Source organism: Cytobacillus firmus DS1, assembly GCF_000565285.1.
Lineage (GTDB): Bacteria > Bacillota > Bacilli > Bacillales > Cytobacillaceae > Cytobacillus > Cytobacillus firmus_A.
The window spans coordinates 230,686-288,128 of record NZ_APVL01000003.1 but is presented as its reverse complement, the minus strand read 5'-3'; the positions used below and the strand labels follow the sequence as shown (position 1 = coordinate 288,128).

General features: G+C 44.5%; 61 protein-coding genes (2 of these 61 only partly in view). 35 read left to right on the top strand and 26 right to left on the bottom strand.

What is annotated here, in order from left to right:
- Both PBF_RS05855 and PBF_RS05850 read right to left on the bottom strand, forming a co-directional pair.
- Positions 1-136: the beginning of a DUF1048 domain-containing protein gene (locus tag PBF_RS05855; RefSeq protein WP_343299398.1), read on the bottom strand. The gene continues 200 nt to the left of window position 1, outside the view; 136 of the gene's 336 nt are visible here — the first part of the coding sequence; its start codon is at positions 134-136; its stop codon lies beyond the left edge, outside the window.
- Positions 133-477 (bottom strand): PadR family transcriptional regulator, encoded by a 345-nt coding sequence (locus PBF_RS05850; RefSeq protein WP_035328241.1) that lies wholly within the window; start codon positions 475-477, stop codon positions 133-135. Before PBF_RS05850 ends, PBF_RS05855 begins: the two co-directional genes overlap by 4 nt.
- 233 nt (positions 478-710) lie before the next feature.
- On the opposite strand from PBF_RS05850, the gene PBF_RS05845 reads away from it, so the two are divergent.
- Positions 711-1,157, top strand: a complete 447-nt coding sequence (locus tag PBF_RS05845; RefSeq protein WP_035328239.1) for a DUF4385 domain-containing protein — start codon at positions 711-713, stop codon at positions 1,155-1,157.
- A 120-nt stretch (positions 1,158-1,277) separates the two neighbouring features.
- On the opposite strand, the gene PBF_RS05840 is transcribed toward PBF_RS05845, so the two are convergent.
- From PBF_RS05840 to PBF_RS05825, 4 genes are all read right to left on the bottom strand, one after another.
- Entirely contained in the window at positions 1,278-1,580 is a 303-nt protein-coding gene (locus tag PBF_RS05840; protein WP_035328237.1) for a hypothetical protein, read from the bottom strand.
- A gap of 200 nt (positions 1,581-1,780) precedes the next feature.
- Positions 1,781-2,251 (bottom strand): DinB family protein, encoded by a 471-nt coding sequence (locus PBF_RS05835; RefSeq protein ID WP_051488818.1) that lies wholly within the window; start codon positions 2,249-2,251, stop codon positions 1,781-1,783.
- Positions 2,252-2,371: 120 nt separating this feature from the next.
- Positions 2,372-2,923 carry a GNAT family N-acetyltransferase gene (locus tag PBF_RS05830; protein ID WP_235192203.1) on the bottom strand — a complete coding sequence of 184 codons (552 nt, stop codon included), beginning with the start codon at positions 2,921-2,923 and terminating at the stop codon, positions 2,372-2,374.
- 92 nt (positions 2,924-3,015) lie between these two features.
- Entirely contained in the window at positions 3,016-4,419 is a 1,404-nt protein-coding gene (locus tag PBF_RS05825; protein ID WP_035328233.1) for a PLP-dependent aminotransferase family protein, read from the bottom strand.
- A 222-nt stretch (positions 4,420-4,641) separates the two neighbouring features.
- Between PBF_RS05825 and PBF_RS05820 the strand changes: the two genes are divergently transcribed.
- The 4 genes from PBF_RS05820 (at position 4,642) to PBF_RS05805 (ending at position 7,837) form a co-directional block, all read left to right on the top strand.
- On the top strand, positions 4,642-5,358 hold the full coding sequence (locus PBF_RS05820) for a DUF2306 domain-containing protein (RefSeq protein WP_035328231.1): 717 nt from the start codon (positions 4,642-4,644) through the stop codon (positions 5,356-5,358).
- 15 nt (positions 5,359-5,373) lie between these two features.
- Positions 5,374-5,949 carry a DUF7010 family protein gene (locus tag PBF_RS05815; protein ID WP_051488817.1) on the top strand — a complete coding sequence of 192 codons (576 nt, stop codon included), beginning with the start codon at positions 5,374-5,376 and terminating at the stop codon, positions 5,947-5,949.
- 16 nt (positions 5,950-5,965) lie between these two features.
- A complete protein-coding gene (locus PBF_RS05810) occupies positions 5,966-6,457 on the top strand; it encodes a hypothetical protein (RefSeq protein ID WP_035328228.1) in 492 nt (163 codons plus the stop codon).
- Between the two features lie 171 nt (positions 6,458-6,628).
- Complete coding sequence (locus PBF_RS05805; RefSeq protein ID WP_035328226.1) at positions 6,629-7,837, top strand: sensor histidine kinase; 1,209 nt, start codon at positions 6,629-6,631, stop codon at positions 7,835-7,837.
- 67 nt (positions 7,838-7,904) lie between these two features.
- Here PBF_RS05805 and PBF_RS05800 read toward each other — a convergent pair whose 3' ends face one another.
- A complete protein-coding gene (locus PBF_RS05800) occupies positions 7,905-8,384 on the bottom strand; it encodes a GyrI-like domain-containing protein (RefSeq protein WP_035328224.1) in 480 nt (159 codons plus the stop codon).
- A 105-nt stretch (positions 8,385-8,489) separates the two neighbouring features.
- Here PBF_RS05800 and PBF_RS05795 point away from each other — a divergent pair, with 105 nt between their 5' ends.
- From PBF_RS05795 to PBF_RS26990, 3 genes are all read left to right on the top strand, one after another.
- Positions 8,490-9,452: a helix-turn-helix transcriptional regulator gene (locus tag PBF_RS05795; RefSeq protein WP_035328221.1), complete on the top strand. Its 963-nt coding sequence runs from the start codon at positions 8,490-8,492 to the stop codon at positions 9,450-9,452.
- Between the two features lie 114 nt (positions 9,453-9,566).
- Entirely contained in the window at positions 9,567-10,001 is a 435-nt protein-coding gene (locus PBF_RS05790) for a GNAT family N-acetyltransferase (protein WP_035328218.1), read from the top strand.
- Between the two features lie 47 nt (positions 10,002-10,048).
- Positions 10,049-10,183, top strand: coding sequence for a hypothetical protein (locus PBF_RS26990; protein WP_268745098.1), 135 nt, complete (start codon positions 10,049-10,051; stop codon positions 10,181-10,183).
- Between the two features lie 50 nt (positions 10,184-10,233).
- Here PBF_RS26990 and PBF_RS05785 read toward each other — a convergent pair whose 3' ends face one another.
- Positions 10,234-11,412 (bottom strand): MFS transporter, encoded by a 1,179-nt coding sequence (locus PBF_RS05785; RefSeq protein WP_035328216.1) that lies wholly within the window; start codon positions 11,410-11,412, stop codon positions 10,234-10,236.
- A 78-nt stretch (positions 11,413-11,490) separates the two neighbouring features.
- On the opposite strand from PBF_RS05785, the gene yeiL reads away from it, so the two are divergent.
- A complete protein-coding gene (gene yeiL, locus PBF_RS05780; protein WP_035328214.1) occupies positions 11,491-12,177 on the top strand; it encodes a transcriptional regulator YeiL in 687 nt (228 codons plus the stop codon).
- A gap of 449 nt (positions 12,178-12,626) precedes the next feature.
- The gene (gene aspA, locus PBF_RS05775) at positions 12,627-14,057 is read left to right on the top strand and encodes an aspartate ammonia-lyase (protein WP_035328212.1); all 1,431 of its coding nucleotides are present in this window, start codon (positions 12,627-12,629) and stop codon (positions 14,055-14,057) included.
- A gap of 51 nt (positions 14,058-14,108) precedes the next feature.
- Here the strand turns inward: aspA and gnd are convergent, their stop codons facing one another.
- The 4 genes from gnd to PBF_RS05755 all read right to left on the bottom strand — a co-directional run bounded on the left by gnd (position 14,109) and on the right by PBF_RS05755 (position 19,214).
- Positions 14,109-15,515, bottom strand: a complete 1,407-nt coding sequence (gene gnd / locus PBF_RS05770) for a decarboxylating NADP(+)-dependent phosphogluconate dehydrogenase (protein WP_035328402.1) — start codon at positions 15,513-15,515, stop codon at positions 14,109-14,111.
- A 75-nt stretch (positions 15,516-15,590) separates the two neighbouring features.
- Complete coding sequence (locus tag PBF_RS05765; RefSeq protein WP_035328210.1) at positions 15,591-16,937, bottom strand: GntP family permease; 1,347 nt, start codon at positions 16,935-16,937, stop codon at positions 15,591-15,593.
- Positions 16,938-16,948: 11 nt separating this feature from the next.
- Positions 16,949-18,490 (bottom strand): gluconokinase, encoded by a 1,542-nt coding sequence (gene gntK, locus PBF_RS05760; protein WP_035328208.1) that lies wholly within the window; start codon positions 18,488-18,490, stop codon positions 16,949-16,951.
- Positions 18,483-19,214, bottom strand: a complete 732-nt coding sequence (locus PBF_RS05755) for a GntR family transcriptional regulator (protein WP_035328400.1) — start codon at positions 19,212-19,214, stop codon at positions 18,483-18,485. Before PBF_RS05755 ends, gntK begins: the two co-directional genes overlap by 8 nt.
- Positions 19,215-20,432: 1,218 nt before the next feature.
- Here PBF_RS05755 and PBF_RS05745 point away from each other — a divergent pair.
- The 6 genes from PBF_RS05745 to PBF_RS05720 all read left to right on the top strand — a co-directional run bounded on the left by PBF_RS05745 (position 20,433) and on the right by PBF_RS05720 (position 27,601).
- Positions 20,433-21,944: a malate:quinone oxidoreductase gene (locus PBF_RS05745; protein WP_035328200.1), complete on the top strand. Its 1,512-nt coding sequence runs from the start codon at positions 20,433-20,435 to the stop codon at positions 21,942-21,944.
- Between the two features lie 186 nt (positions 21,945-22,130).
- A complete protein-coding gene (efeO, locus tag PBF_RS05740; protein WP_051488816.1) occupies positions 22,131-22,991 on the top strand; it encodes an iron uptake system protein EfeO in 861 nt (286 codons plus the stop codon).
- A gap of 5 nt (positions 22,992-22,996) precedes the next feature.
- Positions 22,997-24,268: an iron uptake transporter deferrochelatase/peroxidase subunit gene (gene efeB / locus PBF_RS05735; protein ID WP_035328199.1), complete on the top strand. Its 1,272-nt coding sequence runs from the start codon at positions 22,997-22,999 to the stop codon at positions 24,266-24,268.
- 12 nt (positions 24,269-24,280) lie between these two features.
- Positions 24,281-26,029: an FTR1 family iron permease gene (locus PBF_RS05730; RefSeq protein ID WP_035328198.1), complete on the top strand. Its 1,749-nt coding sequence runs from the start codon at positions 24,281-24,283 to the stop codon at positions 26,027-26,029.
- 166 nt (positions 26,030-26,195) lie between these two features.
- On the top strand, positions 26,196-26,645 hold the full coding sequence (locus PBF_RS05725; RefSeq protein ID WP_035328196.1) for a helix-turn-helix domain-containing protein: 450 nt from the start codon (positions 26,196-26,198) through the stop codon (positions 26,643-26,645).
- Positions 26,646-26,728: 83 nt separating this feature from the next.
- Positions 26,729-27,601: an AraC family transcriptional regulator gene (locus PBF_RS05720; RefSeq protein WP_035328194.1), complete on the top strand. Its 873-nt coding sequence runs from the start codon at positions 26,729-26,731 to the stop codon at positions 27,599-27,601.
- 34 nt (positions 27,602-27,635) lie between these two features.
- Here the strand turns inward: PBF_RS05720 and PBF_RS05715 are convergent, their stop codons facing one another.
- The 5 genes from PBF_RS05715 to PBF_RS05695 form a co-directional block, all read right to left on the bottom strand.
- Positions 27,636-27,773 (bottom strand): YvrJ family protein, encoded by a 138-nt coding sequence (locus tag PBF_RS05715; RefSeq protein WP_035328192.1) that lies wholly within the window; start codon positions 27,771-27,773, stop codon positions 27,636-27,638.
- 63 nt (positions 27,774-27,836) lie between these two features.
- The gene (locus tag PBF_RS05710; protein ID WP_035328190.1) at positions 27,837-28,055 is read right to left on the bottom strand and encodes a DUF2922 domain-containing protein; all 219 of its coding nucleotides are present in this window, start codon (positions 28,053-28,055) and stop codon (positions 27,837-27,839) included.
- A 36-nt stretch (positions 28,056-28,091) separates the two neighbouring features.
- Positions 28,092-28,310, bottom strand: a complete 219-nt coding sequence (locus tag PBF_RS05705) for a DUF1659 domain-containing protein (protein ID WP_035328187.1) — start codon at positions 28,308-28,310, stop codon at positions 28,092-28,094.
- Between the two features lie 75 nt (positions 28,311-28,385).
- Complete coding sequence (locus PBF_RS05700) at positions 28,386-29,192, bottom strand: hypothetical protein (protein ID WP_035328185.1); 807 nt, start codon at positions 29,190-29,192, stop codon at positions 28,386-28,388.
- Between the two features lie 100 nt (positions 29,193-29,292).
- Positions 29,293-29,481: a hypothetical protein gene (locus PBF_RS05695; protein ID WP_035328183.1), complete on the bottom strand. Its 189-nt coding sequence runs from the start codon at positions 29,479-29,481 to the stop codon at positions 29,293-29,295.
- A gap of 113 nt (positions 29,482-29,594) precedes the next feature.
- On the opposite strand from PBF_RS05695, the gene PBF_RS26405 reads away from it, so the two are divergent.
- The gene (locus PBF_RS26405) at positions 29,595-29,744 is read left to right on the top strand and encodes a hypothetical protein (protein WP_200870018.1); all 150 of its coding nucleotides are present in this window, start codon (positions 29,595-29,597) and stop codon (positions 29,742-29,744) included.
- 300 nt (positions 29,745-30,044) lie between these two features.
- Here PBF_RS26405 and PBF_RS05685 read toward each other — a convergent pair whose 3' ends face one another.
- Positions 30,045-30,530 carry a hypothetical protein gene (locus tag PBF_RS05685; RefSeq protein WP_035328179.1) on the bottom strand — a complete coding sequence of 162 codons (486 nt, stop codon included), beginning with the start codon at positions 30,528-30,530 and terminating at the stop codon, positions 30,045-30,047.
- Positions 30,531-30,715: 185 nt separating this feature from the next.
- Between PBF_RS05685 and PBF_RS05680 the strand changes: the two genes are divergently transcribed.
- Positions 30,716-32,410: a methyl-accepting chemotaxis protein gene (locus tag PBF_RS05680; protein ID WP_035328177.1), complete on the top strand. Its 1,695-nt coding sequence runs from the start codon at positions 30,716-30,718 to the stop codon at positions 32,408-32,410.
- 164 nt (positions 32,411-32,574) lie between these two features.
- Here the strand turns inward: PBF_RS05680 and PBF_RS05675 are convergent, their stop codons facing one another.
- Both PBF_RS05675 and PBF_RS26085 read right to left on the bottom strand, forming a co-directional pair.
- Complete coding sequence (locus tag PBF_RS05675) at positions 32,575-32,781, bottom strand: hypothetical protein (protein WP_035328175.1); 207 nt, start codon at positions 32,779-32,781, stop codon at positions 32,575-32,577.
- 36 nt (positions 32,782-32,817) lie between these two features.
- Entirely contained in the window at positions 32,818-32,955 is a 138-nt protein-coding gene (locus PBF_RS26085) for a hypothetical protein (protein WP_160169245.1), read from the bottom strand.
- Positions 32,956-32,995: 40 nt separating this feature from the next.
- Between PBF_RS26085 and PBF_RS05670 the strand changes: the two genes are divergently transcribed.
- Positions 32,996-33,592 (top strand): class I SAM-dependent methyltransferase, encoded by a 597-nt coding sequence (locus PBF_RS05670; RefSeq protein WP_035328173.1) that lies wholly within the window; start codon positions 32,996-32,998, stop codon positions 33,590-33,592.
- 27 nt (positions 33,593-33,619) lie between these two features.
- Here the strand turns inward: PBF_RS05670 and PBF_RS05665 are convergent, their stop codons facing one another.
- On the bottom strand, positions 33,620-34,792 hold the full coding sequence (locus tag PBF_RS05665) for a tetracycline resistance MFS efflux pump (RefSeq protein ID WP_035328171.1): 1,173 nt from the start codon (positions 34,790-34,792) through the stop codon (positions 33,620-33,622).
- A 203-nt stretch (positions 34,793-34,995) separates the two neighbouring features.
- Here PBF_RS05665 and PBF_RS05660 point away from each other — a divergent pair, with 203 nt between their 5' ends.
- The 4 genes from PBF_RS05660 (at position 34,996) to PBF_RS05645 (ending at position 37,941) form a co-directional block, all read left to right on the top strand.
- Positions 34,996-35,187, top strand: coding sequence for a hypothetical protein (locus tag PBF_RS05660; protein WP_035328169.1), 192 nt, complete (start codon positions 34,996-34,998; stop codon positions 35,185-35,187).
- A 147-nt stretch (positions 35,188-35,334) separates the two neighbouring features.
- The gene (locus tag PBF_RS05655) at positions 35,335-36,453 is read left to right on the top strand and encodes an NAD(P)/FAD-dependent oxidoreductase (protein ID WP_035328167.1); all 1,119 of its coding nucleotides are present in this window, start codon (positions 35,335-35,337) and stop codon (positions 36,451-36,453) included.
- A 117-nt stretch (positions 36,454-36,570) separates the two neighbouring features.
- On the top strand, positions 36,571-37,419 hold the full coding sequence (gene ypfJ, locus PBF_RS05650) for a KPN_02809 family neutral zinc metallopeptidase (RefSeq protein WP_035328166.1): 849 nt from the start codon (positions 36,571-36,573) through the stop codon (positions 37,417-37,419).
- A gap of 21 nt (positions 37,420-37,440) precedes the next feature.
- The gene (locus PBF_RS05645; RefSeq protein ID WP_035328164.1) at positions 37,441-37,941 is read left to right on the top strand and encodes a cupin domain-containing protein; all 501 of its coding nucleotides are present in this window, start codon (positions 37,441-37,443) and stop codon (positions 37,939-37,941) included.
- A gap of 81 nt (positions 37,942-38,022) precedes the next feature.
- On the opposite strand, the gene PBF_RS05640 is transcribed toward PBF_RS05645, so the two are convergent.
- Both PBF_RS05640 and PBF_RS05635 read right to left on the bottom strand, forming a co-directional pair.
- Positions 38,023-39,516 (bottom strand): peptide MFS transporter, encoded by a 1,494-nt coding sequence (locus PBF_RS05640; RefSeq protein ID WP_035328162.1) that lies wholly within the window; start codon positions 39,514-39,516, stop codon positions 38,023-38,025.
- 231 nt (positions 39,517-39,747) lie between these two features.
- The gene (locus PBF_RS05635) at positions 39,748-41,016 is read right to left on the bottom strand and encodes a GGDEF domain-containing protein (RefSeq protein WP_035328160.1); all 1,269 of its coding nucleotides are present in this window, start codon (positions 41,014-41,016) and stop codon (positions 39,748-39,750) included.
- Positions 41,017-41,487: 471 nt separating this feature from the next.
- Here PBF_RS05635 and PBF_RS05630 point away from each other — a divergent pair, with 471 nt between their 5' ends.
- The 8 genes from PBF_RS05630 (at position 41,488) to PBF_RS05595 (ending at position 49,738) form a co-directional block, all read left to right on the top strand.
- The gene (locus tag PBF_RS05630) at positions 41,488-42,669 is read left to right on the top strand and encodes a ParM/StbA family protein (protein WP_152539667.1); all 1,182 of its coding nucleotides are present in this window, start codon (positions 41,488-41,490) and stop codon (positions 42,667-42,669) included.
- 11 nt (positions 42,670-42,680) lie between these two features.
- Complete coding sequence (locus PBF_RS05625; protein ID WP_035328156.1) at positions 42,681-43,271, top strand: hypothetical protein; 591 nt, start codon at positions 42,681-42,683, stop codon at positions 43,269-43,271.
- Positions 43,272-43,379: 108 nt separating this feature from the next.
- Complete coding sequence (locus PBF_RS05620) at positions 43,380-44,282, top strand: NAD(P)/FAD-dependent oxidoreductase (protein ID WP_035328155.1); 903 nt, start codon at positions 43,380-43,382, stop codon at positions 44,280-44,282.
- A 97-nt stretch (positions 44,283-44,379) separates the two neighbouring features.
- Positions 44,380-44,841 carry a hypothetical protein gene (locus tag PBF_RS05615; protein WP_235192202.1) on the top strand — a complete coding sequence of 154 codons (462 nt, stop codon included), beginning with the start codon at positions 44,380-44,382 and terminating at the stop codon, positions 44,839-44,841.
- A gap of 646 nt (positions 44,842-45,487) precedes the next feature.
- Positions 45,488-47,149 carry a glycoside hydrolase family 13 protein gene (locus PBF_RS05610; protein WP_035328149.1) on the top strand — a complete coding sequence of 554 codons (1,662 nt, stop codon included), beginning with the start codon at positions 45,488-45,490 and terminating at the stop codon, positions 47,147-47,149.
- Between the two features lie 112 nt (positions 47,150-47,261).
- Entirely contained in the window at positions 47,262-47,738 is a 477-nt protein-coding gene (gene ybaK, locus PBF_RS05605) for a Cys-tRNA(Pro) deacylase (protein ID WP_035328147.1), read from the top strand.
- A gap of 403 nt (positions 47,739-48,141) precedes the next feature.
- Positions 48,142-49,239, top strand: a complete 1,098-nt coding sequence (locus tag PBF_RS05600) for a PRK06851 family protein (protein WP_035328144.1) — start codon at positions 48,142-48,144, stop codon at positions 49,237-49,239.
- Between the two features lie 19 nt (positions 49,240-49,258).
- Positions 49,259-49,738 (top strand): hypothetical protein, encoded by a 480-nt coding sequence (locus tag PBF_RS05595; protein WP_035328141.1) that lies wholly within the window; start codon positions 49,259-49,261, stop codon positions 49,736-49,738.
- A 44-nt stretch (positions 49,739-49,782) separates the two neighbouring features.
- Here the strand turns inward: PBF_RS05595 and PBF_RS05590 are convergent, their stop codons facing one another.
- Complete coding sequence (locus tag PBF_RS05590; protein WP_035328138.1) at positions 49,783-51,147, bottom strand: YjiH family protein; 1,365 nt, start codon at positions 51,145-51,147, stop codon at positions 49,783-49,785.
- A gap of 173 nt (positions 51,148-51,320) precedes the next feature.
- Between PBF_RS05590 and PBF_RS05585 the strand changes: the two genes are divergently transcribed.
- The 4 genes from PBF_RS05585 (at position 51,321) to PBF_RS05570 (ending at position 54,219) form a co-directional block, all read left to right on the top strand.
- Complete coding sequence (locus PBF_RS05585; protein WP_200870017.1) at positions 51,321-52,124, top strand: ABC transporter permease; 804 nt, start codon at positions 51,321-51,323, stop codon at positions 52,122-52,124.
- 2 nt (positions 52,125-52,126) lie between these two features.
- Complete coding sequence (locus PBF_RS05580) at positions 52,127-52,933, top strand: ABC transporter permease (protein WP_035328135.1); 807 nt, start codon at positions 52,127-52,129, stop codon at positions 52,931-52,933.
- An 11-nt stretch (positions 52,934-52,944) separates the two neighbouring features.
- On the top strand, positions 52,945-53,952 hold the full coding sequence (locus tag PBF_RS05575; protein WP_035328133.1) for an ABC transporter ATP-binding protein: 1,008 nt from the start codon (positions 52,945-52,947) through the stop codon (positions 53,950-53,952).
- A gap of 66 nt (positions 53,953-54,018) precedes the next feature.
- On the top strand, positions 54,019-54,219 hold the full coding sequence (locus PBF_RS05570) for a hypothetical protein (RefSeq protein ID WP_235192209.1): 201 nt from the start codon (positions 54,019-54,021) through the stop codon (positions 54,217-54,219).
- 62 nt (positions 54,220-54,281) lie between these two features.
- On the opposite strand, the gene PBF_RS05565 is transcribed toward PBF_RS05570, so the two are convergent.
- Positions 54,282-55,601, bottom strand: coding sequence for a short-chain fatty acid transporter (locus PBF_RS05565; protein WP_035328128.1), 1,320 nt, complete (start codon positions 55,599-55,601; stop codon positions 54,282-54,284).
- Positions 55,602-55,963: 362 nt separating this feature from the next.
- A protein-coding gene (locus PBF_RS05560) for a BCCT family transporter (protein ID WP_035328125.1) crosses the window boundary here: on the bottom strand, positions 55,964-57,443 show its 3' portion. 35 nt of this gene lie beyond the right edge of the window; 1,480 of the gene's 1,515 nt are visible here — the last part of the coding sequence; the start codon falls outside the window, past its right edge — the gene reads right to left on this strand; it ends in the stop codon at positions 55,964-55,966.

Below are 57,443 nucleotides of genomic sequence, written 5' to 3'. Positions count from 1 at the left end.
TATTCCAGAGATATTTTTGCATCGCTTTGTAGGCTTTCCAGTAGTCTTCAGGTAAGGATTTTGCACGGTTTTCCATTTCACGCCATGCTTTCTTTTCGCTAAAATCGCCAAAGATTTTTTCAAAAATACTCATCATATTACTTCTCCTTTTGATTTTATTTTCGTTTTGAGTTCGTCAATTTTGCTCGAAACGAAATCCCATTTTTTCCAAAAGATTTCAAGATGCTCTTGACCTGCTGCGTTAAGTGTGTAAAATTTTCTCGGCGGTCCCATAGTGGATGGTTTTTTCTCGATGTTCACCAGATTGTTTTTCTCAAGTCGCATGGTAATTGTATAAACTGTTCCTTCAACCACATCAGTGAAGCCAAGTTCTCGCAGCTGTTGGGTGATTTCATAGCCATAAGTTTCTCCGCGGCTGATGATCTCAAGCACACAACCCTCAAGCACCCCTTTCAGCATTTCTGTGATGTTTTCCAAATTTTTCATCTCCATTTATTTTTAGTGTTACAGGTATTCTGTGTTACTTATTACTAGTATATAGTATGACTAAATAGCTTACATGTCAATAGAACTTTTCGCCAATGAAGCCCATTTTTATGTGTACAATGAACACGAGCACCACCCCTTAGCTTCCCGAAAGCACTAAATAACTTTACTTTGCATACAAAAAGACTGTCATGGGTAAACCCAAAATAAAAAGGATGACAGATATGGCCTTCGATTACGATTTGGATTTTGACACAATAGATTTTCGCAAGAATCCTGAGCTGTATAGGGTTGGCAGGGGAGAACAGGGTGTGCTGCTGGTAGAGCCTTATAAGAGCGAGATTCTAAAGCATTGGCGATTTAAGACTCCGGAAATTGCTGAGGAGTCATCGGATAAGATCTATCAAATGTTTCTCGATTATAAGGAGAAAGAAGATTTTGTCGGGATGGACATGGCAAGGAAATTTCTGCAGATGGGATATACAAGAGCCCGCCGCTATACGAATTACAAAGGCGGGAAAAAATATGATGAGAATGGCAAGATCAACGAAAGGCAGAATGATCCGGAGAAGGCAGAATCAGCGTCCATCTTTATGGGAAAATGGAAGCTCGCGCGGGAGGATAAGGATTATCTTAAGCGGAAAAAAGAGCATCAGAAGAAATATGGCTGAAGCAGCATGCACTTTGCATGCTGCGTAAAGGATACATGAATCTGCACAACATAATATAGGTGCCTGACCCTAACGATACTACCGCTTTAAAGGGCAGACGGTCAGGCCCTTTTTTGGATATTAATTGATACTTAAAAATTGAATAATTATAATGGCCGAAAAAAATATGAATTGAGGTATTGTGGCTTTAATTAGTTCGGGATGTTTAAGAAAAGCAACAATAAAAACCGATATTACATTTATACACAATATGCCCATTGGGATGTATGCCGCAAATCCGGTTAATTCAATTAATCCGGCATAAACCAGAATCTCTGCTGCACCAACTATAAAAACAAGAAGACCTCCCTGCAAAGACATTGCTCTGAAAGATCCTATTAGAATATTACTTGCTCCCAGATTCTTTAATAGATTTACCTGCATTTTTCCCCATAAATGACATGAACGATACTCATAATAATAAGCATAACGCCAGCAGCTAATTTCAAGTAATCCTCCTCCTAAAGTTTAATTACATATTACTGTGGTAAAATTGTCCAATAAATAATATTTTTTGTAAATACCTATAATGCAGAGTCATCGTCATTAAAACAAAATAAAAAGTCATTGAAAAAACAATGACATTAATTTAAGTGCTTATTAATTTGATCGACATGTTTTATATCATGTTCTGCCATACCGGTAAAATATTCACCCAACGTAATATGCTCCTTTCCTGGACAAGGTTTACTAAATTGATCATCTGGGATTTTATCAATTAATGATAGTAATTCAGTTCTTATATTAATAAATTCGCTAATAAGGTCCTCTTTGGATATACCTGATCTTGCATAAATAGAGGCTTCTTTATTAATAGCTTCGGCATCAACAGTTATTTGTGGGAAATCCTCTTTTCTCAGAAGGCAGTTAATTCTATTTTCTATCATAAATTTGTCCCATGAAATAAAATGCGAAATCACATCTGCTGTTCCCCATGATCCTTTTTTGAAAGGTTCAAACCATAATTCAGTTGAGATGTTCTTCAAGGAAGCTGACCAATCAATTAAACTCTTTTTCACTTTTATAATATTTTCTTTATTCATCATAACCCCCATCAGTAATTGCTCCTTTTTATAGGTATTCTAGATTAGATAAAAAATACCTCTTAAAAAGGTGCCTGTCCCCAACTTCACTACTGCTTTAAAGTGCAGTGGGCAGGCCCCTTTATTTAGTTTTCAGTGCATTAAAGGCTGGAATTCTTCTTTCAGCAGCCCCATCATGATGGTGTCATGAAATTCATGGTGATAATAGTGGCTTTTCCGCTTTATTCCTTCCTGCTTAAAGCCCAGCTTTTCGTATGCCTTAATGGCGCGCAGATTATATGAATACACTTCAAGATCGAAGCGGTGAAGATTGTAGACACCGAAACCATAATCCAGCAGCAGCTTCATAGCCTCTGTTCCAAAGCCTTTTGAAAGGTAATTCCCATTTGAAATCTGGATGCGGATATTGGCTGAACGGTTCATCCAGTCGATATCGTTTATCTCCACATCCCCTATCAGCTCATCATTTTCTTTGTCAGCTATAACAAGGAAAATTCTGCTGTCATCACTGCTGATTTTGGCAAAATACTCCCCCATGAACTCTTTCGTATAAACCTTCTTCAGCCCGGTGAGCGTCCTCGTATCAAAAATGTACAGCCCATTATAGAAGAAGTCCAAATCTTCAGGGTGGTAAGGTCTAAGGTACACCTTGTCGCCTTCCAAGAATCGTTCGTACTTTTTCATGTTCATGCCCCTTATGTTTTTTCTTCCATCATACCTGCGGACTTCCGTCGATAAAATAGACAGTTTACTCTTTTTTTATAGGACAGAATGCATCAGGACCAAGCTTCCGCCAGCTTTTTGATGCCTGGTTCGATCTGATCAAGAAGGATGCCGGCAAAACCGATCATGATGGAAGGGGGAAGCGGTTCGGAAGCTTTGACATAAAAAGCATTGGCATCGATGATACGGACGCCCTTATTTTTTGCCAATAGACACAGTTCGCCTGATGTGCGTGTATCATTCACAGAAATGGTGATATGGAAACCAGCGCCTCTGCCGGTAATGGACATTTTTCCGCCTAGATGCGTTTCCAGCGCGGCAACAAGTCTTTCGTGCTTTTCTTTATAAAGCTTCCTCGCCCTCCGGATATGTTTTGCCAAATATCCCTGCTCCATGAATGACTGAAGGGTGAACTGGCTCAGCCTCGAGGCAGGATGCTCGAGCATGAGCTCTATTCTTATGCGGTGATAGTCCTCCAGCAAATCGTATGGCAGCACCATATAGTGGATGCCTATAGCCGGAGCAAGTATCTGTGAAAAACCCCCAAGGTAGATGACATTCGTATTCTCTGAAAGGCCCTGAAGCGAAGGAAGCGGTTTGTTATCATATTGGAATTCACCGTCATAGTCGTCCTCGATAATATAGCCGTTTCGATTCCGTGCCCAATTGAGCAGGGATTGCCGTTTTTCGAGTGACATCAATTTTCCAGTCGGGAATTGATGGGAGGGGGTGACAGCAGCAAGCTTGCATTCGCACTTCAGAAGCGAATGAATGTTGATGCCATCCTCATCAAGCGGCATAGGTAAAATAGAAAAGCCGCTTTTTCTGAATACAGCCGGTATAAGCTGATAGCCCGGGTTTTCTATTGCTAAATCACTGTATTTTTCTTTAAGAAGCATGGAAAGGAGGAACATGAGATAGGCCTGATCGCCGGCTATGATAATTTGTTCAGGGCGGCAGTGAACACCTCTGAAATTACGCAAATAATGCACAAGCTGTATTCTAAGCCCCAATTCTCCCTGTGGCTCTCCGTAATTAAGGTTCAGGCGGTCATCTGACACGACTTCAGCCGTAACCTTTTTCCAGCTGCTGAGAGGAAAAGCTTCTTTCTCTATTGCGGAGATGTGGAAATCATATAGATAACCACCGGGTGTATCTCTGGCTGGAAACAGAGAGTTCGATTCATGCTCATTGCTGCTCCTTATTCCAAGGCGGAGGTAATCAGGCGGCAGTCCATTGACAAAGAAGCCTTTACGCGCTCTGCTTTCGATCAGCCCCTCCGCCGCCAATTGCTGATAAGCTGCCTCCACTGGGGTGGTGCTGATATTCAAATGATCGGCCAGCGAACGGATTGAAGGAAGCTTAACATTTGCATGTAAATTTCCATTTATAATATCATTTTTAATATTTTCATAGATTTGGCGGTAATGCGGAACATTCGGATGCAAAGTAAGCATTTGAAAATCGCCTCACAAATTCTAATATAAGGTAATTGTACAGAATATTAGCATATTTGTATTTGTAAAATCGGGTCTGTCCTCCAAATTTTTTTCAATCTGTCTATTTTCAACACAAAAAAATTTAATATAGTATAAATTATGGATATTTTAACCAAATAAGTTTAATAAAATGAAGACATATATAAGATAAGGTTGAAATTTTACAAACAGGAGGAAGACATGGAAGAACTGTTTTCGGTTTTTAGAGTGGCACATATAGCGGCTGGCTTCTTGGCACTGATTTTATTTTGGCTGCCGCTATTAACGAAAAAAGGAGGGAAGATTCATAATAGAACCGGCTGGATTTATGTCTGGTCGATGGCTGTTGTCGCCATCTCCGCCTTCTATATGGGCGTATACCGGGTAGCTTTTGACGATGCTGCGGACAGCGGGAGGATTTCTTTCTCCTGGTTCCTGATTTTCATCTCTATTTTAAGCGCGGTATCGGCATTGTATGGCATGCGCGTAATAAATTATAAAAAGAGGAAGGTAGCACACCGGAATCCATTGGACATAACGGCTGCTGTCATTCTTGGGCTGGCAGGCGGCGGGATCAGCATCTACGGTATTCTATTGACATCACCGCTTCTGATCTATTTTCCGCTGATCGGGCCGCTGCTGGCTGGAATCCAGCTAAAGTACTGGCTCAAGGCACCGGCAAAGAAAATGCACTGGGTGTATGAACACTTTGGCGGAATGATTGCCTGTGGAATTTCAACTGTCACGGCATTTACCGTGTTCGGAGCGCCAAGGGTGCTGAATATACAGTCAACCAGCCTGGTCCTTTGGCTGCTGCCGACCCTTGTACTGGTACCTGTTATGATTGGCTTCATCGTCCAGTACGATCGAAAATACAACAGAAAACCAAAGCCGTCTGCTCAAGAAATAAGTAAATGATGAGGAGGGAAATAAATGAATCATACTGTTGACCAAGCAAGAGACAATCTGATTGCTACAGCGAAAAAGGGTTATCCTATACTGCTGGGTGGGGCTATTGTCTGGCTTTTGATGGCCTTGATTCCGTTTGTATTTGCAAAAGAAATTGTCCATCTTATTTGGATTTGGGGATTAATGGCGATCTTCCCGCTCGGGCTGGTGCTCGGACATGTCCTGAAAATCGATTTATTTGTAAAGAACAATCCGCTAAGTGAACTTGGCGCTTTTACAGCAGCTCCACAGGCTTTCTTTATCCCGGTCTTTATTGTTGTTTATATGAAAATACCGGAGTATCTGCCGTTTACAATCGGGTTGCTTGGCGCCTCGCATTTCCTTCCGTACGCGTGGATTTATAAAAGCAAAGCTTATCTTATCATGGCCATTGGGATGGGACTATCCTCCTTTATCATTGGCGGCTATTTCATTGAATATGCTTTTACATTTGTTCCGCTCGCCATCTCACTGTTTTTTATGGCGGCAATCGTGAAAGTAATTCAGGAATTAAAAAAGGGCATTTCACAAGGGGTTAGTGCTAATGAAAAATCTGGATGAATAGGAACAGGAAACTATGAAAATTACAGGAGGAGTCTTAATCGGCTTTATTTTTGGTTTTGTTTTATCACTTTGCCTTTCCTTTCTGTTTATGGTGGCAGCACAGGGGCTTGCGGGCGGCTTTACCTCTTTAGCTGGCGAGCGATGGATATATTACGCGACGTTTCCTCCTGTTACCATCACCTTTTCCATATTAGGGTTTTATTTTGCCAGACAAGAAAATGTTTCAAATAAAAAGCTTTGGTTCCTGAGCTTAATCTCTGCCCTGTTTAATAGCCTGTACAGCGGGACGATTGGTGCCTTATTTGGAGAGTATGCAGTAAGGGGGGGCAGCCTCAGAACTTACACAGCAAGTGGAGCTGCAGGTGTTAATGTCGAGGGCGTTTTAATTTGGGGAACATTTTATGCATTTATCCTGCTGCCGCTGACTGTGCCACTGGCACGTTTGCTCATCGGAGCATTCTTTGAACTGCTTAAAAAATTTAAAATCGCTAAATGCACTCCCTGACCGGGGCGAGAGCGATAAAGTGCCTGGGATGCTCATAAACAAAATGATCCTCTTTTCGCTGCGGTTTCACTCTTCAGTTTAATTTGAATACAAAATAATCCTATTTTACCATCACCCGCCAATCGTGATATATTTTAATTAGGTGCGATATAGATAACCAAAGGGGTATGTATGAAGGAGTTTAATAATAAATTTAATAAAAAAATCTATCATATTGTGGCGTTTATTGTGATCGCCATTATGATCCTGGGGCTGGTGGCGGATAATCCGCGGATGGGTGACTTTGGGGCTGGCTATATTTTTAATCTGGTGCTGGTCCTCATTCTGTCGGTCTGTCTGCTGCTGTATCCCAGGGTCGATACGTATGTACATAGAGTGATCATCACGGTTATATCGTCTGTTTACTTTTATACGCTGTTCTTTTTATATCCCGAGACCTGGTCGAACTTTATTTTCCTTTGTTTGATTCCCGCCCTTTCGATCCTGTTTTTTGATTCCAGGATTTTTTATTTTTCGCTGATTCTCAATTGTGTTGGATCGGTGCTTTTGTTCGGCTATATTGCGGCTGTGGATCACGGACTTCAATACGCCTATATACAGCAGGATTTAATAGGGAATGTGATTAACTTTTTTGCGAGCCAGGTGGTTGTTTTTTTTATTTTTTTCTTAACGAATGGGCGGATAAAAAAACAGCAGCTCTATTATGAACAAATTCAGCAGTCTGGGCGCTTGAAGATAACAGGCCAGCTCGCAGCAGCGGTTGCACATGAGATCAGGAATCCTCTGACCGTGGTGAAGGGTTTTCTGCAGTTATTTGAACAGGATACTTCCTTTTCTTCCAGTCGAAAAGGACAGATTTCGCTGATGATTGATGAATTAAATACAGCTGAGCAGGTGATTTCTCAATTTCTGTCTGTTGCGAAACCGGAAAAAGAAAATGCATCTGAAACAGTGGAGGTCAGGACTGTTCTGCAGAGTGTGGCGGATCTACTGTATTCATATGGGCTGCTGCATGATAACCGGATTGAAGTAAATGTGGCCGATAACTGTCATATCGCTGTGAACCGCCTGGAGTTTAAGCAATTGCTGATCAATATTATTAAAAATGCGATTGAGGCATCGAAGCTTGGGGATATCGTTCAGGTCGCGGCTGCAAGGGAAAAAGAATTTGTTTCCATAAAGGTTACCGATCAAGGGAGAGGGATGACCGAATCAGAAGTTGCCTCACTCGGAACGCCCTTTTATTCGCTGAAAAGCAAAGGCACCGGACTGGGTATGATGATTTGCTTTGAGATAGTGGAAAAATATAAAGGGACCATTCATTTCGAGACTGCTATAGGGCATGGAACAACCGTTGTGATACGTTTTCCAGCCATGTAGATACAGGTGTCTGACCCCAGGCATACTGCGAATGCCGGGGGTCAGGCACACCTTTTGTTACTATCTCCTATTTCCTCACAACAGGAATCCACATCTCACCGAATACCATTCCGTTTCGCTGCCCCATTTCAACCGAGGCATTTGGCCCGCCGACATAGGCGTAATCCGTTGCTTCCGGGAGTGCTTGACCAAAGGCAATCCCCGTAAGCATATTGCTCAATTCCTCAGATGTTCCGGCTTCTCCTTTCACAATGAGGTATTCTCCTTCAGGAAACTGGATCAATCTGGTTGCTTCCGGCAGAGATGCCTCTGTCATGACCCCGGCATAATGCATCATTTTGTTATTTACGGCTTCGTTTACGACAAAAATGTAATCATTTGTGGCTAGGGCCATCAATTTGTCCAGTCTTCCATCCTGTTTGACTGCCTGCCAGAAGTCTGCTTTTTCCTGATTAATGCCTGCATAGTCTGTGTAATCGCTCTTCAATTCAGTTCCAATGCCTAAAACGGTAAAGCCTTCTTTTTCTTCCAGAGTATAATTCGCCATTTTCAAAACCGTCCTTTTTTAATCATTTCAAATGATTTGCCCATTTGATAAGTTTATAATAACGTTAAATCATGTCAAAAAATGATACTGTTTAGGGAGGCCGCAATGAAAAAAGTGGAACGGATAAATGTGATGATGCGGTATATCAACAACCGCGCCCACTTTACTATTTCTGAAATCATGCGGGAATTTAACATTTCCCGTTCAACAGCGATTCGGGATATTCGGGAAATAGAAGCCATGGGGATGCCGCTTGTCGCTGAGGTCGGAAGGGATGGGGGTTATTTTGTCATGAACAACTCCGTCCTGCCCACTGTCCGCTTTACCGATAATGAGATCAAAGCTCTGTTTATCGCCTTTATGGCTACACGAAATCTGCAGCTCCCCTACCTAAAGAGCCGTCAGTCTTTAGCTGAAAAACTGCTCGGCCTGATCTCTGAAGCCCAGCAGGAAGACCTGGTCCTTTTAAATCAAATCCTTCTGTTTGAAGGGACCAACCCTAATAATCCCGATCTTCTTGATCTGTCAGACCTCCCCCATCCGATGCTGGAAAAACTCATTGAATCTCTTATTGTTGACCGCTATTTATGGATTACCGTAAATGAAGAGAAGGAAATCAGGTCTTATCCCATTTATCTTATGCACCTTTATCGTGAAAAAAGCATTTGGAAGGTGGAAGCCTTTGACTTACAGGAAGAAAGGAGACACATTTTCCCCGTGGATAATCTCATCGGTGTCGAATCGTATCCTGTGAAAAAAAGAATAAGCAGGAAAAATATTTTAGAAAAACTAAGCATGAAGGACGAGGCTATCAATTTTGTAGTAGAACTCGGACCGCAGGCGATTGCCCAGTTCAAAAAATACCATCCTATTAAGGCTTCCATTGCGTATACAAATCCTTATCAGACCACAGCCATTCTAAAGACTTTTATCAATGTAAATAATTCAGAAGAGCTGACTGAAATAATCAATTGGCTGCTTTTCCTGGGTGAGGATATCAATGTCAGGGAAATGCCTGAAGTAATCTTGGAATGCATACAAGAGCGCTTAGCCTTATTTTGCCCATGAGGAAAGAGAGTTAAAAGTGTTCAGAAGAATACTCCAGAAGGGTTTTCCCGCAGCTTTAGCGAACCTGAATAGGGATGAACCTAATAAAGAAAATAGGGATTCCAGGAGGATCATATGATTGAATTCAAAGAAATAGATCGCAATAATTTCTTCGATGTCATTGATTTGCGTGTAGCGGAAGAGCAGAAGGCGTTTGTGGCGCCAAATGTGTTTTCGCTTGCGCAGGCTAAGGCGTTTCCGGAGTGTGAATGCTTAGCAATTTATCATGATGAGGTGTTAGTGGGCTTTACAATGTACTGCATGGATGATGACGATAAGGAATACTGGATTTACCGCCTGATGGTTGATGAGAAGCATCAGTCAAAAGGGTATGGGAAAGCAGCCATGGAAAAGCTGATTGAGCGGATTAAGCAGGACCAGGAGCATAAAGTGATATATTTAAGCTTTGAGCCTGAGAATAGCATGGCGAAAAGGCTGTATGAAAAGTTGGGCTTTGAAGCGGACGGCCGGGTTATTGATGGGGAAATTGTTTATAAATTGGCGTATTAATTAAAAGAGCTCCTGCTGAGGGAGCTCTTTAGAAAGGAGGCGGACAGATGTTTAAGAAAAAAATCGTGCTTATTCTGATGATTATTTTGCTGATTGCAGGCCTGCTTGACCTTAAGTATGAAGGACTGTTCTTTAAGCTGCTGCCGGAGTCCATTCAATCAAAGCTGGTTCAAATTTTTTAAGCGGCTGCTTTTCATCAGGATAATACTGAAAAAAGCATCTTCCTCGACCGTTAACCTGCCAATTTGCCTGCAGCGGTTTCCTTCCCTTTTGCAAGTTTCCTGTAAATAAGAGCCAGGACCAAGGCTGGTACAGTACAAACCACCATTCCGATAAACGCGTATCGTGGTTCCATTTCATAAAGATACCCGCCGAATATGGTGAAAAGGGCCGTGCTCCAACTGAGGGCGAGTGCTGAGTAGACTCCTTGAGTAATGGGCACCTGTTCGTGAGGAACATATTTAATTAAATATTTCATGAAGGCGTAATGGGCCATGGCAAATGAGAAGGCATGCAATGTCTGGCTAATGCTGAACACAATGACATGCGGGAAAGCAAATACGAGTACCCAGCGTGCAGTGGAGCCCAATGCTGCCAATGCCAGTAATGAACCGATTGAAAACTTCCGGAAAGTCCGGTCCGCGATGAAAAAGAAAAGAATTTCTGCAATCACGCCTATATTAATAATGGCGCCGATTAAAAATTTTGGTGCCTGAATTTCCTGTAAGTAAATATAACCATAATTGTAATAGGAAGCATGCGCTGCCTGCAGCAGAATCACAATGATAAGCACAAGACCGAAGTGTCTGATGCTGAATAATTTCCTTATGGCTCCTTTGGTCTGGCCGGGTTTCGGCTTTTCAGATAGTACTGCAGGTGTATTCATGAAACCGAGACAAAGAACTACAAGCATGCCGAGTAATAACGCCCAGAAAATGGCCTCATCTCCGAACCCTCCTGTAAAGAAGGTCAGAATCATACCGGACACAACGAATCCGATTGATCCCCAGGAGCGGCTTTTTCCATAATCCTTTAATTGTTTGTTCTGGACAAGAATGCCCGCAGCACTATCCAGTGCAGGCATCAGTGCCGGATAAAAGAAATGCAATAGCAGCGTTACCAGCAGCAGGCTGGCAAAAGAGTCGGCCGGAATATAGCAGAGAATGGCGATCAGGGTACCGGCTGACATCCCGTTCAGCAGGGTTCTGCTGCTGAATTTTCCCGATAAATAGGGAAAAGCAAAAAGTGTGGCAAGCCCCCGTATCGCCAGGCCCAAGCTCATGATCAAACTTGCCTGTGAAACCGTCATTCCTTTTATATGGATCATCCACCCTGTCCAATAAGGCAGGAAAATGCCCCAGGTCATAAAAAAACTGAAAAACTGCCTGCTCATCCAGCTTTGTGTCTTCATTAAAATCCCTCCGATATTTGCATGATATCAGGAAGCTTCATACAATAATATGAGATATCTCATATTTTGGGGTGGATGATGGAAACTTACAAAGGGAAAAAAAGACAGCATTACCTGGAGAAGCACTCTATATCCCATTTATTTTCTTTTCCGATTGAGGAGTTTGTGGAAGTACGCGAATATAAGCGGGATGAATGGATTATACGCGAGGGCATGAGGCCGGATTATTTATATTATGTCATCGAGGGAAAAGCCAAGATTTACGTGACATATCAAAATGGGAAGGTATCTTTGATTAATTTTATCAATGCCCATGATTATATCGGGGAAATGGAGCTTTTGCATGAAGTGTACTATACAAAGGGGATTCAGGCCTCAGCGAAGACAGTCTGTTTTGCGGTTCCCTTGCACCATTATCGCAAAAAGCTGCTTGAAGACACCACCTTCCTCCGCGAGCTCACCAAGTTTCTAAGCGTGAAAGCAACCAAGATGGCTGAAAAGTACTCACAGGGCCTATCCTTTCCGCTTGAAAACCGGCTGGCCGATTTCATCCTGCAAACCGCTGATGGGGATATGTATAAAGAGAAACATGTAACTGTCTGTGACTTTTTAGGAGTGTCCTACCGTCATCTCCTGCATGTTCTTGTGCAATTTTGCGAAAAAGGCTATTTGCATAAGGAAGGACGCCATTACCATATTCGGCAGACAGACGAACTGCACAGGCTTGCAGATGTGCTGAAAAATGGGCTGGAGCCGGGCAGCTGAAATCGAATAGGAAACCATTCTGGTTTTGTGGCTTCCAACTTTTCGCGAGGTTTGTTGCACTTTGTGTATTATTACTGAGTTGATTGTAGCGGAAGGTGCGAGACTCCTGCGGGAGTAGCGGGACAGGTGAGACCCCGCAGACGCGAAGCGTTGAGGAGGCTCACCGCCTGCCCCGCGGAAAGTGAGCATCCTGGAGCGGAAATCAACGGACTACATTGAGAGGCGGAAAATGACAATATATACAAAGGGATTTTTGAGAAAAAAGGTAAGCGGTTCCATTCACTGAAATTACCAGCTTCTCAAGCATTCAGGCATACCGGGAAAAAGGTTTTTTTTATTGTGCCATATCCATTGCCAATTCATCCTTTCGGGCTTATAGTGAATACGAAGGATAAGCCATTACAAAACCTATATATATCTGAAAGGTTTATATAAAGGAGAAGAAGTCAATGTTAGCAGCAAAGAACAGCTACAGAATCGAAAAAGATTTTTTAGGCTCTAAGGAAGTTCCGGCAGATGCTTATTATGGCGTTCAGACGCTTCGTGCGGTTGAGAACTTTCCGATTACAGGCTACCGGATCCATCCGGAGTTAATCAAGGCAATGGCCATCGTGAAAAAGGCAGCGGCCATGGCGAATATGGAAGTTAAGCGTCTGTACTCAGGCATTGGAGACCCGATCATACAGGCTGCCGATGAAATGATTGAAGGACTTTGGCATGATCAGGTGATTGTGGATCCAATCCAGGGCGGTGCCGGAACGTCCATTAATATGAATATTAATGAAATCCTTGCGAACCGTGCGATTGAAATCATGGGCCATGAAAAGGGCGATTATTCTCATTGCAGCCCTAATACCCATGTGAATATGTCGCAGTCGACGAATGATGCTTTCCCGACAGCTATGCACATCTCAGTGTTAAATCTGCTGGATCAATTAATCCTGACAATGGAAAATATGCACTCTGTTTTCCTTGAAAAATCAAAGGAATTCAGCCATGTGATTAAAATGGGACGGACTCATCTGCAGGATGCTGTTCCAATCAGGCTTGGCCAGGAATTTGAAGCCTACAGCCGCGTTATTGCACGCGACATCAAGCGCATTCAGCAATCCAAACAGCACTTATATGAATTGAACATGGGGGCAACCGCAGTCGGTACAGGGCTGAATGCCATCCCGAAATACATTGACTTAGTTGTGAAGCATATTGCCGACATCAGCGGCCTGCCATTTAAAGGGGCAGAACATCTTGTAGATGCAACACAAAATACGGATTCTTACACCGAGGTTTCCGGAGCACTGAAAATCTGCATGATCAATATGTCCAAAATCGCAAATGACCTTCGTTTAATGGCGTCTGGTCCAAGAGCGGGTCTTGGCGAAATCTCACTGCCGGCAAGACAGCCGGGCTCATCCATTATGCCTGGTAAAGTAAACCCTGTTCTTCCGGAGCTGATCAATCAGGTCGCCTTCCAGGTTATCGGGAACGATAACACGATCTCCCTTGCTTCAGAAGCCGGACAGCTGGAACTGAACGTCATGGAGCCAGTCCTGATCTTTAACCTTCTGCAGTCGATCAGCATTATGAACAATGCGTTCAATACGTTTACAGAGCATTGTGTAAAAGGAATCGAAGCCAATGAAGAAAGAATGAAGGACTATGTTGAAAAGAGTGTCGGCATCATTACGGCCGTCAACCCTCACCTCGGCTATGAAGTCGTATCCAGAATCGCCAGAGAAGCGATTTTAACAGGCCGTTCCATCAGGGAACTGTGCCTGAAATATGATGTTCTGACAGAAGAAGAACTCGATTTAATCCTCGATCCATATGAAATGACGGATCCTGGCATTGCAGGCGCTGCACTGCTTGAAAGAGATTAAGGTAAACAAAAAACGCTTGTCCCCGCAATAGGGGGCAAGCGTTTTTGCTATCTATTCATTCCAATTAGTGTGGAAAGTCCCTTCCATATCTGTCCGCTCATACGTATGGGCACCGAAGTAATCACGCTGGGCCTGCAGCAGGCTGGCATTTGATCTTCCATTCCGGTAGCTGTCGTAATAGGAAAGAGAAGAGCTTAGGCATGGCAATGCGATGCCGGATTGAATGCCTTCGCAGACAATTTTGCGCAAGCCTGTCTGGTAGTCCCTGATTCTTTCCGCAAAGTAAGGGGAGACAAGGAGGTTAGCCAGGTTTGGCTGCTCCTGATAGGCTTCACTGATGACATTCAAGAATTCCGCGCGAATGATGCAGCCGTCGCGGAAAATCAGCGCAATATCTTTTAAAGGCAGATTCCAGTCATTTTGCTCGGATGACATTTTGTATTGTGTAAATCCTTGTGCATAGGCACACACTTTTCCCATATATAAAGCCTGTCTGATATATTCAATCCAGACGTCTTTTTCAAGGGTTATCTCTTCCTTCTCAGGACCTGTTAAAAGTGTTTCTGCCGCCACACGCTCATCCTTCAAAGCAGAAATATAGCGTGCGAATAAAGATTCTGTAATGATTGAGGTTGGGATTCCGTTATCGATCGCTTGCAGGCTGGTCCATTTTCCGGTTCCTTTTTGCCCGGCTTTATCAAGGATGACATCGATTTGCGGCAGCCCTGTGCGCTCGTCTTTTTTCCTTAAAATAGCTGCTGTGATCTCGATTAAATAGCTCTTCAGCTCGCCTTTATTCCATGTTTCAAAGATATCTGCAATTTCCTCAACAGATAATCCCAGCTTTTCTCTTAAGAATATATAAGCCTCAGCAATCAGCTGCATATCTGCATACTCGATTCCGTTATGTACCATTTTGACAAAGTGGCCTGCTCCTTTAGGTCCGATGTAGACACAGCAAGGCATACCGTCAACCTTTGCAGCGATCTTCGTAAGAATCGGAGCCGCTTTTTCATAGACATCCTGATCACCGCCAGGCATGATGGAAGGTCCTGTTAAAGCACCCACTTCACCGCCTGAAATACCGATACCCAAGTAGCCAATTCCTTTTGCTTTCAAATCATCATATCTTTTTTCCGTATCTTTGTAATGGGAGTTGCCGCCGTCCATGATAACGTCGCCTTCTTCAAGGAAGGGGATTAAGCTTGCGATAACAGAATCAATGGCTTTCCCGGCTGTCACCATTAAAAAGATTTTTCTCGGTGTTTCCAAAGACTGGACAAAATCCTCTACTTCGTAATAAGGGCTTATCGTTTGACCTTCCACCTTTTGTACAAGCTGATCGGTCAAATCCCTTGTGTAATTATATACAGCTACCTTCTCGCCGTTATTGGCCATATTTAAAGCGATATTGCTCCCCATTACTCCGAGACCAATAACACCAATTGTATTTAACATAGTTCCTGCTCCTTCATTCAGATTAATAGGCAATGAACCCCTCTTATAAAGTAGGGTTTCATTGCCTTAAAGTGTTTATACAAATAAGCTTAACAATAAAATAAATCCTAATCCAGCAACAGATATTATTGTTTCAAGCAAAGTCCATGTTGCAAACGTTTCCTTCATGCTCAAACCGAAGTATTCTTTGAACATCCAGAAGCCGGCATCATTGACGTGAGAAGCGATTAAGCTTCCCGCACCTGTTGCAAGCACCACTAAGGCAAGATTTGCATCCGTTTGGCCCAGCAGCGGAATGACTAATCCAGCAGTCGTTAATGCGGCCACTGTGGCAGATCCTAATGAAATCCTCAGGATTGCCGCGATAATCCATGCCAGTAAAATTGGAGACAGGCTTGTTCCTTTGAAAAGCTCGGCCACATAGTCACCAACACCGCCATCAATTAATACCTGTTTGAAGGCGCCGCCTCCGCCGATAATCAAGAGCATCATCCCGATATGGCTGATGGCAGTTGTGCAGGAATCCATTACATTTTTGATTGGAATTTTCCTTGCCAGTCCCATGGTATAGATGGCAACCAATAAGGAGATCAGCATCGAAGTGCCGGCATCGCCAATAAAACGGATAGCAGCCAGAAGGCTATTATCTTCAAATCCCATTGTTTTTTGAAGCAATGTAATAATCGTTGCGATTGACATTAAAATAACAGGTAGCAAAGCCGTAAATACACTGATTCCAAAGCCTGGTGTGTCTTCAAGCTTAAAGGTTTTCTGCTCGCCCAGAGAAGCGATGTTTCCGCTTTTTGTGAATGAATCCGGAACGAGCTTTTTAGCTATTTTTGTAAATACCGGTCCAGCTAAAATAACGGTTGGAATCGCAATGATAAAACCATAAAGCAATACTTCACCAATATTTGCACCGTATTCGCCGGCAATAACCGTTGGACCCGGGTGAGGCGGAAGGAATCCGTGTGTGACAGATAAAGCGGCTGTCATCGGAATACCAAGATACAAAATAGAAATCTTTAATTCTCTTGAAATAGCAAATACGATCGGAATTAATAAAACAAGTCCCACTTCAAAGAATAAGGCAACACCGATAATGAATGATGCAGCCACTACTGCCCACTGAATATTCTTTTCCCCGAATTTATTGACAAGAGTCATGGCAATTCGCTGGGCTCCGCCAGAGTCGGCGATCAGCTTGCCCAGCATGGCACCAAGTCCGAAGATGAGCGCCAGGTGGCCAAGTGTTCCGCCTAATCCGGCTTCAATGGTTTTGACAATCTGGTCGAGCGGCATTCCGAGTGCCAGCGCAACACCAAAAGAAACGATAATTAATGAAATGAAGGTATTTAATTTTAAGCCCATTATCAGAATTAATAAGGCAACGATTCCAATTGCTACTATTATGAGCGGCATTGTCTTTCCTCCTAGTTATGTTGGATTAATTTTCTTTGATAGTTTGCGATCGAAGAATATTCATCTTCCAGAGCTCTTGATAATTGGATGAAGATCGGCAGCAGCTGTCTGTATTCTCTTGCAGCTTCTTCCTTCGGTGTATGCTTGTAGGTATCGCCCACCATTTCCGAAACGGCTTCAAAGGAATCGATTTTCCCCGTGGCGTATAATCCTAAAATACAGGCACCGAGACATGAACTTTCATAGCTTTCAGGTATGACTACTTCCGATTCAAAAATATCGGACATCATTTGCCGCCAAACTTCAGATCTGGCAAAGCCTCCTGTTGCCTGAATCCGGGTTACCGGGCCGTCCATGCATTCCACTAATGCCAGATACACGGTGTACAGATTATAAATGACGCCTTCAAGCGCTGCCCGGATCATATGCTCCTTCTTATGGGACATCGTTAAGCCGAAGAAAGATCCGCGCACGTCCGGGTTCCATAAAGGAGCGCGTTCACCTGCGAGATATGGATGGAACAGAAGGCCATCAGCACCTGGCCTTACACGTTCGGCGATTTTGGTTAAAACTTCGTACGGATCAATGCCTAGTCTCTTGGCCGTTTCGATTTCGGATGAGGCGAATTCATCCCGGATCCAGCGGAGGACCATTCCTCCATTGTTAACCGGTCCGCCAATCACCCAATGATTTTCTGTTAAGGTGTAACAGAAAATTCTCCCTTTTTCATCGGTCTGGGGCTTATCAATAATGGTCCGTATCGCACCGCTTGTCCCGATGGTGATGGCAATTTCTCCTTTTCTGATTGCATTCACACCAAGGTTCGAAAGCACTCCATCACTTGCACCGATCACAAAAGGTGTCTTAGGATCGATCCCCATTTGTTTGGCTAAAATAGGATGGCAGTTTTGGAACATTTTTGTCGTAGGAACGAGATTGGATAGCTGTGAGCGGGTGATGCCCGCAATCGCCAATGCTTCTTCATCCCAGTCCAATGTCTTGAGATTCATCATGCCCATGCAGGAGGCAAGTGAATAATCGACAGCATATTCATCAAAAAGCTTTTTGAAAATATATTCTTTAATGCCAATATATTTTTTGGTCCTGCTGGCGATCTCCGGACGCTCCTTCACAAGCCAGGTGATTTTGCTTAATGGGGACATCGGATGAATCGGTGTTCCAGTCCGTTTATAGACCTCATGTCCATTCCATTCTTTCTTAATTTTGCGTGCCCATGCTTCGCTTCGGTTATCGGCCCACGTAATAACGGGCGTAAGCGGCAGGTCATTCTCGTCCATCGCGATCACACTGTGCATCGCACTGCTGAAGGACACGAAGGACAGCTTTTTATCATGATGGTTTTTCATAATATTCGCTATTGTCTGGACTACAGCAGAAAAAATCTCCTCCGGATCCTGTTCTGCTGTGGAGATATCAGGAGTGTACAGCGGGTAACCAATGTTCTCCTGCTGAATCACATCCCCTTTTTCACTGAATAACACGGCTTTTGTACTGGTGGTTCCAATATCAATCCCTAACATATAGCTAGTCATCTTGTTGTTTAACCCCTTTTGACAGCATTTGCTGTGACCTCCATAAATCGTCCACTTTCCCTTGAACATCATCAAAATTTTCGTGTAGCGACTGAATCATAAGGTCTCTGTCTTTTGTTTTAATTGCATCAATATATAGTTCATGATTTTTCACAATTCGATCAAGGTCTTCATAATTTTCCTTAAAGCGCACGCGCATGGATAAAAGAATGAAGCCTTCCATCACAGGCTTTAAATTATTCCAGATCAGCTGGATATAAGAATGGCCAATAGATCCGATGATAATTTCGTGGAACAGAATGTCCTGATACGCAAACTCATCAGCATCCCGATACTTTACAGCCACTTTCATCATTTCCAGCACCTTGCTGAGTTCCATGGCCAATTCATTTGTGTTCATGCTGATAAGACGTTCAAACACGAATGTCTCAATCATCAGACGAACATCGTAAATTTCTTCTATTTCTTTTTCTGTTAACCCGGCAACAACCGCACCCGTTCTTTCCAGCCGGATGATATTTTCAGCTGCCAGTGTCCTTAAAGCTTCACGAATCGGCGAACGGCTCACTGCAAAATCAGCGGCCAACTTATTTTCAGAAAGCGTGGTACCGCTTTCAATCAAGCCTGCAATAATGCGCATTCTAAGCTCATATGCGACACGGTCGCCAGCGGAAGCCTTAGAAAGCCATTTTTGTGGATATAGAAATTCAGCAGAATCGTTCATGACATCACCTTTGTAAAATGACATTTTGAGTATACGTGTATACTTGTATACAAGTATTATAATCCAAATAAAATAAAATGCAAACGCTTTATTTTTAGTTTTATTGGATTTATTGTTTAATATTGGGTTGGTTAGTTGGGGGTGGGGGAATTTCTCGATGCTGGTTCGGCTTCGGACACAGAAAGGTAGAAACGAGGATCCAGAGTCAGAACCCGGTCCAACTTCGGACACAGAAAGAAGAAATCCGGCACCCAGAGTCAGAACCCGGCCCAGCTGCCGGACATAAGAACCCGAACCCACCTCACCTCCTCCAATCAGCAATCCTCACTCATAATAGGTATTACTTGTGCTGCCGCGCACCGTATAGTTTTTCTTGAGTACCCTGGAGAAAGTTCGTTTGCTTATATTGGCATTACACCATTCATAGATGCTTTGGGTTGTCAGCTTTCGTTCGGGAAAGAGGAGCTTGAACTCTTTTATATTCCGCAAAATGCCCATTTCAATTCTTTCATGCCTGCCGCATTTTTCGCATACGAGGTCCTTGTGTATAGGCTTAAGAAGAGAGTGACAGTCCTTGCAAAACATCCCTTTTTTCAGCTGGTCAAAGTGATAGTCGGGCAAAAGAGTGTAGGGATTTTTGGTTTGGTGGAGTGAAAGTAATTGCTGGGCCAGTTTTCTGTGGCCCTCATTTAATTTGGACGGGGTATGATTCAAGTCTTTCAGGAGGCGGTTTATTTGGGTTGGCAGGATAATGGGCTGGTCCATGGGAGCTTGGTATAAGGTGAATTCAGGGTTGATAAAAATAACGGAGGATTCAACGGGAATGTTTTGCTTGAGGTCCCAGCTGGAGGGGGATTAATGCAGCTACAGCGGTTATCGCTGCGGTCGGCATCCTGCTGGCGATGGCGTTCTGCAGGCCGTGGGGTGATCACCTGCCCGCCCGGGTGGCGGCCCTGCCGGTGTGGGTACCGGTCTTCTAGTTCCCCTGCTGCTGCTGTTTTCGTCCCCAAAACCCCGCCCTCTTTCTAATTTGTCTAAAATAGTATATAATTATCAGATAATGCTAGCTATCTTACCCTATCAATCATTATAATAGAATAGAATGTGTATTTTGTGTGACGGAAAAGGTGCGTCCTTGGGTGATGCCTTTCTAGTGGGGATGCCTGAGCAAAGCGCCTGCAGTTTTTGGCAAATTTCTGGGATAAGGAAGGGTTTAAAATGAGCAGCGTACAGAACAAAACAGACGTTATCTTAATTGGTGCCGGAATCATGAGCGCGACTTTGGGTTCTTTACTGAAAGAGTTAGCACCAGAATGGGAAATCAAAGTGTTTGAAAAGCTCGCCAGCGCAGGAGAAGAAAGCTCTAACGAATGGAATAATGCAGGGACGGGACATGCTGCATTGTGCGAGCTTAACTATACATCCGAAAAATCCGATGGATCAATAGATATCGCTAAAGCGATTAATGTAAATGAACAATTTCAGCTTTCCAGACAGTTTTGGTCTTATCTTGTAGAAAACAACCTGATTACCAATCCGCAGGACTTTATTATGCCAATCCCTCATATGAGCTTTGTTCAGGGGGAAGAAAATGTATCGTTTTTGAAAAAACGTTTGGAAGCGCTGTCAGCTAATCCGCTGTTTGAGGGCATGGAATTTTCCGATGATCCTGAGAAACTGAAGGAATGGATTCCGGTAATGATGGAGGGCCGTAAATCGGATGAGCCGATTGCAGCCACAAAAATCGACTCTGGAACGGATGTCAACTTCGGTGCGTTGACACGCATGCTGTTTGACCATTTAAAGAGCAAAAATGTCGATGTTCACTACCAGCACAGCGTTGAGGATTTGAAGCGTGCCGGCGATGGATCATGGAATGTAAAAGTGCGGAATATGGCAAGCGGCACAACCGAAAACCATCAGGCAAAATTTGTCTTTATCGGCGGCGGCGGCGGAAGCCTGCATCTGCTGCAGAAGACGGGCATCCCTGAATCGAAGCATATTGGCGGATTCCCGGTAAGCGGGCTGTTCCTTGTCTGCAACGATCCGGAAATCGTCGGGAAGCACCATGCGAAGGTGTACGGAAAAGCCAAAGTAGGTGCTCCTCCAATGTCTGTGCCGCACCTGGATACCAGATTTATTGACAACAAGAAATCCCTGCTGTTCGGCCCGTTTGCCGGCTTTTCGCCGAAGTTCCTGAAAACAGGCTCCAATATGGACCTGATCAAGTCCGTTAAGCCGAACAATGTCATCACTATGCTTGCTGCAGGTGCAAAGGAAATGGCACTGACGAAGTATCTGATTCAGCAGGTTATGCTGTCCCATGAACAGCGCGTTGAAGAACTGCGTGAGTTCATTCCAAACGCTAAGAGTGAAGACTGGAGTGTCGTAGTGGCCGGCCAGCGTGTGCAGGTCATCAAGGATACACCTGCCGGAAAAGGAACCCTGCAATTCGGTACAGAAGTAGTCAGTGCATCTGACGGCTCGGTTGCTGCCCTGCTCGGGGCTTCACCGGGTGCTTCAACAGCCGTTAATGTCATGCTTGAAGTATTGCAGAAGTGCTTCCCTGAAAAAATGGACGAATGGCATTTTAAAATTAAGAAAATGATTCCGTCTTACGGTATGTCACTATCTGAAAATCCTGAGCTGTTCCGTGAGATTCACGAATCTACAGCACAGGTGCTTGGTCTCAGCGAAAAGGAAAAAAAGCAGGAGCTTGCTTATAATTGATTATAATAGGAACCCTCGGGCCGAATTCGGTTTGGGGGTTCTTTTTTGTAAAAACAATTAGGAAACCGCTTCCAATGCTGGCATTAGATTAATTTTACATCTGACAGAAATTGTATTGACTATATAGATGATAATGATTATCATTATTGACAGTAGTAATAGATTGATATTTTTGGAGGCTTACATATGAATAGGTTTATAAAAGTAACAGGCATATTGATGCTGTCAGGCAGCATTTTAGCTGGCTGCGGTGAGGATGTTTCACATGAAACACAAGAAAAAGAAGCGAGTGCCGGGACAGAAGTAAGCAATACAGAAAAGGAAGTTAGTGCATATAAACAGTTTGCCATAGAGCAGCTGGATGAATTCGTGAAGGCCACTGAAGGATTTACAGAAGCAGTGAAGGCCGGAGACGCAGAAAAGGCAAAGGAGCTATATGCACCAGCACGGATGTATTTCGAACGTTCAGAGCCGATTGCCGAGAGCTTTGGTGACCTGGATCCGCGAATTGATGCCCGTCTGGCTGATATCCAGGCAGAAGGACAGGGAGAAGAAGAATGGTCCGGCTATCATAAAATTGAGTACGGACTATGGGAAGAAGGCACAACAAAGGGCTATGAAGAGACAGCTGATCAGCTGCTGAAGGATGTAAAAGAACTGCGCGCGAAGGTGGAAACAGTTGAAGTGACTCCTGATTTAATGATTACAGGAGCAGTGGATCTTTTAAACGAAGTATCCACATCCAAAATTACAGGTGAAGAAGAAATTTACTCTCATACTGACTTGTATGACTTTAAAGCCAATGTGGAAGGCGCAGAGAAAATCTTTGAAATCTTCAAAGAGAAGCTGACGGAAAAAGACGCCGGACTTGTAAAGCAGCTGGATGAAAACTTTACAGTATTGGATGAGCTGCTCGCTAAATACGAGGATGGAAACGGCGGATATGTATCATACGAAAAACTGACACAGGAAGATACAAAGGCATTGTCAGCTGCAGTTGACAATCTTGGAGAACCTTTAAGTCAAATGGCCATAGTTGTGGAGTGATCAATATGAATACGAAAAAGGAAAAATCTTTTTTTGAAAAAGGGTTTTCCCGCCGTGAGATGCTGAAAACAGCCGTGATCGGGAGCGCAGGCATGATTCTGGGGGCTACAGGATTCTCAGGGATCTTAACCGCCTTTGGAGAAACTCCATTTGTTGATGATAACCAGGAATCCAGGAACAAAGTGAATTTCTACGGCAAACATCAATCAGGGATCCTGACGAAAAATCCTGAACATGCTTACTTTGTGTCCTTGAATTGTACGGCCAAATCGAAAGCTGAATTAAAAGGAATGTTCCAGCTTTGGACCCGTTATAGTGTACAGCTCATGAATGGGCAGCTGGTTGAACCCGGTTCAGCGAACAAGCTGCTGCCCGCTCCGGATACAGGAGAGGCTGTCGGGCTTGATGCCTCACATTTGACCTTAACCTTTGGCGTTGGCCCAAGTTTGTTTGAGAAAAAGGAGCTTGGTCTGGAACATATGAAGCCGGAGGATCTAAAGGATTTGCCGCATTTTCCAAAAGATCAGCTGGATCCAAGGTATGTCGGCGGAGATATCTGCATTCAGGCATGTGCCGATGATCCGCAGGTTGCTTTCCATGCGGTGCGGAATTTAATCCGTGCGGCGAGGGGACTTGTGACGATGAGATGGTCACAGACCGGCTTCAACTCTTATGGAATAAAAGACAAAGAAAAAATGACGCCCCGAAACCTGTTTGCCTTTAAAGACGGCACAGGCAACCCTAATGTGGATGATCCCAAAGAGATGGATGAGGTTGTATGGGTGCAGCCGGGTGAATCAAAGAGCTGGATGACCGGAGGATCTTATTTGGCTTTCAGACGCATTCAAATGCACCTTGAAACCTGGGACCGGACCGCTTTGCGCGAACAGGAAGCGACCTTTGGGCGGCATCGCGATACAGGGGCGCCTATTGGGAAGAGCGATGAGTTTTCTGATATGGAAATCGAGCGGAAAGAGAATGGAAAGTCAGTCGTTCCTGAAAATTCGCATGTATTTTTGGCAAGACAGGTGAAAGACCGCATGCTGAGGCGTTCTTTTTCCTACTCGGATGGAATTAACGCTGACACTGGCTCTTTTGATGCCGGATTGCTGTTTATCTCGTTCCAGAAGAACCCGCAGCAATTCATCAATATTCAGAACAGTTTTGGACGTGTGGATAAGTTAAATGAATATATTACCCATCGCGGCAGTGCGCTATTTGCTTGCTTTCCTGGTGTGAAAAAAGGAAGCTATCTTGGCGCCGGGCTGTTTGATTAGGGAGATGCTGAAATGAAGAAACTGGTTTTTCTGGGATTATGCTTATTTATGTTTTTCCAGCCAATCGCTGACGCCGAAGAGGATTACAGCGACCTGTTTATTTTAGTCGGAGATGCCATTATGAAAGTGAAGGCTGATGACTGGGAATCAGCTGGAAAGCTTGCTGCAGAGCTGGATCAGTCCTGGCAGCAAGCGGAGATAACGGACAGCAGGGAAGCAAAAAAAGTCAGCCGGACGATTTCAGCGTTAACGGAAGCTCTTGAAGGGCATGAGAAAGAGGAGACACTGCAGGCACTGTCGAACGTATCCCACGCTCTGGTTGATTTTGAAAAAAAACAAAATCCCGTAGACAAAGAGAAGCAGCGGGAAGAAGTGAAAAATGCCTTTAACCCCATTTTAAAGGACTTATCTGCAGCCATAACGGAAGAAAATGCAGAGGAAGCAAGCAATCAATATAAGAACCTTTTAGCGATGTGGAACCGCAAGGAAAAAATTGTCCGTGACCAAAGCATTCCTCATTACGGGAAAATCGAAACACAAATGGGCTTTTTGCGGATCGCTTTAACACAGGATGAGAAGGATTTTGCCGAAATGAAGGGCATCAGTGATTCCCTATCCGCTGCTTTCGGCGAGTTTGTCTCCGGAAAAGAAGTCAAAGCTGAGAAAAACAATTATTCCCTGCAGACGCTGGCTGGTATCCTGGAAGAAGTTTCACAGGCAGTTGAAAGCGGACGAACAGACGAAGCTGTTGCCGGCCTGGAGCAGTTTCTGACAGTCTGGCCATCAGTAGAAGGCGATGTGCGGACAAGGAATGGATCCTTATATACTACGCTTGAAAGTGAAATTCCGGTTCTTGCCGGAAAACTGTCTTCCTCAGGGGCGGATCTGGATGCCATTCAAAAGAAGGTCCTGGAGCATAAGCAGTCAATCGAACTGCTTCAGGAAAAACAAAATTATACATTCTGGGATGCAGCTTTAATCATGCTCCGCGAAGGAATGGAGGCCTTGCTTATTGTATCGGCGCTGATCGCCTTTTTAAATAAAGCGAATGCCCGTGATCAGCAAAGGTGGATTTGGGCTGGTGCGGCAGGCGGAATCATCATGAGCAGCGCTGCTGCCGTTTTCATCAGCCAGGTATTTTCCTCTGCCACAGCGGGAGCAAACCGGGAAGTAATTGAAGGTGTAACAGGTATCATTGCCGTGGTTATGATGATTGGTGTCGGCATCTGGCTTCACCAGAAATCAAATATGAAAGCATGGAACCAGTACATCGAAAAGCAGCTTGGGTCTGCTTTATCGAAGGGAAGCATTATTTCCATGTCTCTCATCAGCTTCCTGTCCATTTTTAGAGAAGGGGCAGAGACCATCATCTTTTATGCCGGAATGGCCCCTTCGATCAGCACTGGAAACCTGCTGGCAGGGATTGGCGCAGCCGTTGTGATTTTGAGCTTATTTGCCTTCTTATTTATCCGCTACAGCAAAAGAATCGCGTTTGGCATTTATTTCAAGATAGCAACGGCTCTGATTTACTTCCTGGCCTTTAAGATCCTGGGGGTAAGCATCCATGCACTGCAGATCACTAATAAGCTCGAAACCACCCAGATCAGCAGCCTGCCGATCATCAACTGGATGGGTTTTTATCCGACCTGGGAATCTCTCATACCGCAGCTCGTGCTGATTCTCATCTTTGTTATTACGAGTGTCATCCTTAACAGACAGAACAATAAACCGGATATGAAGGGAAGCTTTTCGAAAGCATAACAACCCTTTACCCCCAGTCTCAATGGCTGGGGGTTTTTTCTGTAAAAGCACGTATATGGCTCCTGCAACCCCTGCGTGCGACACCCTGCAACCATTCCTATCTTTACTTTTGATCCATAAAATTACCATAATGAGATGATCGATTTAGAGAAAGGTGACTGCGAATATGATTTTTGCCGAAAAGCTTAAGAAGGAGAGAAAAGAGAGAGGATGGTCACAGGAGGAACTCGCTGAAAAGCTGTATGTGAGCCGCCAGTCTGTTTCTAAATGGGAAAACGGCCAGAACTATCCCAGCATTGAAATCATTATTAAACTGAGTGATCTGTTTGGGGTTACGATTGATGAATTATTAAGGAGTGATGGGGAATTGACAGAGAAAGTGATAAAGGACAGCAGGCAATTGGCTTATCCTAGAATGAAAGTGTTCTTTGAAATTTTATTTTTAATCGGGCTGGCTATGCTGCTCATTAAACTGGGCATTTTAGGAATTAATAAATTTACAGATATGGAAATCCCTCTTCGCGGATCATTTTTCTGGAATTTTGGTCCGCTGGTATTAATGGTTGGCGGGGGAATTGTCTCTGATGCGTTAAAAAAGAAATATAAAAAGGAGTAACGCAATCCTGCATTTCTGTGCATGGATTGTCGGGTTCACACCAGCAGCTCCTGCTATTATTTAGATACAAGGAGGTCATCGATATGGATTTGCTGCAAAATATGAATCGGGCGATGAAATATATTGAAGAGCATTTAGCGGAAGAGGTTGATTTCAAAGAAGTTGCTAAACGTTCTTATTGCTCGGAGTACCATTTTAAACGAATGTTTTCCTTTCTGGCCGGGGTATCGCTTTCCGAGTACATCCGCAGAAGACGGCTGACATTGGCCGCCTTTGATCTGAGGGACCAGAGTGCTAAGGTCATTGAGGTAGCCATGAAATATGGGTACAGCTCGCCTGATTCGTTTGCGAGGGCGTTCCAGCAGCTTCATGGCATCACTCCATCAGAAGCAAGGAGCAATGGCCACGCCCTTAAGGCTTATCCGCCGATGACCTTCCATTTATCTATTAAGGGAGGAACTGAAATGAACTATCGAATTGAGGAAAAAGAGGCGTTTCGAATTGTGGGCTTAAAGAAGCGGGTGCCGATTATTTTTAACGGAGTGAATCCGGAAATTGCCGCCATGTGGAAGAGCCTGGATGAAGAAAAGATTTTGAAGCTCAAGAGTTTAGCGGACACAGAGCCATTCGGCCTGATCAGTGCTTCAGCCAATTTTTCTGAAGGAAGAATGGAAGAAAAGGGTGAGCTTGACCACTATATCGGAGCTGCCACTACAAAGGAATGCCCTGATGGGATGGCCTCTCTTGAAATCCCGGCATCTTCATGGGCAGTATTTGAAGCAGTGGGGCCGTTCCCGGAAACGCTTCAGAATGTATGGGGAAGGATTTACTCAGAATGGTTCCCTTCCTCTTCCTATCAGCAAATAGAAGGGCCGGAAATTCTCTGGAATGAAAGCAAAGATACGGCTTCACCAGCATTCCGAAGTGAAATCTGGATTCCGGTTGCAAAAAAATAGGACTCCATAGTCATAGCTATTGGAGTCCCGTCTACTAATCCCTCAGCCGATCCGGCAACCCCTGGATTGAGGACACAACCACATCCAGCTTGGCTTCGATCCGGTTCAGCAGGAAAAGCGTGACCACAATAGGGAAGCCGAGTTCGCTGATCAGGGTGACCATCTGTTCCATCGTACATGCTCCTTTCTTTTAATCTATAAAAGGCCGGGTTCTAAAGAATCCGGCCTCTTTTCCTTACATTAATTCATAATCTGTAACATTACGCTCTACTAATCTGGCTCCTTTAGCAGCAACAAGTTCACCGCCATTGCCGTCAAATGCGTTGGCCGCAATGATCTGGTCCATCACTGCCTTCACAGCTGCCGGATCAATCGGCTCCTTGGGGCTGTCGACCGACAATTTGGCTTCTTTGCCTAATTCTGTTGCAAATGTCATTTCAAGTGTCTTCGCCATTATCTTCACCTCCTGCTTCAGTTATTTTCGTGAAAATTAACCTAAGATATCGAAGCTGTCATTTCTGTTCATTTCAGCTAATGGATAGCTGCTTAGGCCGGCGATCGCCTGTCCAACTGTGAAAAGCTGGTCTGCTGTGGCGGATTGCTTAACGCCGCTGTAGGTTTTTGATTTGTGAACCGGCTTGCCCTGCCCGTTAAGGCCTGTTTCAAAGACCAGGCGAAGTTTGGAATCGGTGATAATTGCTTGTGCCATCTCAAACACCTCCTTTCACCCTTTATATACGTTTTGGCGGGGTAAAAGGACAGGGTGAATTTTCAAATTCACCATTTATTTTTTATAAAAGAAATTTAGCGGGAAGTCATTATCTTCTGCCGGAAACCCAATTTCATGCAATTCTTCAAAGTATTTTTCTTCGAATTTCTTATTCAGAATTCCATAGAAATAAGCGACTGGCTTAGAAATGGCGCGGGTTTTCATTTTCCTGATCAGCTGCTTAAAGGAATGGATGGCTGTTTCTGAAATAGTGTTCAACTCACAATTATTTTTAAAGGCTGCAATGGCTGCCATTCTCCAAAACTCCTCAATCTGCCTGGCTTCCGGAAAAAAGTATTTTACTGTGCTGATAAATGATTGTGGTACATGGTCACTTGTAAAAGTATGATCGAGGAAGGTTTCGTTACGTTTAGTACTCTTTTGATTTTTAATAGTTTTAGAAAGATTGATAGTTTTATTAGGGTGGTCCAATTTATCCTTCTTAGGTGGGTCATTCTTGGGAAAACGATTAAAAACATATAAGTTGCTGGCTTGTGAACCGTTTTTCCTTTCTGTTTCATGAACGGTAAAAATACCAAGGTTTGCTGCCTTGGCAATCATTCTTTTAAAAGTGGAGCGGGAAATGCCATTGCCGTTATATTCTTCGTGGATGGCTTTTAGCACCGTCCCGATTTTGGCATTGGATACCCCGGGAATTTTCGCAGCAAAGCGAACCAGCCTCTTTAAACCAGCCAGCTCACCCTTGGAAAACTTGTCTTTATGCAATGACAGCCACATTTCCAAATGGGCATTAAATTCCTGAAGATCTTTAAACTGAGAAAACGATTCAAACTGGTCCACACTGCCTGATTTCAAATTCATTAAACTGCACCACCCTTTCACCTTCTATATACAGATGAAGGGGTCAGAAGGACAGGGTTGTTTTGGGAGAGATGTGACAGAATAGTGAAGAAGCTTATGCCTATCTCTCCGCAGCCTGCGGCAGCTGTTCAAGCCAATTTTCTTTTATAGCGATGAGCAGGCCTTTTCCATAATAAAGTGACATGTTTTTGCTGATGCCAAGCAGTTTAATGATCATATCGGATCTTAGGCTGGAGGTCATGGCTTGGCTGATCATGGTAAAGCAGAAGATCCCGATACAGGTGTTCACAATTGTTGCTCCTAAAAGTAGAATTAATACAATTAGAGGCGGATTCGCCCGGACGCTGCTGTCATAATTTTGGATCGGCCGGGAAAGCTAAGGGAAAAAGGAGGCTAAAAATTATGAAAAAACGATGGATGATCTTCTTCTTGTCCCTTTCCTTCCTCACCCTAACAGGCTGCGGGAACGATGAAAAACCAGAGGAAGACGAACAGGTGGAAGACGTAGAAGAAGAGGATGAAATCGGTGATGGAGAAATTGATGATGAGTAATTAGGCTGCTGGAGTTTGGAAAGAGGGTCTTCGGAGGAAGACGCAGGAGGCGCTTGGGACCTGAGCCCGGAGAAGGTTCAGACTCAGAATGTGGGAAAACGCGAGTCAGAGTCAGAACTTCGGACACAGAAAGCGAGAGAGCGCGAGTTAGAGTCGGAAGCCGGTCCAGCTTCGGACACAGAAAGCGTGAAACCGCCAGTTTACAGTCCGAACCTACCTATATCCAAAACCAGCCAGAGCCCCAATCACCAGCCGATTGGGGCTATTTCTTTTGCTCCTCCGAAATAACTGAATGCTCTCTTATGTTGATGATAAACACAAAACAATAATCTTATAAGGTGTGGTCTGGGCAGGTATGCTTTTGGTCGACGGACCATAGGTCACAACCAGGTCTCTGTTCGCGGGGCTGCCGGTAAAGGCCTGCCCATTGGTCAGCACCATCCGGGTATACGGCGATACGTTTAATTGCAGCTGTCCATCGCTGCTGATTAGCTGGCTATTAAAATAGTCCGTTTTCACATTTTGCTGAGAAGTATGTTTTACCACCACCAGCGCCCGGTACTGAGGAGGATATATCAGCGGAACAGGGGCATTGCCGTCATAATATCCTGTAATGATGTCCCCGGCTGACAGCATGGTCTGGTCTAAAACGTAGGTGGAAGGGGATACGATGAAATTGACCGTACCTCCCATCCCATTATCAGCAGAAATCAACTTAAGACAGCCTTCCCCGTTAAAATCTGAGATTTGCACAATAGTTCCCGTGAAATATTGAAAATTGGTCATGTTCTTCCTCCGTTCTTTAAAAATAAAGCCTCGGATTTAACCAATATATTAAAACAGCACACTTTACGTTCCTTTGTAAATTTACAAAACATTACTCTTCACCCAATCTTTACATACAATTCACATTCGCTCTGTATAATTTCCTTATAGGTCATTAGTATGATAATGTGGGGGTTTTACATAAAATGAAGAAGCAGCTGGACAACTTTGCGGCAGCCTTCAGCCATAAGCTGAACCTGGGTACAAGATTATTGGCACTGTTTTTTACCCTGCTGCTGCTATCGATAGCGGCAGTCGGAGTTAGTTCCTATCTTAAAACAAAAGACATGGCAATCAAAACCATTGAGGATAGATTGGCAAGAGAAGCGGAATTGATGGGATACATAGCGGAAAACTTAAAGTTTGTGTATGTCAGTGATGATGCGTACTTTAAGCAGCAGCTCGAGGCCAGTGTCCGTTCTCAGCAGAAAAAGCTGCAGACGGATGGGATTGACTCTGATTTTTTCTATCTAGCAGATAACAGGATGAAGCCTTTTAAGGTCAGCAGCAAGACAGATGCCGCTTTTTCCAGGGATATGATCAATAAGATCAGCGCAATGAAAAATGGCGTCATACATATTGAGATGAACGGGACCGATTATACAGCAGCCTTTCAGGAGATGAAGGAAATTAATGGAATATATGTAGTCCTCATCCCGGCAAAAGCGTATATGTCTGATGTGCATGAAATCGGGTATTTTATGATTGCAGCGATTGTGGTCAGTTTATCGGCTGCATCGGTGATTATCAGCCTTTTTGTCAGAAACATAACGAAGCCTTTGAACCTGTTAAGAAACACCATGCGGGAGGTCCGGGAAGGAAACCTGCAAAACCCGCTTGAGATTCATACAGCAATTCCCGAAATTGTTTCTCTTCAGAAAAGTTATAACAGCATGATTGAGCAAATGAGGAGCCTGCTGCGGGAGCTGACCGGCACAACGAGGGAGCTGGAGAGTACAGGAAATGAGCTGAAAGGGTCATCCCTCAGCGCTCTTGAAAGCGGACAGCAGCTCGTATCAGCCATACACCTTGTGAAAATGGGGGCAGAGCAAACAGCAGCAAGTTCTGAAAATAGTGCGGCCAGTTTTAAAGAAATGAAAGATAAGTTCGAAGACATGTTTCTGCATATGGAAAGTGTAAATCGCAGCTCGGAGGTTATGAATGATTCTGCCTGGCGCGGCGGGAACAGTATCAATGATCTGATTGCTGCCATCCATTCCTTTGGGTCAAAGTTTGAAAAATTGACCCTGACAATAAAAGAGGTAAAAGACCATTCCTTATCAATCACAAATCTTGTCGGAATGGTAAAAGGGATTGCTGAACAAACAAGGCTATTATCATTAAATGCTTCCATTGAAGCTGCCCGTGCAGGAGAGGCAGGGAGTGGCTTTGCAGTGGTAGCAGGAGAAGTCCGTAAACTGGCGGAGCAATCTGCAGGTACTGCAGAAAATATCACTGAGGGAATAAGAAATATGGAGAATATCACTCTAAGGGCTTCAGAGGAATTTGACCAGCTCCATACCGAAATAAAAGGCAATCTTGAGATGGCGGGCCAATCCAAACTATCATTGGACGAGCTGATGAATGAAATTTCTAATGTAAGCGGAAAGCTTCAAACTATGCAAACAGAGCTGAAAGGTCTGGAAAAAACACTGCCTCAGCTTGAACAGGGAGCCGAACAGTTCTCCTCTGTTTCACAGGAAACATTGGCAAGTGCAGAAGAAATGCTTGCAGCCAGCGTAATTCAAACAGGACAAATGGAGAAAACAGATAAAATTGGGATGAAACTCAACTCTCTGGCAAGGTCATTGTCTGAAATGACTAGCCATTATAGGGCATAGGAATTAGAAAAGCATAAGGGTAGGCTCGCTGAATCCAAAAGCTGCCCTGGCAGGTGGAAGAAGCCTATTAAAAATTGAACCAGGCATTGGCTGCCTGGTTCACACATTCATTATAAGCAATTCAATTCATAGCAGATCAGTGGAAAAGCACTGCCAGTCCTGTTTTACACTTCAAAAACCCCTTCATAAATCCTTTTCAAATCACCACGAAGCTTCTCAACAGGAATAAACCGCGCTTCCCTCAATACTTCTCTTCCATCCAGATATAAGGCAATCACAGGCACTGTGAAGGCCATCAGGTACCCGGCAATCTCGGTTACCTTGCCTGCATTCACAAGCCGTGCTTCGATACGGGGATAATCCTTCAGCACTTCCTCAACCTGAGGAAGCAGGCCATGACAGACGCTTCAGCTGTCATGCAGCACATAAATTAGGCCCAGCTCAGTGTCTTGAATAAACTGATGCACCTCTTCCATCGCTGTCAGCTCTTTCATCTTTATCCTCCTCTTGCTGGCATTTTTTCCATTATACAATAGGATTTCCATAACCTCTCCTAGAATACCTTATGGGGAAGGAGTGGTTAGATTGGCAAATCTATGGGAAGAAAAGTTTTCTCAAGAGGGCTATTTATATGGCGAAGAGCCCAATGAATTCATCAGAGAGCAGGCATGGCGGCTTGAAGGGCACAAAAGAGTTGTTGCCTTTGCCGAGGGGGAGGGCCGAAATGCTGTATTCCTTGCAAGAAAGGGGCATGATGTAACAGCATGGGATTATACGCAAAGCGGGTTAGACAAAACAAAGCAGCTGGCTGAGCGCCATCAAGTCAGAGTGGAAACAGGGCAGAAGGATCTGATCCACGATTCTGTGCCTTCGGGAGAATATGACGCTTCGATAATGGTTTTTGGCCATTTTCTGAAAAAAGACCAAAAGACTGTTTTCGATAAGCTGGTTTCTGTTGTCAAGCCGGGTGGAATTGTCATGCTTGAGGTCTATTCGGAGGATCAGCTCCGCTATGGAACAGGCGGGCCAAAAAGTGTGGACATGGTCTATCATCCTGCAGATATTCTTCAATGGATTCACGGTTATAAGGTCCTTCATTTCTTTTATGGCGAACAGGAAAGAGTGGAAGGAAAAGGCCATACAGGCACGGGGCACGTCATCCAGGTGATCCTGAAAAAGTAGAAAAAGGAGGCAAAATATGCCTCCTTTTTAAGGTGTAATCGAACGTGTTCTGTTCACCTTGACAGAATACACACGATACATTATGAATGCCAAACCGGAAAGCAGGATTCCCGTCAGGTACGGAGCACCGATGCTGATGGTGAACAGCCATCCTCCGAGCGGAGGGCCGATAATGCGTCCCAGGGAATCGAATGATGACAGCAGGCCAGTCGTACTGCCGTGTCCAGTTTGAGATGTTTTTGTCAGCAGGGAAGAAACACTCGGACGGATAAACCCGTTCCCTATGCCGAAAATCGTCAGGAAAATCGCTGCAGTCGTAAAACTGTCAACCAGGAGGATCAGTCCAAAGCCAATAGCGGAGACGATGGTCCCCAGCTGAATCACAGCTCCTTCTCCATACTTTTTCGTCATTCGTCCTACCAGACCGCCCTGCACAAGGGCGCCTCCAAATCCCATAATCATAAAGATATAGCCCAGCTCCACGGTGCCAAGGCCGGCTTTTTCAGCCGCAAAATACGCGAAGGTTGCTTCCAGTCCTGCCAGTGACAGCGAAACAAACAGCTGAAGGATAAACAAAATGCCAGTGTTTCCTCTTAAAGCGGTCATCAGACCTGGACGCTTAGCTGTTCCCTGGCTGCGCTGCTCCGGTGATAGGGATTCCTTCAGCACAAGCATGACAAGGAAGAATGTGATAAACGAAGAAGTCCCTGCCGCGTAGAAAGGCAGGTTCAAACTTTCCCGGGAAAAGATGCCGCCGATCGCCGGGCCGAAAATAAAGCCTAAGCCCACTGCAGCTCCAATGATGCCCATCCCTTTTCCACGGTCTTCTTCAGATGTAATATCCGCTACATAAGCCATTACCGTCGGCATATTGGCAGACGACAGAAAGCCGCCGATAATTCTGGCCGCAAACAGCATCCACAGCTCAGTGGACAGGGCCATCATGAAAAAAGACAATCCAAGACCGAAAATACCGATCATAATGACAGGCTTGCGTCCGATTTTATCGGATATGCGCCCCCACATAGGCGCAAACAGAAGCTGCATCAGTGAATAAACGGCCATTAACAGGCCCAGTTCAGTGGGTGATGCCCCTAATTCTTCCGCGTAAAAGGGGATGACAGGAATAATGATTCCAAACCCCACCATCACAAGAAACATAACGGCGAATAAAAGAGGCAGTGCTTTTTTAGTATTCAACATGTTCACTCCAGTTAAAGTCAAATTCCATCTAAGTATTATGATTATAACAAAAACACTGCCATACTTTCACCTTAGGGGGAGGACAGGCAAATAAGTTCTATTTTTCATGGGCTTGAAAGGCGGATCTGTAAAAAGGTGAATAGTGCCTGAAGCTTTGGAAAATCTATAGCTATACTTCCTAAAATAAAGGAGAGATAGGGATGCCAAAGCAGCCGAATAAAGTAACAGAAGAACAGCAGATCGTCGCCGCCCAAAACCAGGCGGAACAGTTTAAAAAGGGTATGGACACTGAGTTTGCTCTTGAAGAAAACGTCCAGGATGCTGCAGCCAAAAGCCAGCAATATCAGGCACAAAGCCAGCAGCCGACCTATGAACCAAATAAGCCATTTTAATGAAATTGCATGATGGGTTCCTGAACCTGTCATGCAGTTTTTTTTTGGATCAAGGAGCTGATCAGTACCAGCAGCGTCCCCCTTTTTGAACCTTTCCCCAAACTCTTGTAAAATAAGTGACAAACCAGATCGCAAAAAGGAGTCATTATGAAAAGTCATATCGTAATCGGTGCAGGAATTCTGGGGGCTTCTGCTGCCTACCATTTGGCTAAGGCTGGTGCAAAAGTCACCGTTATCGACCGCAAAGATCCGGGGCAGGCAACTGATGCAGCGGCCGGTATCATATGCCCCTGGCTGTCACAGCGGCGGAATAAGGCATGGTATGCGCTCGCCAAAGGGGGAGCTGCCTATTATCAGACACTTATCAGGGAGCTTGAAAAAGACGGCGAGACAGAGACAGGCTATCAGCAGGCGGGAGCCATAAGCCTTCATACCGATCCTGCAAAGCTTGGAAAAATGGAAGAACGGGCCATGATAAGGCGCGGAGATGCCCCTGAAATGGGGGAGATTACGCTGGTGTCTCCGGAAGAGACATCCCGGCTGTTTCCGCCATTGGCAATGGAATATGCCTCTGTACATGTAAGCGGTGCGGCGCGCGTCAACGGCCGCGCATTGAGGGACGCCCTGCTGCGGGCTGCTGAAAAGCATGGTGCGGAATTGGTGCATGGCTCCGCAGAACTGGTGTGCCTGGGAGATGAGGTTACAGCTGTTAAAGCGAACGGAAAGCAATATGAAGCGGAAAGTGTGATTGCAGCGGCCGGAGCATGGGCAGGAGAGCTTTTTGAGCCGCTTGGAATCCAGCTGGATGTGAAGCCGCAGAAAGCGCAAATCGTCCATCTTGAGCTTGAAGGAGAAGATACAGCAGGCTGGCCGGTTGTCATGCCGCCAAACAATCAATACATTCTGGCTTTTGAGGGCGGACGCATCGTCATTGGTGCCACTCATGAAGATGATATGGGCTACGATTTAAGAGTAACCGCAGGCGGTCTGAATGATATTTTTGAAAAAGCTTTAGCAATCGCCCCGGGACTATCGGATGGAACATTCAGTGAAGCAAGGGTGGGATTCCGTCCCTATACACCCGGATTTCTGCCCATTATAGGGCAAATCCCCGGTTTCAAAGGCCTTTACATAGCAAATGGGCTTGGAGCCTCAGGGCTCACCGCAGGGCCGTTTCTGGGTGCTCAAGCGGCCGGGCTTGCTCTCGGGCAAGAGGTTGATATTGACCTGAGCCTCTATGATCCGGCTGGCGCGATAAAAAAATGATAGATCTCAAAGTGCCTGTTTTAGCAGCAGGCACTTATTTTGTATCTGATAAGTTAATAAATCGCTTCATTTCGGGTATACACTAATGAAAGTGATGTTTCATTAGGAGGCTGAATCATGAAGTGGAAAGGCAGAAGAGCGAGTTCTAATGTGGAAGACCGGAGAGGCATGGGCGGCGGGGGGAAAACTCTTATCGGCGGCGGCCTTGGCGGAATTATTATATTATTGTTATTTACCTTCCTTGGGGGTGATCCGGGAGAGCTGTTAGGCAATATGAGCGGATCAGATTCTGGTACATCTGTGCCATATGAAGAGTCAGAGCAGGAAAAAGAGCTTGCTGATTTTGTCTCAGTTGTGCTGGCGGATACAGAAGAGGTCTGGACGGAAATATTCGAAGAGCAGGGTTTGCAGTATAAAGAGCCGACCCTTGTTTTATACTCAGGCAGTGTACAGTCTGCATGCGGGGCAGCGTCCTCTTCAGTGGGACCCTTCTATTGCCCGGGCGACCAAAAGCTGTATATCGATTTAAGCTTTTACGAAGAACTGCAAAGGAAATTCCAGGCACCCGGTGATTTTGCCATGGCTTATGTTATTGCCCATGAGGTTGGGCACCATGTACAGACACTGCTGGGGACAACAGAGGAAATCATGCCGCTCCGCCAGAAAATGAGTGAAGAAAAATTTAATAAATATCTCGTCCGGTTTGAATTGCAGGCCGACTATTATTCAGGCGTTTGGGCCCACCATGCCAAGGGAATGGGATATTTAGAGGAAGGCGACCTGGAAGAAGCCCTGAATGCCGCCACGGCAGTAGGGGATGATACCCTTCAAAAACGGGCGCAGGGCTATGTCGTGCCGGAAAGCTTTACACATGGCACATCAGAACAAAGGAAATCATGGTTTCACAAAGGATTCCAGAACGGAACCATCAAAGGCGGAGATACGTTTAAGCAAAGCAGTTTTTGATGAGAAAGGAGCGGTTCACCATTGAATAGCCAAATTCAAACATTTCAGCTGTCGGATGATGGGCAAATACCCAACAATCCTGACCACTCTGTTATCATCTATAAGGCTGTTTTCAAAGAACAGCCCGATGAAATAGAGGCGGCATTCAACAGACACCAATGGACTGGAAGCTGGACAGGCGGAGTGTATGATTATCACCACTATCACAGCAATACACATGAAGTACTGGGTGTAAAGGCGGGGCACGCCGCCGTCCTCATCGGCGGTGATCAGGGCAAGCGCCTGGAAATCAGCCAGGGCGACGTCATTCTCCTTCCTGCAGGCACAGGGCATAAGAAGATTGAAAGCAGCCCGGACTTCGAAGTCGTGGGCGCCTATCCCGGCGGAACAAGCCCGAATATGAAGAAAAAAGACCCATCAGACCGTGTACAGGCACTCGCAGAAATAAAAAATGTTCCAGTTCCGCAGATGGACCCCGTCTATGGTGAAGAAGGACCGATGCTTGCGGAATGGAGAGGCTGATGGCAGCGGGTTACCGGCCAAACAGATTCCCTGAAACAAGCACAAAAAAGCCAGAAGAGGTTAACTCTTCTGGCTTTTCGATTAACGTACACCCTTCATAAATCCTTGAATCTTAGGACTCAATAAGAATAGGATGATGGATAGTAAGATCGCTACTGCACCAATTACTCCGAAATAGGTCATTTCAGTTTCAGGTGAGTAGAATTTAACAATTTGTGCATTGATCGCCTGTGCTGCCGCATTTGATAGGAACCAAAGGCTCATCGTTTGTGCCGAGAACGCAGCAGGCGCTAATTTTGTTGTGGCTGAAAGTCCAACCGGTGATAAGCAAAGCTCTCCAAGAACAACAATGAAGTAGCTGAGAACCAGCCATAATGGGCTTACTAGTGAATCTGTTCCGCCAAGGTAAGCAGGAAGCAGAATCACAATGAAAGATAAGCCGGCAAACAATAGACCCAGTGAGAATTTCTGCGGCACTGAAGGCTGGCGGTCGCCAAGCTTCACCCACATCCAGGCAAATACCGGCGCCAGGAAAATAATAAATAATGGGTTAAGAGACTGGAACCATGCCGGTGATATATCAAGTCCCATAAAGTCAAGCTGTGTGCGCTTGTCCGCATAATTCGCAAGAATCGTCGAACCTTGCTCCTGGATTGCCCAGAACATAACAGATGCAATGAATAATGGAATATACGCAATGATGCGTGAACGTTCCACTTCTGTTGTTTTCGGGCTGCGGTACATCATCGTAAAGTAAATAATTGGGAGACCGATACCCAGAATACCAACAAGTGCAATAAAGGAATCAAATGTTAAAAGACCAGTTGGAATGCCGACAGCGACTAAAATGGCAATAATAACAGTACCCAGGCCGATTCTTGTATAAACCTTTTTCTTTTCATCTGCAGATAAAGGATTAGAAATATAAGTTCCTGCTAACCCAAGATTTTTCTTTTTCGTAAAAATAAACACTAATAAGCCAAAGAACATACCAACGGCTGCAATGGCGAAACCTAGATGGAAATTATATTTCATTCCAACTGTTCCGACAATTAATGGCGCAAGGAATCCGCCAAGGTTGATGCCCATATAGAAAATGCTGAAACCGGCATCGCGGCGATTATCTTCAGGACTGTAAATGTCTCCAACGACGCTGGATACATTCGGCTTTAATAAACCAGTACCTAAAACGATCAGAACCATGGAAACAAAGAACATAGCCAGGCTTCCAGGAATGGAAAGGGCAATATGGCCGAGCATGATTAAAATTCCGCCATAGAATACCGCTCTGGATGTTCCGAGTAATCTGTCAGCCATCCATCCGCCGATGATGCCTGACATATACACCAATGACCCATAAATGGACATGATCGCTAAAGCTGTTGGCTCATCGAGGCCTAATCCGCCTTTTGAAACCTCGTAATACATATAGAAAACAAGGATTGCTCTCATTCCATAGTAAGAAAAGCGCTCCCAAAATTCCGTGAAGAAAAGTGTGAACAAGCCTTTAGGATGTCCGAAGAAACCTTTTTGAGGCACACTTTCAACAATTTTCTGCCTATTAAAATCTGACATGTTTCATCCTCCTTTTAGCTATTCTATAATATCTTTCATAGTTGCTAATTGTCAAAAAAAATTTTATGTAACGATGGTTATTATTGGCTTCTTAGTAGGAATAAATAAATTTTTCTAGAGAATCTATTAAAAGATTATTTTTTCAGAATAATTATTGTATTGATAATTTTGTAAAAAACAAGGGTATTATACCCATAAAAAAAGCCGCTCAAACCGGCGGCTGTGGATATCTTATGCGTTTGTCAGAACTGCTTCTGCATGTCTGTGCGGATAGGCAGGCTCTTCCCTGCTGGATAGCCTGTTTTTCCCCATGTCCTTGGACTGGAGAAGGAGTTGATCTGCATAAACATAAGCTTTTTCAATAGATAGCAGATCGTTCACTTTATAGTAAAAAAGACCAAAGGACGCAGTGTAGGAAATAGAGATGGACTGCTCTTTAAATTCAGCTTGAAAAGGGTTGTTTTCAACCCCGTTGCGTATCTTCTGAGATAAATTCAGGCACTCTTCATATGTCCTGAATCTCATAATAATCGTAAACTCCTCTCCTCCGCTTCTGAACAGGTAATCATCTTTGGAGAGGTAGCTTTTTAAAGTATCGGCAAAGTGCCTGATTGCCTGGTCACCAACCGCGTGATTGTAGCTGTCATTAATCCTCTTGAATTTGTCAATATCAGCGACAACTATACCAAGGCATTCCTCTGATTGATTGAGTTCCGTCATTTTTTTATCCATATAGGCACGGTTAAACACACCAGTCAGAAAGTCAGTATACGCCATCTGCTCAAACTTATCCCGTTCGATTTTATTCTGAAGCATCTGTGATTTCGATAAGAAGGACCGGCTGACAAGATAATTAAGGATAAACAGGCTTATGAGCATTTCCCATTTCCCCTCCTTCAGGAATAGCAGCAAAAGGCCGTTCGTAAAGGCAATCTTCCCCATATCCAGCACACTTCTTGTTTTGATAAAGTCAATCGCTTCCTGTTTCGTTTTAATATCACCTGTCAGTTTAAAAACAGTGATCAGAAATAGATCTGAAAGCAAAGATGTTACGGTAATCAGCATCAGCATGACGATCCAAAAGCCAAATGGAAAACCTTGAAAGAGGGGAGATAACAGATGGAACAAATAGAATGCGATGGAGTTGCTCATAACAAAGGAACCGATGTTATAAAACGTATGGAAAAATTCATCAGGATCCTCTGTGTTTGTATGCTTTTTATAAAAATAAACGCAAAAACGGTAGATGACTTCAAAAAACAGCAGACCTAATGGCCCTGTAAACAGCCCGATGGAAAGACTGTAATTAATCCCATAATCAATCGATGTATTGCCATTTCTGCTGATGATCCGCAAATGATAATACAGGCATGCAAATAGCAGGTATATACCCAGTGCTTTTATATATACAGAGCTCTCGACACTGATTCCCTCAGAGAAAAAAGCAGCACATACAGAAATGATAAAAAGAGAAACCATAAATATTCTGGAGCCTTGCATCCTTCTGAACTCCTTTTCCTTATTTTTATACACCTATTTTATAGGAATTTTTACCAAGAAAGTAGGTCAATTTAGTATATTTTCTAAATTTTTTAATATTATCCATTTCGGTTGTTTTTTACATAGGAAAGATAAGGATATTATTTTATCTTTTAAACTATCAAAATTTAAGAGAAACACCAGGGAAATCGGATTGTAAACAAATTTGATTACATGTATACAATTATGTTTACAAATGTATTCAAAAATGTAAACAAGTATACAAAATTGTGTACACATTGGTATATAAGGATGTGTACAGTTTTGTTTACATGTATACGGAAAGTGTATACAATCAAGGTATAAGTTTACATTTTGTTTACGTCTTTACGCTTTGATTACTTTTTATTCCCTCTCATTGATTAATCTCTCAATCTGAATTACTCTTAAAATAGCAGCTCTATATTATGGAGAATGAAAGGATTGAATGATTTGACGAATTCACGAATTGCAGCAGTTGACGTAGGGAACGATTCTATTAAAGCAATCTTTGGAAAATTGGATTCAGAATTAAACATACCGAATGTAATTGCGAGAGATGTTGAGGACCGGCCGGTTATCGGGATTGAAGAACTTGACAGCAAGAATCCGCTTGAAGGCATACATATTAGAGTTCACTCCCCTGCTCTGAAGGAAAACAATACGATTTACCGTGTAGGACACCTGGCAACAAAAAGCGACAACGCTACTGAATTGGATCCGGGCAGCAGCAAATCCGAAGAAGATCAGACATTGGTTATGCTTTTCACTGCTTTGGCATTGGATGCTGTACAGAATGGCGGTTCCACTGGCTTTAAAAAGTCCGGTAATGTGATCGATGCAAACTACACACTTGGTACAGGACTTCCGCTTCGTGAAGTAAAGGAAGGCAAGGATGCGGGCTACCGCTCCAAGCTGCTGGGCTCTGTCCATCAGGTTGAGTTTCTTGTAACACCGAAGTACCAGGGGCAAAAAGTAAATATCAAGTTTGAAGAAATCAAGGTTTACCCTGAAGGATTTGCTGCTTACATCAACCTTGTAATGGATAATAACTTAAACATCATTAATAAGGATTTAATTGATAAGCGTATTTTAATCCAGGATATCGGCGGATTATCTACAGATATCGCTGTCATTAAAAACCGCAATGTAGATGATGATAAAGCGCAGGGCTTCAACCTTGGAGTGTCTGAAGCGCTTGAATCCATCCGTGAAGAGATTCGTTCGAAGCATGGTGTTGAGCTCGACAGCCGCACGGATGTCGTGGAAATCATCACGAAGAAAAATGACCGAAATCATATTATGGTGAAGGGAAGCCGCACAAGCGTGCATGATATTACAGACCGCATCCTGCTTGACCTGGCGAAGAAGCAGTACCGCCTGCTCCGCAACGTTTGGCAGAAAAACTCCCAGACGGAAATCTGCTATTTCGTCGGCGGCGGCTCAATTGTTCTAAAAGATTATCTGAAAACATTAAATAACAATCTGGATGGCTATAACATTGATTTCTTCGAGGATGAGAAGGAAAGCATCTGGATGATGGCAAATGCTTATTACAAGCTGATCTCTGATTTTTCAAGAAGAACGAATAAAGATAAGGCAGACCAGGATAAGAAACCTGTAAAAGCCAACTAGGGTGATTTTTCATGAGTAAAGCTTCCTCTTCTGAAATTAAGAGAGGACAATCCATATCCTTTCGAGTACCATCTGACACACCTGATCATATTCTGAAGCATCTTCAAAAGCTCAAGGAAACCGAAAAGCGGAATTTTTCGAGCAAAATGGCCGAGTTTGTGATGCAGGGTGTCAGCAGTTCACAATCAAAAGACCGGGAAACCATCACTATTCCCCTTCCAAAGGGGTTAAGCAAGGTTCAGCGTGACTGGCTAAAGCATGAGCACTCAGAAGCCTTGCTCGGCAGCATCATTTATCAGCTGATCACGGACCCGGTGCGGGCAACATCCCTGCTGGCGTCCTTGAACAGCCGCTCTTCTGATATTGATGAAGCTCTATATCTGCAGGAGGAGCCGCGACCTGCTGTGAATCAGTATGACTCGGCAGCTGCGGCTTTAGAGGAAGATGAAATAACGGAGGCAGATTTGGATATTGAAGATGATCTGCTTGACTTTGATTGGGACAAAGCTAAACAGGAACAGCAAGAAGATGAAACTGAAGAGGAAAGCGAAGAAGATCTCGATACTCTTCTTGGCGGCTTTCTTGCACATATGAATAAATGAGTTTGAGGGGAGTTTCAGCGATGAGACTCCCTTTTTGTATTTAGAAGAGGAATTTCTGGGTAGTTTACATGTATAGCCTTTTTTTGGCACGAAAAGGAGGGATTATTTTTGAATTATGATTGTCTGATTGTTGGAGGAGGGATTGCGGGACTGCAGGCTGCCATTCAGCTGGGCAGGTATAAGCATAAGGTGCTGGTGCTGGATTCCAATGATGGGCGTTCCGTGATATGCAAAAATTATCATAATATCTTAGGGTATCCTGATGGTGTGAGCGGTCCGGAGCTTCGTGGGCTTGGGAAAAAGCATGCGGAAAGCCTTGGAGTGGAGTTTGTTCATGAAAAAGTGGAACAGGCTGAAAAGGCAGATGGGGGATTTGTGGTTTCATCAGAAAGCGGCAATAAATATTCCGGCAAACGGATCCTGCTGGCAACGGGCGTAATGGACCGGATGCCGCCCTTCCCCGAACTGATGCCGTGTCTTGGCATATCTGTCTATGTCTGTCCCGACTGTGATGGATATGAGGTGAAGGATAGACGCACCCTTGTGCTTGGTTCTGGAAATGCGGGCGCTAATATGGCCATAACCTTGTCTTACTGGACAAATGACCTTGTTTTTATCAACCATGAAAAAAAGCCGGCAGATCAGGAATTACTGGAGAAAATGAGAGAGAAAAATATTGAATATGTGGAAGAAACAATAGATAGGGTGCTCGCAGAAGATGATAAATTTAAGGGGGTAAGGCTGGAGAGCGGCAAAGAAATTACAGGTGACAGAGGATTTATCGCATTTGGCGGAAATGAGATAAAATCCGGCCTGGCAAAGCAGCTCGGTGCAGAGCGGCTTGAAAATAAGCATATCCTGACAGATCCGCGTTCGAAAATGACCAGTGTCCAAAATGTTTGGGCAGCGGGCGATGTGGCAGCCCATTCTGAACAAGTAACCATTGCGATGGGAGAGGGTGCACAGGCTGCGATCTGGATCCATAAATCGCTTCTGCAGGATAAAAATTAAGGAATTTAGGTTTTATCGTCGAAATAAAAGGGTATATAGTGGTTTATTTCTGTACACTTTTCTCATATAATAGCCTATAAGCTTTAAATAGAGAAAGGTGTTTGCATTGAATAAAGAAAGCTTGGATCTAGTTGTTCATGAATTGCTGAAGAGATCGGGGAGTCAGGCGGACATTAAATTAGAGAAACATTTTCCGGGAAATCGTATAGCTGGCGGAAAGTACAGTATGGGAACACATACAGTAACCCTTTATGTAGAAGAGATTAAGAACCAATGCCAGCAGCTGTTTGTTTCTGCGGATCGTTTTTTGGACTATTTTGCCGTTGTGTTTGCACATGAGTTAGGCCATGCAGAAGATGCTGAGCTGGAGCAATTGGCCAGTCATCTTGATGCCTGTATAACAGAGCAGGAACGGTGGCTCACAGCATTGAAAATTGAGGAAAATGCCTGGGCATTTGCTGAAAAGCTTCTGCCGGACATGGATAAGGCATTCATGCAGAAAATTATCTATCATTCATTAAAACCATACCGGGACCAGCTTCAAATGGAGCCGGCCTGACAATATCGGAAGCCGCAGCTGGGAATGCTGCGGCTTCTTTGTTTTCTCGGATAAATGGGCGCAGTCCATTAAAAACACCCAGGTATAATAATGTTGAGAAACGTATTAATATTAGTATTAGTGATAACTATTGGTTTCCAAATTAAATAAAGTGGACCTTTTTTAACTATGAGATGCAAGAATTGAGAATCCGTTGGCAGAAAAATGCTAGGAATTTATTTCCTAGCGCTTAGATAACTGATTAACTTTTCTGTGGGTCTTAATGGCTATCCTAATAAGGAAGGCACTAAAAATACTTGAGAGAAGAGCTGAGCCAACACCCATCCACATAATGGCTTGCAGTTTTCCTTTATAATTTGGGAACATGATATTCTCCTTTTTCTTATGGATAACATAACATTATGTTTTACATAAAGACAATAAATATGTGTATATTCGCTATTCGAATAAATGTAGGACCTCTCCTTCCTTTTTTATAAATCCAAATTTAATTAGGGTATTGAAAAAATAAATTGTAAGCGTTACACTTACTGTAGTAGTGTGCACATGCTTTAAGCAGGCAGCTTTTTTTATGCCGCTTAATGCAAACGTTTGCGCATCATTGCGATTCTAGAACTAGAAATTTATATATATTGAGGGTGTTAACATGAAAAAGGTATGGTGGAAAGAAGCAGTTGGATATCAAATTTATCCCCGCAGTTTCCAGGATTCAAACGGAGATGGAATTGGCGATCTTCAGGGTATCATTCAGCGGCTGGATTATATTAAAGGGTTAGGCATTGATGTCATATGGATTTGCCCAATGTACAAATCCCCTAATGATGATAATGGATACGATATTTCAGACTACCAGGATATCATGGAGGATTTCGGTTCAATGGAGGATTTTAATCAGCTGATGGATGAGGTCCATAAGCGCGATATGAAGCTGATTCTGGATCTTGTGCTGAACCATACAAGTGATGAGCATCCGTGGTTCATTGAGTCCCGTGAGTCCAAAGAGAACCCGAAAAGAGACTGGTATATTTGGAGAGACGGAAAGAATGGCAAGGAGCCGAATAACTGGGAAAGCATTTTCGGCGGATCGGCATGGGAATACGATGAGAAGACGGAGCAGTATTATCTTCATGTTTTTTCGACCAAGCAGCCTGATTTGAACTGGGAAAATAAAGAGGTCCGCGAGGCATTATATGATACGGTGAACTGGTGGCTGGATAAGGGAATCGACGGCTTCCGGATTGATGCCATCAGCCATATCAAAAAGCGTGCCGGCCTGCCTGATATGCCGAACCCGAAGAAGAAGAAGTATGTTTCTTCCTTCGATATGCATATGAACCAGGAAGGCATTCACGAGTATTTAAAGGAATTTAAAGACCGCACCTATGCGAACTATGATGTGATGACAGTTGGCGAGGCAAACGGTGTTACTGTGGATGAAGCTGACCTTTGGGTCGGTGAAGAACAGGGTAAAATGGATATGATTTTCCAATTTGAGCACCTTGGTCTTTGGGACGCGGAAACAAACCCTGAGGTTGATATTGTCGAGCTGAAAAAAGTTCTGACCCGCTGGCAGAAAGGCCTGGAAACGGACGGATGGAACGCGTTATTCATCGAAAACCATGATAAGCCGCGTATCGTTTCCACATGGGGAAATGATAAGGAATACTGGCAGCAAAGCTCAACAGCTATGGGGGCCATGTACTTCCTGATGCAGGGAACGCCGTTCATTTATCAGGGACAGGAAATTGGCATGACTAATGTTCAATTCCCTTCTATTGACGACTACGATGATGTAGCAGTGAAGAACCTGTACCGCCTGAAAAAAGAGGAAGGCCTGTCCCATCAGAATATCATGGACATCATCTGGGCTTCTTCCCGCGATAATAGCCGTACGCCAATGCAGTGGTCCTCTAAAGAAAACGCAGGATTCACAAAAGGCCAGCCTTGGATGAAGGTCAACCCGAATTATAAGGAGATCAATGTAGAGATCCAATCACAGGACGGGGAATCCATCCTTTCGTTCTATAAAAAAATGATCCGATTGAAAAAAGATAATGAAGTCTTCACCTATGGACAATATGATCTGCTTCTTGAAGACGATCAGCAAATCTATGCTTATACCCGTACATCTGATGATAACAAGGTAGTCGTCATTACGAATCTTTCTACTGAGGAAGCCTCTTTTGAAGCAGATGAAAAGCTTTCTTATGAGCAGCTTTTATTGAATAACTACCCGGTTGAAACGCATGAAGATATGGATTCGTTTACGCTTAAGCCTTATGAAGCCCGCGTCTACCGATTGAAATAATTTCTAATAGCAGGATTCTCTTTAGGGGGATCCTGCTATTCTTTTGCCTCTGCCTTTTTGAAACTGGCCAAAAATGCTAAAATGAGGAAAATAACCAATGGAGGCGCAGGCAATGGCAAAGGGTAAAACAAATGCGATGCGTATGCTGGATGCTCAAAAGGTCGTTTATGAACTGATTACTTATGACAGCCATGACGGTAAAATCGATGGGGTTTCGGTTGCCGCGAAGATAGGCAAAAATCCTGAAGCTGTCTATAAAACATTAGTCGCCCAGGGCGTCAGCAAGCAGATCTTCGTGTTCATCATCCCCGTGACAGAAGAGCTCGACCTGAAAAAGGCCGCGAAAGCTGCCGGCGAAAAGAAAGTGGAAATGATCCCGGTCAAAGATATCCAGAAGCTGACAGGCTACATCCGCGGAGGCTGCTCTCCGGTCGGAATGAAAAAGCAGTATCCCACATTCATTGACGCAAAGGCAGAAGAGCTTGATCTGATCATAGTCAGCGGCGGAAAAGTCGGCATGCAGATGGAGCTCAGGGTGGACGACCTGCAGAAGGCCATTGGGGCTGAGCTGGCGGATTTAATCAAATAAAAGGCTGTTTTCAAGGTTTGTTGCTTTTTGTATATTATTTGCTGAGTTGATTGGAGCGGAAGGTGCGAGATCCTCGAAAATGCTAACGCATTTTCTTCGTGCGGTGTTTCTCGGGGGAGCTTATTCAACGTCCAGCGGGAGTAGCGGGACAGGTGAGACCCCGCAGACGCGGAGCGTCGAGGAGGCTCAGCGCCTGCTCCGCGGTTCGCTGAGCATCCTGGAGCGGAAATCAACGGATAATATTAATAGGTGAATAACAACAATTTTTATGAAACGAGTTAAATAATCAAAGCAAGAGTGCTGAATCACCATGATTCAGCACTCTTTTTTTTATAGGCACTCACCCAAACCGCTCCTTTTGCATACTGTAAGGTGAAAATGCATTTCGAAAGGAAGTGTAGGAGTGGCTGGGAAAATATTAAAATACTTCGCCGGCGGGAATACAGCCCGGGGATTCCACAATTTATTCGAATCGAACCTGGCAGGGCTTGATCGCTTATTCATTTTAAAAGGCGGACCGGGAACAGGCAAATCATCTCTGATGAAAGCAATCGGGGCAGATCTTTCCGAAAAAGGCTATGACCTGGAATATATTTATTGCTCGTCTGACAGTCAATCGCTTGATGGCGTCATCATCCCTTCTTTAAAAGCAGGCATTGTCGATGGGACAGCGCCGCATGTGATTGAACCGAAAGCACCGGGCGCGGTCGAGGAATATATCAATCTCGGGGAAGCCTGGGATTCAAGGGCACTGGCTGCATGTAAAGAAGAAATCACTGTACTATCGGGCCAGATCAGCAATTCCTTTGCAGCGGCTTATGACACGTTTGCCGAAGCACTGAGGATTCATGATGAATGGGAAAAAATCTATATAGAAAATATGAATTTCCAGAAGGCAGATGAACTGACGAAAAAGCTGATCGCGACCTTCTATGGAAATATGAAACTAAATAAGACTCCATGTGTAAAGCATCGTTATTTAGGGGCAGCCACTCCGATCGGAGCGGTGGATTTTGTGCCGAATCTGACGAAGGATATTCAAAAAAGATACTTCATAAAAGGGCGTCCGGGTTCCGGCAAGTCCACCATGCTGAAGAAACTGGCAAAGGAAGCTGAAAGCCGTGGATTTGATATTGAAATCTATCATTGCGGGTTTGACCCGCACAGCCTGGATATGATCATCGTACGCGAGCTGGGCCTAGCTATCTTTGACAGCACAGCTCCGCATGAATATTTTCCGAATCGTGATGGCGATGAAATCGTAGATATGTATGAAATAACGATAAACTCAGGCACAGATGAAATTTACGCTGAACAGCTAAAGGATATCAGCACCCGTTATAAAAATAAAATGACCGAAGCCATCTCCTATCTGGCACGGGCAAAAACCCAGCGGGACACGCTGGAAAAAATCTATGTAAATGCTATGGACTTTTCAGTGGTTGACCGGATCAAAGAGCAGGTCCGCTCTGAACTGCTGCTGATTGCGGAGAAAGTTTAATCTCGAAAGGAGTATCGAAATGGATTATATGAACTATCCGTTTTATCCATATTTGTATGAGCAAAATGAACATGGCCGCATTTTTCCGGGCGGTGGATCAGGAGGAGGCTTCGGCATCCCGGGATTCCCGCCGGGTGGAGGGTTCGGACCACCAGGACCGCCACCAGGTGGACCGGGCGGCGGATTTGGACCTCCGGGACCTCCACCGGGACCTCCAGGTGGTGGAGGAGGCTCCGGAGGACAGGATGGACCGCCATCGGCTCCGCCGCCAAACTTCACCCCTCAAATGCAGCAGGTCAGCACATTCGCTGTTGATCCCGGTGCCATAAGAGGCTGCTTATTCCGCAATACCTTTATATGGCTGCAAAACGGAAACAGCTTCTGGTTCTACCCGACCTTTGTCGGCAGAGACTCAGTAGCCGGCTGGCGCTGGAGAAACTGGCGATGGACGTATTACGGAACAGACTTGAGGAGAATTCGTTCCTTTCAATGCTTTTAACATACAAAAGAGGTATCCCGCATAAGGATACCTCTTTTCGTATGTTAAAAAAGAATGTGTGCAGCCAGCACGATCACCGGCAGCGTAATAAGCGTTCGCTGTATAAAGATGATAACAAGATCCCAGAAGGATACAGGTATTTTGGAGCCGAGCAGAAGTCCGCCGACCTCTGACATATAAATCAGCTGGGTAACAGATACTGCAGCCACAATAAATCGCGTCATCTCACTTTCGATGCCTGCTCCGATAACGGATGGCAGGAACATATCGGCGAAACCGACCACAAGTGTTTCAGAAGCTGCTTTTGCTTCCGGCACCTGCATCAATTCAAGCAATGGAATGAACGGCATTCCCAGATAAGTGAAAACCGGTGTGTATTCAGCAACAATCAGAGCCAATGTTCCCAAAGCCATGACAATCGGGGCAACACCCATCCACATATCCAGAATGTTTTTGGCGCCATCCTGGAAGAAGGCTTTCAGGCTTTGATTGATGCGTGCTTTATCTAAAGCCTGCTTAAGTCCCCAGCTGAAAGGAGTGTGTCCTTCAGGAATGTTTTCATCAAGCTCCGCTTCCTGCCCGTTATAATACGTATCAGGCTTTTTGGCCAGAGGCCAGATTCTCGGACTGATAATGGCGCAAATGAACCCTGCTGCTGTAATGGTCAGGTAAAAAGGCACAAACATATGGCCGAGATTCACCTGTGAAATAACAACAAGGCTGAAGGTAATGGATACGACGGAAAAAGTAGTGCCGATAATGGCGGCTTCCCTTTTCGTATAATAGCCTTCCTCATACTGCTTGCTGGTCAGAAGAACACCAATCGTGCCATCGCCAAGCCAGGAAGCTACACAGTCAATTGAAGACCTGCCAGGCAGCTTAAAGACCGGACGCATGATTTTTGTTAAAAGCGCTCCAAAGAATTCAAGCAATCCGAAATTCAATAGCAAAGGCAGGAAAAGCCCTGCAAATAAAAAGACCGAGAACAGGATCGGCAGAAGGTCATTTAAGAGCAGTCCTCCCGTGTTTTCAGACCAGATCTGTTCAGGCCCCATTTGAAATAGGGTAATAACCGCAAAAACAGCGCCGATAAATCTCGCTGCAGCCCAGATGTAGGGAACATCAAATAAGTTCCTGAAAAAAGGGATTTTTTCAATAAAAGCAGGCTTGGCGAGCTTCGCCAGCAATGTACCCAAGAATGTAATGACAATAATAAAGGTCATAATTTCCGGAAGATAGTCTGTAAGCAGGTTTTGGATCCATCCTGAAAAAATAGCGATGGGTATCGTAATATCCCCTTGATATTTGATCGGAACCATGAATAAGCTGATTCCAATTAAGGACGGTATGAGAAATTTTATCAGATCGGAAGAAGAATGCTTCTTTCTGGATGCATCAAACAATATCATTCACCTTTTTCTTATATTTATAAACCACATGTTATTTTAATTCATAACCCTGAAAAAGCCAACCCTTTCTCTTAAATTCCACCGTTTCCCTTCTTTTTAAACTTCTTATTTTTAAGCTCCCATATTATGTTAAAATATTAAATAATCAAAAAAATCAAAAAGCGGGTGTGCTGATGTTCAGGTTTCGTTTATATTGGACCTTCACAAAAAAGGCCTTTCTGCGATCAGCCGTTTATCGGTTCGATGTATGGTCCAGGCTGGGCTCAAACCTCATTTTTCTGCTGATGTGGGGTTCGATCTGGACCGCTTTATATGCCGGTAGGGAAGAAGCAGGTGGTGTCAGCTTTGAATCCATGCTGACGTATATAGTGGTCAGCCAATTTTTAACGGGAGTAAATGGGGCGGGCACTCCGCTCTGGGAAATCCAGGAGAAGGTCCGGACAGGAGATATTTCCCTGGAATTAATGAGACCGTTTGATGTGCCGCTCCGCTACCTTTTTGCCGACTTTGGCAGTGTGGCCTTTTACATACTGACAGCTTTGCTCCCTTTATACACCGTCATGTTCATCTTTATGGATTTGACACTGCCTTCAGCCTGGGAGACTTGGGCGTTGTTCATCGTATCCGCTTTTATTGGATTCCTGATCCGCTATTGCATTGAAATGTCCTTCGGGCTGCTTTCCTTTTTTCTCGTTGAAACGGGCGGGATTGTCGATGTCTTTTACTTCGCGATGTCCCTTCTTTCCGGATCGGTCATTCCGCTGTGGTTTTTCCCGGGCTGGCTGGAAACGATGGCGCTTTACCTGCCTTTTCAGGGAATCTATTACATACCAAATGCGATTTTTATAGGGAAAATCACTGGTGAGGAGATTCTGTTATCCCTGGGAGTCCAATTATTCTGGGCTGTGTCCAGTTATCTGCTGTTAAGGTTTGTCTGGAATCGCGCATCCCAAAAAGTAGTGGTGCAGGGGGGATAAATGTGAGTGTTGTAAAATATTTCGATTTATATTTCAAGCTCATCTCCGCAGGGGTGAGGGCCCAGCTGCAGTATCGTTTTGCTTTTGTCATGAGGATTGTCGGCCTCATAACATCCTATACGGGCACCGCTGTCACGATGTGGATTATGCTTTATCAGTTTCAGGAACTCGGCTCATGGACCTTTTACGAGATGCTGTTTCTATTTGCAGTCGCTGTATTATCCTGGGGGTTCTGCATCATTCTCTTTTTTCATTTCAGGGGGCTGGACACCTACATTTTAAACGGCACGTTTGACCGCTTCCTTGTCAGGCCCATCAATCCATTTTTTCATTTCATGGCGATGAAATTTGATGTTGGCGCATTTGGACAGTTCATCTTCAGCATCGGCATTTTTATCTGGGTCAGCTTTGAGCTGCAGCTGGATTGGACAATTGGGAAAAGCTTGTTTCTGCTGTTATCTGTGGTTGGAGGCATCCTTATTCAGGGCGGCCTGCTCGTCATGATTTCTGCACTCGCTTTCTGGACGACGAAATCGGAGCAATTTTATTGGGTGGCCATGTTTCCTGCCCGAAATCTGACCAATTATCCTCTGGTCATTTATCCGAAAGCTGTCCAATGGTTTACGGCTTTTGTGATCCCATTCGGCTTTGTGAACTATTTTCCCGCGGCTGTCCTTTTGGAAAAGGAAACACCCTTTTTCCCGGAGAATATCGGGTATTACTCGCCGCTTGTCGGCATCGTCTTTTTCGCTATTGCTTATTCAATTTGGATGCTGGGTTTAAAGAGATATAAAAGTACAGGTTCATAGGAGGGCTGGAATTGCCGGTTATAGAGGTCGAACATCTAATGAAGGACTTTATGATTGCCAAGCGGGAGACAGGCTTCCTTGGCGCTGTAAAGAGTCTCGTAAAAAGAGAGCATATTAAGAAAGAAGCTGTAAAAGACATCAGCTTTTCGATCAATGAGGGGGAAATGGTCGGCTATATTGGGCCGAATGGCGCAGGAAAATCCACCACCATCAAAATGCTGACGGGCATTCTGGTTCCAACTTCAGGAAGTGTGAAGGTGAACGGCATCATTCCCTATGAAAACAGGCAGGAAAATGCCAAGAATATCGGAGTGGTTTTCGGCCAGAGAACGCAGCTCTGGTGGGACCTGCCTACAATTGAATCGTTTGAGTTGCTGAAGGAAATCTATCAGGTGCCGGATAAGCGGTATAAGGAAAATATGGATACTTTCACCGAGATATTGGGGCTGGATGAATTCCTGAGCACGCCGGTCCGCCAGCTGTCGTTAGGGCAAAGGATGAGGGCAGACATTGCCGCATCCCTGCTGCACGACCCGCCCATCCTGTTCCTGGATGAGCCGACCATTGGCCTGGATGTCGTCGCAAAGGAAAAGATGAGGACTTTTATAAAAGAGATTAATAAAGAGCGCAGCATAACCGTCATTTTAACCACCCATGATATGGAGGATATCGAAAAGCTCTGTGAGCGGATGATTCTCATCGACCATGGGCAAAAGGTGTATGACGGGGAAATCGCAGTCGTCAAAGAGCGTTTCGGCAAAACGAGGACACTCATCGTTGACCTGGAGGAATCATCACGCAGCCTAAAGCTTAGGGGCGGTGAGGTGTTTAAAGAAGAAGCAAGCCGCTTCTGGATTCGATTTAACCGGGATGATGTGTCAGCTTCAGGACTGATTGCTCAAATTACCGAAACACATAATATCAAAGATCTGACAGTGGAAGAGCCTGCCATCGAATCGATCATCAGCCGCATATATCAGGAGGGCTATCAGGACCTGCCGGAGACGGTAAAAGTGTAGCCTCATAGAAAAATAGGCTTGGTAAATATATCAATATTTTCTGAAAAATCAATATACTATATAGAGGTGATCACATTGATTCTATATTTGCTGGGCTTTTGTGCAGTATTGCTGGGAACAGGAATGTTTGTGGACTGGTGGCATAAAAAGCATGGAATTGACGACTATGACACCGGGGAAAATGAAAAGCATGTATCTGAGTCAGAGAGAGCCTACATGGAGTCCTATATGCATAACATGAAAAATGATCATCATAATGGAATTTAAGCCTCCCGATGAGGCAGCTGCTCATAATAGAAGAGCATGGCGGGTGCCATGCTCTTTTCCTTTTAGAAAAATAAGAATCCCATTGAAATGATCACGCCGCTGACCAGGAGAGTCAGCACGCAGAATCCCATGATGTCTTTCGCTTTTAACCCCGCAATGGCGAGTGCCGGCAGCGCCCAGAAAGGCTGAATTAAGTTGGTCCAGGCATCACCCCATGCGACCGCCATGGCCGTTTTGGGGATGGAAGCCCCCATTGATTGAGCCGCTTCAAGCATAATTGGAGCCTGAACAGCCCACTGTCCTCCCCCTGAAGGAACAAAGAAGTTCACTACACCCGCGCTTAAGAACGCGAAGAAATGGAACGTGTAATCATTCGAAATGCTGACAAATGCTTCGGACATCACCGCAGCAAGTCCTGAGGCGGTCATCATGCCCATGATTCCGGCATAAAACGGGAACTGAATAATGATGCCGCTTGCTCCTTTTACCGCATTCAGGACAGCTTCGAGGAACTGTTTAGGCGTTCCATGAAAAAGAATGCCCAGGAACAGGAACAAGAAGTTTACGATATCAAGATTTAGATTAAAGCCCTTTGATGCGAAATAATAAAATAAGAACGCAAGTCCAAGAATCCCGGCAAGCAGGGAAATGATGCGGCTGTTTTCCAGGCGTTCAGCAGGTGTCATTGCCTCTTTTTCAATTGCAGCTGCCTGGATGTCTTCCTGAAGAAGTGCAGGGTCAACCACAATGGTTTCCTCTTTCGATGGCATCATAAAGCGGTTTACAAAAGGCAAAACTAATAATAGTGCGATAACAATAAAGATATTAAAGCCGGCGAAAATCGTCTGGTCTGTAGAAATAACGCCAATCATATCTTCAGAGAAGTGGCCCGGCGTAGCAATCGTCAATGGAATCGAGCCGGAAATCCCCCCGTGCCAGACAACGAATCCTCCGTAAGCGCTTGCAATTAAAAGGCGATAATCCACATTTTTCACCTTTTTAGCAAGCTCTTTTGCAAACAGGGCGCCGATTACAAGGCCGAAACCCCAGTTAATTAAGCTTGCAACCATCGAAACGAATGACACAATCAGGATGGCCTGGCCGGGAGATTTGGCCAATGATGCCAGGGCGCCTAACCCCTTTTTAAAAATATTGCTGCTGGCTAATACATGTCCTGTGACTAAAACCAGCACCATCTGCATGGAAAAAGTCAAAAGGCCCCAAAATCCGTTTCCCCAATGCTGAACCATCTGGTAAGGCCCATTATCTGTAAAAATCAAGCCTAATCCAAAAACGGCAAAAGTTAGGATAATGACAAATAAAAATGGATCCGGCAAGTACCGCTGCATAATGCGGTTAAAGAATGATACAAGTATCCTCATGCTGCAACCCCCTAAAAATTTTTTCTCGAACCTAATATACTTTCTGTAAAATTCAGTTTATTCCTTCTTTTCTGAAATAATTCTTGTATAAAAGGCTTTTGCCATTTAAATTGGGAGAGTAAATTGTGTAAAGGGGATTGGGATATGGACGTCAAAATAGTAAAAGCGGCAATCGCGGATCGGGACATTGTAAGGAACATGTGGCGGAACTTCGGACACTGAAAGCGAAAATCTGCGCCACAGAGTCCGAACTCAGTCAAACTTCAGATACACAAAGCGAAAATCTGCACCCCAGAGTCCCGACCGCCAGCTCCCCGCCAACAAAGTCAAAAAAACAGACCTCCTCCCAGAGGTCTGCCCGGTTATTTTTTGCGCTTGACAGGTATTGTTTCCCTGCGCAGCATTTTCAACAGCGATATGCACATGAAAATCAGGATAATGGTAAATGGCAGCGCCGAGACCAGAGAGGCTGTCTGAAGGCCTTCTAGTCCGCTGCTTAACAGCAGGACCGCGGCAATTGCTCCCATCAGCACGCCCCAGACAATCCGCGGGAATAGAGGCGGATTCAGGGTGCCGTTAGCGGTCATAACACTGAGGATATAAGTTGCCGAATCCGCCGATGTAATTAAGAATGTCAGAATCAGCAGAATGGACAGTACCGAAACCAAAAAGCTGAAAGGCAATTGGTTATAGGTCTGGAACAACGCAGAAGTCACATCATTGTTAACGGCCTCTGCAATCTGTGTGCCGCCGAATAAATCAAAGTGCAGCGCTGTGCCGCCGAATACGGCAATCCACACAAGCGCGATGAGCGGTGGAACAATCAGGACGCCGACAACAAATTCGCGGATCGTTCTCCCTCTGGAAACACGGGCAATAAAGGCACCGACAAACGGGGACCAGGCAATGGCCCATGCCCAGTAAAAAATCGTCCAGTCTCGGATCCATGTGCCTCCCTTATAGGGGGTCAAGCGCAGGCTCAATTTAATAAAACTTGAGATATAGTCGCCGATTCCAAGTGTAAAAGTATTTAAAATAAACACAGTCGGGCCGGTAACCAGTACAAAAATCATCAAAACCAGTGCCAGTCCGAGATTGATGTTGCTCAAGTATTTGATTCCTTTATCAAGACCTGTCGAGGAGGACAGCAGAAACAAAGAAGTCATTACCGCAATAATCAGAATTTGCGTCATAGTGCTCTGCTCAATGCCGAATACTGCGTCAAGCCCGCCGTTAATCTGCAGAATGCCCAGTCCAAGCGAGGTTGCAACGCCCATGACCGTTGCAATAACAGCCAGGATATCAATGACCTTTTTCAGCAGGACAGGATCTTTTTTCTTGCTGAACAAAGGAGTTAAAGTGGTAGAGATCAGTCCGTTTTCTCTCCTCCTGAATTGGAAATACCCCATGGCCAGTCCCACGATCGTAAACACGGACCATTGGCTGACTCCCCAGTGGAAAAAGGAGTAGCCCATCGCCTCGCGGGCCGCTTCCGCTGTTAAAGGATCCATGCCTTCTCTTGGCGGAGTGAAATAATGGCTCATCGGCTCGGCAATTCCCCAGAAAACCAATCCAATCCCAAACCCTGCACTGAATAACATCCCAATCCATGTGAAAAATGGATAATCCGCTTTATCTTCATCATTCCCAAGCTTGAGACGGCCATATTTGCTGATAGCCAGAAAGATACAGAATAAGACAAAAAACAAGACCGAAATTAAGTAAAACCAGCCAAATGCGTATGTAGTGAAATCAAACGCTTCTGTTGCAGCACTGGCGAACAGATCAGGAGCCAGGGCCCCCAGTAATACTAAGAATGTTATAATTACGGCTGAAACCCAA

Coding starts and splice junctions, on each gene's coding strand:
- PBF_RS05845 (WP_035328239.1), top strand. CDS start 711: ATGGCCTTCGATTACGATTTGGATTTTGACACAATAGATTTTCGCAAG.
- PBF_RS05840 (WP_035328237.1), bottom strand. CDS start 1,580: ATGCAGGTAAATCTATTAAAGAATCTGGGAGCAAGTAATATTCTAATA.
- PBF_RS05835 (WP_051488818.1), bottom strand. CDS start 2,251: ATGGGGGTTATGATGAATAAAGAAAATATTATAAAAGTGAAAAAGAGT.
- PBF_RS05830 (WP_235192203.1), bottom strand. CDS start 2,923: ATGAAAAAGTACGAACGATTCTTGGAAGGCGACAAGGTGTACCTTAGA.
- PBF_RS05825 (WP_035328233.1), bottom strand. CDS start 4,419: ATGCTTACTTTGCATCCGAATGTTCCGCATTACCGCCAAATCTATGAA.
- PBF_RS05820 (WP_035328231.1), top strand. CDS start 4,642: ATGGAAGAACTGTTTTCGGTTTTTAGAGTGGCACATATAGCGGCTGGC.
- PBF_RS05815 (WP_051488817.1), top strand. CDS start 5,374: ATGAATCATACTGTTGACCAAGCAAGAGACAATCTGATTGCTACAGCG.
- PBF_RS05810 (WP_035328228.1), top strand. CDS start 5,966: ATGAAAATTACAGGAGGAGTCTTAATCGGCTTTATTTTTGGTTTTGTT.
- PBF_RS05805 (WP_035328226.1), top strand. CDS start 6,629: ATGAAGGAGTTTAATAATAAATTTAATAAAAAAATCTATCATATTGTG.
- PBF_RS05800 (WP_035328224.1), bottom strand. CDS start 8,384: ATGGCGAATTATACTCTGGAAGAAAAAGAAGGCTTTACCGTTTTAGGC.
- PBF_RS05795 (WP_035328221.1), top strand. CDS start 8,490: ATGAAAAAAGTGGAACGGATAAATGTGATGATGCGGTATATCAACAAC.
- PBF_RS05790 (WP_035328218.1), top strand. CDS start 9,567: ATGATTGAATTCAAAGAAATAGATCGCAATAATTTCTTCGATGTCATT.
- PBF_RS26990 (WP_268745098.1), top strand. CDS start 10,049: ATGTTTAAGAAAAAAATCGTGCTTATTCTGATGATTATTTTGCTGATT.
- PBF_RS05785 (WP_035328216.1), bottom strand. CDS start 11,412: ATGAAGACACAAAGCTGGATGAGCAGGCAGTTTTTCAGTTTTTTTATG.
- yeiL (WP_035328214.1), top strand. CDS start 11,491: ATGGAAACTTACAAAGGGAAAAAAAGACAGCATTACCTGGAGAAGCAC.
- aspA (WP_035328212.1), top strand. CDS start 12,627: ATGTTAGCAGCAAAGAACAGCTACAGAATCGAAAAAGATTTTTTAGGC.
- gnd (WP_035328402.1), bottom strand. CDS start 15,515: ATGTTAAATACAATTGGTGTTATTGGTCTCGGAGTAATGGGGAGCAAT.
- PBF_RS05765 (WP_035328210.1), bottom strand. CDS start 16,937: ATGCCGCTCATAATAGTAGCAATTGGAATCGTTGCCTTATTAATTCTG.
- gntK (WP_035328208.1), bottom strand. CDS start 18,490: ATGACTAGCTATATGTTAGGGATTGATATTGGAACCACCAGTACAAAA.
- PBF_RS05755 (WP_035328400.1), bottom strand. CDS start 19,214: ATGAACGATTCTGCTGAATTTCTATATCCACAAAAATGGCTTTCTAAG.
- PBF_RS05745 (WP_035328200.1), top strand. CDS start 20,433: ATGAGCAGCGTACAGAACAAAACAGACGTTATCTTAATTGGTGCCGGA.
- efeO (WP_051488816.1), top strand. CDS start 22,131: ATGAATAGGTTTATAAAAGTAACAGGCATATTGATGCTGTCAGGCAGC.
- efeB (WP_035328199.1), top strand. CDS start 22,997: ATGAATACGAAAAAGGAAAAATCTTTTTTTGAAAAAGGGTTTTCCCGC.
- PBF_RS05730 (WP_035328198.1), top strand. CDS start 24,281: ATGAAGAAACTGGTTTTTCTGGGATTATGCTTATTTATGTTTTTCCAG.
- PBF_RS05725 (WP_035328196.1), top strand. CDS start 26,196: ATGATTTTTGCCGAAAAGCTTAAGAAGGAGAGAAAAGAGAGAGGATGG.
- PBF_RS05720 (WP_035328194.1), top strand. CDS start 26,729: ATGGATTTGCTGCAAAATATGAATCGGGCGATGAAATATATTGAAGAG.
- PBF_RS05715 (WP_035328192.1), bottom strand. CDS start 27,773: ATGGAACAGATGGTCACCCTGATCAGCGAACTCGGCTTCCCTATTGTG.
- PBF_RS05710 (WP_035328190.1), bottom strand. CDS start 28,055: ATGGCGAAGACACTTGAAATGACATTTGCAACAGAATTAGGCAAAGAA.
- PBF_RS05705 (WP_035328187.1), bottom strand. CDS start 28,310: ATGGCACAAGCAATTATCACCGATTCCAAACTTCGCCTGGTCTTTGAA.
- PBF_RS05700 (WP_035328185.1), bottom strand. CDS start 29,192: ATGAATTTGAAATCAGGCAGTGTGGACCAGTTTGAATCGTTTTCTCAG.
- PBF_RS26405 (WP_200870018.1), top strand. CDS start 29,595: ATGAAAAAACGATGGATGATCTTCTTCTTGTCCCTTTCCTTCCTCACC.
- PBF_RS05685 (WP_035328179.1), bottom strand. CDS start 30,530: ATGACCAATTTTCAATATTTCACGGGAACTATTGTGCAAATCTCAGAT.
- PBF_RS05680 (WP_035328177.1), top strand. CDS start 30,716: ATGAAGAAGCAGCTGGACAACTTTGCGGCAGCCTTCAGCCATAAGCTG.
- PBF_RS26085 (WP_160169245.1), bottom strand. CDS start 32,955: ATGGAAATCCTATTGTATAATGGAAAAAATGCCAGCAAGAGGAGGATA.
- PBF_RS05660 (WP_035328169.1), top strand. CDS start 34,996: ATGCCAAAGCAGCCGAATAAAGTAACAGAAGAACAGCAGATCGTCGCC.
- PBF_RS05655 (WP_035328167.1), top strand. CDS start 35,335: ATGAAAAGTCATATCGTAATCGGTGCAGGAATTCTGGGGGCTTCTGCT.
- ypfJ (WP_035328166.1), top strand. CDS start 36,571: ATGAAGTGGAAAGGCAGAAGAGCGAGTTCTAATGTGGAAGACCGGAGA.
- PBF_RS05640 (WP_035328162.1), bottom strand. CDS start 39,516: ATGTCAGATTTTAATAGGCAGAAAATTGTTGAAAGTGTGCCTCAAAAA.
- PBF_RS05635 (WP_035328160.1), bottom strand. CDS start 41,016: ATGCAAGGCTCCAGAATATTTATGGTTTCTCTTTTTATCATTTCTGTA.
- PBF_RS05625 (WP_035328156.1), top strand. CDS start 42,681: ATGAGTAAAGCTTCCTCTTCTGAAATTAAGAGAGGACAATCCATATCC.
- PBF_RS05610 (WP_035328149.1), top strand. CDS start 45,488: ATGAAAAAGGTATGGTGGAAAGAAGCAGTTGGATATCAAATTTATCCC.
- ybaK (WP_035328147.1), top strand. CDS start 47,262: ATGGCAAAGGGTAAAACAAATGCGATGCGTATGCTGGATGCTCAAAAG.
- PBF_RS05595 (WP_035328141.1), top strand. CDS start 49,259: ATGGATTATATGAACTATCCGTTTTATCCATATTTGTATGAGCAAAAT.
- PBF_RS05590 (WP_035328138.1), bottom strand. CDS start 51,147: ATGATATTGTTTGATGCATCCAGAAAGAAGCATTCTTCTTCCGATCTG.
- PBF_RS05585 (WP_200870017.1), top strand. CDS start 51,321: ATGTTCAGGTTTCGTTTATATTGGACCTTCACAAAAAAGGCCTTTCTG.
- PBF_RS05565 (WP_035328128.1), bottom strand. CDS start 55,601: ATGAGGATACTTGTATCATTCTTTAACCGCATTATGCAGCGGTACTTG.